Origin of the sequence: Lactiplantibacillus herbarum (assembly GCF_001039045.1) — a bacterium.
Classification (GTDB): Bacteria; Bacillota; Bacilli; order Lactobacillales; family Lactobacillaceae; genus Lactiplantibacillus; species Lactiplantibacillus herbarum.
In genome coordinates, this window is sequence record NZ_LFEE01000022.1 from 1 (window position 1) to 43420 (window position 43420).

At 40.5% G+C, this 43420-nt stretch carries 50 protein-coding genes; 5 read left to right on the forward strand and 45 right to left on the reverse strand.

The window, feature by feature from the left end; translation table 11 throughout:
* Window positions 1–375: 375 nt before the first annotated feature.
* From ACG95_RS08130 to ACG95_RS08140, 3 genes are all read right to left on the reverse strand, one after another.
* Window positions 376–756, reverse strand: a complete 381-nt coding sequence (locus tag ACG95_RS08130) for a hypothetical protein (RefSeq protein ID WP_048000061.1) — start codon at window positions 754–756, stop codon at window positions 376–378.
* Window positions 756–1163 carry a CvfD/Ygs/GSP13 family RNA-binding post-transcriptional regulator gene (locus ACG95_RS08135; protein ID WP_082137342.1) on the reverse strand — a complete coding sequence of 136 codons (408 nt, stop codon included), beginning with the start codon at window positions 1161–1163 and terminating at the stop codon, window positions 756–758. Before ACG95_RS08135 ends, ACG95_RS08130 begins: the two co-directional genes overlap by 1 nt.
* Window positions 1164–1445: 282 nt before the next feature.
* Window positions 1446–2030, reverse strand: coding sequence for a peptidylprolyl isomerase (locus tag ACG95_RS08140; RefSeq protein ID WP_048000165.1), 585 nt, complete (start codon window positions 2028–2030; stop codon window positions 1446–1448).
* 165 nt (window positions 2031–2195) lie between these two features.
* On the opposite strand from ACG95_RS08140, the gene ACG95_RS08145 reads away from it, so the two are divergent.
* The gene (locus tag ACG95_RS08145) at window positions 2196–2852 is read left to right on the forward strand and encodes a VTT domain-containing protein (RefSeq protein ID WP_048000063.1); all 657 of its coding nucleotides are present in this window, start codon (window positions 2196–2198) and stop codon (window positions 2850–2852) included.
* 40 nt (window positions 2853–2892) lie between these two features.
* Here ACG95_RS08145 and ACG95_RS08150 read toward each other — a convergent pair whose 3' ends face one another.
* The 18 genes from ACG95_RS08150 to ACG95_RS08230 form a co-directional block, all read right to left on the reverse strand.
* A complete protein-coding gene (locus ACG95_RS08150) occupies window positions 2893–3534 on the reverse strand; it encodes a TIGR01906 family membrane protein (RefSeq protein WP_048000064.1) in 642 nt (213 codons plus the stop codon).
* On the reverse strand, window positions 3512–4309 hold the full coding sequence (locus ACG95_RS08155; RefSeq protein ID WP_048000065.1) for a TIGR01457 family HAD-type hydrolase: 798 nt from the start codon (window positions 4307–4309) through the stop codon (window positions 3512–3514). The genes ACG95_RS08150 and ACG95_RS08155 overlap by 23 nt, the downstream gene beginning before the upstream one ends.
* A gap of 21 nt (window positions 4310–4330) precedes the next feature.
* The gene (locus tag ACG95_RS08160; RefSeq protein WP_237756477.1) at window positions 4331–5023 is read right to left on the reverse strand and encodes a YutD family protein; all 693 of its coding nucleotides are present in this window, start codon (window positions 5021–5023) and stop codon (window positions 4331–4333) included.
* Between the two features lie 91 nt (window positions 5024–5114).
* Window positions 5115–5723: a metallophosphoesterase gene (locus ACG95_RS08165; protein ID WP_048000066.1), complete on the reverse strand. Its 609-nt coding sequence runs from the start codon at window positions 5721–5723 to the stop codon at window positions 5115–5117.
* Between the two features lie 242 nt (window positions 5724–5965).
* The gene (locus ACG95_RS08170; RefSeq protein ID WP_048000067.1) at window positions 5966–7351 is read right to left on the reverse strand and encodes an amino acid permease; all 1386 of its coding nucleotides are present in this window, start codon (window positions 7349–7351) and stop codon (window positions 5966–5968) included.
* Between the two features lie 329 nt (window positions 7352–7680).
* Window positions 7681–8877 carry an acetate/propionate family kinase gene (locus ACG95_RS08175; protein ID WP_048000068.1) on the reverse strand — a complete coding sequence of 399 codons (1197 nt, stop codon included), beginning with the start codon at window positions 8875–8877 and terminating at the stop codon, window positions 7681–7683.
* Between the two features lie 11 nt (window positions 8878–8888).
* On the reverse strand, window positions 8889–9899 hold the full coding sequence (locus tag ACG95_RS08180; RefSeq protein WP_082137343.1) for a class I SAM-dependent methyltransferase: 1011 nt from the start codon (window positions 9897–9899) through the stop codon (window positions 8889–8891).
* 102 nt (window positions 9900–10001) lie between these two features.
* Window positions 10002–10175, reverse strand: a complete 174-nt coding sequence (locus ACG95_RS14605) for a hypothetical protein (protein ID WP_173425515.1) — start codon at window positions 10173–10175, stop codon at window positions 10002–10004.
* Entirely contained in the window at window positions 10135–10617 is a 483-nt protein-coding gene (locus ACG95_RS08185; protein WP_048000069.1) for a prepilin-type N-terminal cleavage/methylation domain-containing protein, read from the reverse strand. Before ACG95_RS08185 ends, ACG95_RS14605 begins: the two co-directional genes overlap by 41 nt.
* Window positions 10610–10786: a histidine kinase gene (locus ACG95_RS08190; RefSeq protein WP_237756478.1), complete on the reverse strand. Its 177-nt coding sequence runs from the start codon at window positions 10784–10786 to the stop codon at window positions 10610–10612. Before ACG95_RS08190 ends, ACG95_RS08185 begins: the two co-directional genes overlap by 8 nt.
* Window positions 10776–11249, reverse strand: coding sequence for a type II secretion system protein (locus ACG95_RS08195; RefSeq protein ID WP_048000070.1), 474 nt, complete (start codon window positions 11247–11249; stop codon window positions 10776–10778). Before ACG95_RS08195 ends, ACG95_RS08190 begins: the two co-directional genes overlap by 11 nt.
* The gene (gene comGC, locus ACG95_RS08200) at window positions 11239–11598 is read right to left on the reverse strand and encodes a competence type IV pilus major pilin ComGC (protein WP_053072745.1); all 360 of its coding nucleotides are present in this window, start codon (window positions 11596–11598) and stop codon (window positions 11239–11241) included. Before comGC ends, ACG95_RS08195 begins: the two co-directional genes overlap by 11 nt.
* A complete protein-coding gene (locus ACG95_RS08205) occupies window positions 11595–12611 on the reverse strand; it encodes a type II secretion system F family protein (RefSeq protein ID WP_048000071.1) in 1017 nt (338 codons plus the stop codon). Before ACG95_RS08205 ends, comGC begins: the two co-directional genes overlap by 4 nt.
* Window positions 12580–13557: a competence type IV pilus ATPase ComGA gene (gene comGA / locus ACG95_RS08210; protein WP_048000072.1), complete on the reverse strand. Its 978-nt coding sequence runs from the start codon at window positions 13555–13557 to the stop codon at window positions 12580–12582. The genes ACG95_RS08205 and comGA overlap by 32 nt, the downstream gene beginning before the upstream one ends.
* 123 nt (window positions 13558–13680) lie before the next feature.
* Window positions 13681–14601, reverse strand: coding sequence for a ribokinase (gene rbsK, locus ACG95_RS08215; RefSeq protein WP_048000073.1), 921 nt, complete (start codon window positions 14599–14601; stop codon window positions 13681–13683).
* A gap of 137 nt (window positions 14602–14738) precedes the next feature.
* Window positions 14739–15473: a YebC/PmpR family DNA-binding transcriptional regulator gene (locus tag ACG95_RS08220; RefSeq protein WP_048000074.1), complete on the reverse strand. Its 735-nt coding sequence runs from the start codon at window positions 15471–15473 to the stop codon at window positions 14739–14741.
* A gap of 221 nt (window positions 15474–15694) precedes the next feature.
* The gene (locus tag ACG95_RS08225) at window positions 15695–16321 is read right to left on the reverse strand and encodes a hypothetical protein (protein ID WP_048000075.1); all 627 of its coding nucleotides are present in this window, start codon (window positions 16319–16321) and stop codon (window positions 15695–15697) included.
* A 72-nt stretch (window positions 16322–16393) separates the two neighbouring features.
* On the reverse strand, window positions 16394–17086 hold the full coding sequence (locus tag ACG95_RS08230) for a hypothetical protein (RefSeq protein WP_048000076.1): 693 nt from the start codon (window positions 17084–17086) through the stop codon (window positions 16394–16396).
* A gap of 97 nt (window positions 17087–17183) precedes the next feature.
* Here ACG95_RS08230 and ACG95_RS08235 point away from each other — a divergent pair, with 97 nt between their 5' ends.
* Window positions 17184–17618, forward strand: a complete 435-nt coding sequence (locus ACG95_RS08235; RefSeq protein ID WP_048000077.1) for a hypothetical protein — start codon at window positions 17184–17186, stop codon at window positions 17616–17618.
* Window positions 17619–17646: 28 nt separating this feature from the next.
* Here the strand turns inward: ACG95_RS08235 and ACG95_RS08240 are convergent, their stop codons facing one another.
* The 10 genes from ACG95_RS08240 to ACG95_RS08280 all read right to left on the reverse strand — a co-directional run bounded on the left by ACG95_RS08240 (window position 17647) and on the right by ACG95_RS08280 (window position 25952).
* A complete protein-coding gene (locus tag ACG95_RS08240) occupies window positions 17647–18936 on the reverse strand; it encodes a tyrosine-type recombinase/integrase (RefSeq protein ID WP_048000078.1) in 1290 nt (429 codons plus the stop codon).
* A 211-nt stretch (window positions 18937–19147) separates the two neighbouring features.
* Window positions 19148–19660, reverse strand: a complete 513-nt coding sequence (locus ACG95_RS08245) for a hypothetical protein (RefSeq protein WP_048000079.1) — start codon at window positions 19658–19660, stop codon at window positions 19148–19150.
* Between the two features lie 129 nt (window positions 19661–19789).
* The gene (locus ACG95_RS08250) at window positions 19790–20161 is read right to left on the reverse strand and encodes a hypothetical protein (protein ID WP_048000080.1); all 372 of its coding nucleotides are present in this window, start codon (window positions 20159–20161) and stop codon (window positions 19790–19792) included.
* Window positions 20162–20313: 152 nt separating this feature from the next.
* On the reverse strand, window positions 20314–20694 hold the full coding sequence (locus tag ACG95_RS08255; RefSeq protein ID WP_048000081.1) for a hypothetical protein: 381 nt from the start codon (window positions 20692–20694) through the stop codon (window positions 20314–20316).
* A gap of 44 nt (window positions 20695–20738) precedes the next feature.
* On the reverse strand, window positions 20739–22835 hold the full coding sequence (locus ACG95_RS08260; RefSeq protein WP_048000082.1) for a hypothetical protein: 2097 nt from the start codon (window positions 22833–22835) through the stop codon (window positions 20739–20741).
* Window positions 22836–22845: 10 nt separating this feature from the next.
* Entirely contained in the window at window positions 22846–23679 is an 834-nt protein-coding gene (locus tag ACG95_RS08265) for a hypothetical protein (protein WP_048000083.1), read from the reverse strand.
* A 230-nt stretch (window positions 23680–23909) separates the two neighbouring features.
* Entirely contained in the window at window positions 23910–24077 is a 168-nt protein-coding gene (locus tag ACG95_RS14530) for a hypothetical protein (protein WP_160300364.1), read from the reverse strand.
* Between the two features lie 135 nt (window positions 24078–24212).
* On the reverse strand, window positions 24213–24500 hold the full coding sequence (locus tag ACG95_RS08270) for a hypothetical protein (RefSeq protein ID WP_048000084.1): 288 nt from the start codon (window positions 24498–24500) through the stop codon (window positions 24213–24215).
* A gap of 494 nt (window positions 24501–24994) precedes the next feature.
* Complete coding sequence (locus tag ACG95_RS08275) at window positions 24995–25519, reverse strand: hypothetical protein (RefSeq protein WP_048000085.1); 525 nt, start codon at window positions 25517–25519, stop codon at window positions 24995–24997.
* A 70-nt stretch (window positions 25520–25589) separates the two neighbouring features.
* Window positions 25590–25952 (reverse strand): hypothetical protein, encoded by a 363-nt coding sequence (locus tag ACG95_RS08280; RefSeq protein ID WP_048000086.1) that lies wholly within the window; start codon window positions 25950–25952, stop codon window positions 25590–25592.
* Window positions 25953–26618: 666 nt separating this feature from the next.
* On the opposite strand from ACG95_RS08280, the gene ACG95_RS08285 reads away from it, so the two are divergent.
* Window positions 26619–27149, forward strand: a complete 531-nt coding sequence (locus ACG95_RS08285) for a P-loop NTPase family protein (RefSeq protein WP_048000087.1) — start codon at window positions 26619–26621, stop codon at window positions 27147–27149.
* Window positions 27150–27453: 304 nt separating this feature from the next.
* On the opposite strand, the gene ACG95_RS08290 is transcribed toward ACG95_RS08285, so the two are convergent.
* From ACG95_RS08290 to ccpA, 11 genes are all read right to left on the reverse strand, one after another.
* A complete protein-coding gene (locus tag ACG95_RS08290; RefSeq protein WP_048000088.1) occupies window positions 27454–28008 on the reverse strand; it encodes a hypothetical protein in 555 nt (184 codons plus the stop codon).
* Window positions 28009–28020: 12 nt separating this feature from the next.
* The gene (locus tag ACG95_RS08295; protein WP_048000089.1) at window positions 28021–28479 is read right to left on the reverse strand and encodes a hypothetical protein; all 459 of its coding nucleotides are present in this window, start codon (window positions 28477–28479) and stop codon (window positions 28021–28023) included.
* 254 nt (window positions 28480–28733) lie between these two features.
* Window positions 28734–30290 carry a LysM peptidoglycan-binding domain-containing protein gene (locus ACG95_RS14000; RefSeq protein ID WP_053072747.1) on the reverse strand — a complete coding sequence of 519 codons (1557 nt, stop codon included), beginning with the start codon at window positions 30288–30290 and terminating at the stop codon, window positions 28734–28736.
* Between the two features lie 280 nt (window positions 30291–30570).
* Window positions 30571–30915: a hypothetical protein gene (locus ACG95_RS08305; protein WP_048000090.1), complete on the reverse strand. Its 345-nt coding sequence runs from the start codon at window positions 30913–30915 to the stop codon at window positions 30571–30573.
* A 296-nt stretch (window positions 30916–31211) separates the two neighbouring features.
* Window positions 31212–31838 carry a recombinase family protein gene (locus ACG95_RS08310; RefSeq protein WP_048000091.1) on the reverse strand — a complete coding sequence of 209 codons (627 nt, stop codon included), beginning with the start codon at window positions 31836–31838 and terminating at the stop codon, window positions 31212–31214.
* Between the two features lie 169 nt (window positions 31839–32007).
* On the reverse strand, window positions 32008–34530 hold the full coding sequence (locus ACG95_RS08315) for a DNA methyltransferase (protein WP_048000092.1): 2523 nt from the start codon (window positions 34528–34530) through the stop codon (window positions 32008–32010).
* 149 nt (window positions 34531–34679) lie between these two features.
* A complete protein-coding gene (locus tag ACG95_RS08320) occupies window positions 34680–35210 on the reverse strand; it encodes a hypothetical protein (protein ID WP_048000093.1) in 531 nt (176 codons plus the stop codon).
* 590 nt (window positions 35211–35800) lie between these two features.
* The gene (locus ACG95_RS08325; RefSeq protein WP_053072750.1) at window positions 35801–36628 is read right to left on the reverse strand and encodes a hypothetical protein; all 828 of its coding nucleotides are present in this window, start codon (window positions 36626–36628) and stop codon (window positions 35801–35803) included.
* 233 nt (window positions 36629–36861) lie between these two features.
* Window positions 36862–37182, reverse strand: a complete 321-nt coding sequence (locus tag ACG95_RS08330; RefSeq protein WP_152668316.1) for a DsrE family protein — start codon at window positions 37180–37182, stop codon at window positions 36862–36864.
* Window positions 37175–38050, reverse strand: coding sequence for a TIM barrel protein (locus ACG95_RS08335; RefSeq protein ID WP_048000094.1), 876 nt, complete (start codon window positions 38048–38050; stop codon window positions 37175–37177). The genes ACG95_RS08330 and ACG95_RS08335 overlap by 8 nt, the downstream gene beginning before the upstream one ends.
* A gap of 126 nt (window positions 38051–38176) precedes the next feature.
* The gene (gene ccpA / locus ACG95_RS08340; RefSeq protein ID WP_048000095.1) at window positions 38177–39187 is read right to left on the reverse strand and encodes a catabolite control protein A; all 1011 of its coding nucleotides are present in this window, start codon (window positions 39185–39187) and stop codon (window positions 38177–38179) included.
* 265 nt (window positions 39188–39452) lie between these two features.
* On the opposite strand from ccpA, the gene ACG95_RS08345 reads away from it, so the two are divergent.
* Window positions 39453–40562 (forward strand): M24 family metallopeptidase, encoded by a 1110-nt coding sequence (locus tag ACG95_RS08345; protein ID WP_048000096.1) that lies wholly within the window; start codon window positions 39453–39455, stop codon window positions 40560–40562.
* A 175-nt stretch (window positions 40563–40737) separates the two neighbouring features.
* Here ACG95_RS08345 and ACG95_RS08350 read toward each other — a convergent pair whose 3' ends face one another.
* The 3 genes from ACG95_RS08350 to ACG95_RS08360 all read right to left on the reverse strand — a co-directional run bounded on the left by ACG95_RS08350 (window position 40738) and on the right by ACG95_RS08360 (window position 42175).
* Window positions 40738–41199, reverse strand: coding sequence for a MerR family transcriptional regulator (locus tag ACG95_RS08350; protein ID WP_048000097.1), 462 nt, complete (start codon window positions 41197–41199; stop codon window positions 40738–40740).
* A 68-nt stretch (window positions 41200–41267) separates the two neighbouring features.
* Window positions 41268–41756 (reverse strand): YtxH domain-containing protein, encoded by a 489-nt coding sequence (locus ACG95_RS08355; protein WP_237756479.1) that lies wholly within the window; start codon window positions 41754–41756, stop codon window positions 41268–41270.
* Between the two features lie 2 nt (window positions 41757–41758).
* Entirely contained in the window at window positions 41759–42175 is a 417-nt protein-coding gene (locus ACG95_RS08360; protein ID WP_048000098.1) for a DUF948 domain-containing protein, read from the reverse strand.
* 189 nt (window positions 42176–42364) lie between these two features.
* On the opposite strand from ACG95_RS08360, the gene ACG95_RS08365 reads away from it, so the two are divergent.
* Window positions 42365–43258: a mechanosensitive ion channel family protein gene (locus ACG95_RS08365; protein ID WP_048000099.1), complete on the forward strand. Its 894-nt coding sequence runs from the start codon at window positions 42365–42367 to the stop codon at window positions 43256–43258.
* Window positions 43259–43420 lie beyond the last annotated feature (162 nt).

The window sequence follows — 43420 nt, forward strand, 5'->3', positions numbered from 1 at the left end:
TTTGTTCAGTTTTCAAAGATCTAATTCGTTGATGTCGATTAGCTCAACACAACTATTTCATATTAACATCTCGCTTTTACAATGTCAACAACTTTATTTAACTAATTGAATAACTATGCAAATGCTTTGAAACGTTATTATGTGGTTCAATCACATCAACCGGTTAACTGATAACTTGTTAATGCGACAAGAAACATCTTATCACTTAACTCATTATCCTGTCAACATCTTTTTTATCATTATGAATATTTATTCAATAACAACAATTTATTGATTTGTGACATCCGTCGTTTGCGCTCCGCTATCTCTAGCACTCCCGCAGCGACAAGATATATATTATCAAGAATTAGTATGCAGGTCAAGCCTTATTTCCATTTATTTTGATAAATCTGCAAATCCAGCGGTCGCATCAACCTTAACACTCTCAAATAGACCGTGTAACTGGCTAGCCGGAATGAATGTTAACCCATACTGTGCAAACCGTTCACGAACTTCTTCGTTAATCTGCAAGTGATCAAAAACAAATACCGCAACCTTGGCATCATCAATCTGCGCCATGATCGAATCATATAATCGCAATTGATCCACATCAATCCCCATCGGCTGTCGTAATTCAGCTAACACGGATCCCAATGGTGAATGTCCCTCGGCAACTGGAATCTGATGAAAGTAATATCCCGTTGTCGTTTGTCCTACTAAGAAATGGGTTCCCTGCTGGTCATTCAGCATAATTGTACCCGCAACTTGTTTTTGCATTAGTCCTCCCCCACTTTCAATCGTCGTATTGAATCTGCCACCCAGCTATCTAAATTATTGGCAATGGGTGTAAAACCCGCGTGAACGTGCCGGTTAGTGCAAAAGTGCTTATGTTGAAACGTCTTATAGATTTCTAAATCAGCTGCTGCGTGCTGGGGTTGATGTTCGACACACCGCAGCGACAAACTAATCTTCCCTGTGTATTCATCAATATCTAAGATGACCACATCAACAACTTGTCCGACTTCTAAATATTCCGTAATGCTCTTAACGTACCCTTCATGGCACTCCGAAATATGAATGAGTCCTTGGTGTTCAGCATCTAACGTCACAAAAGCTCCGTATGGCTGAATTCCGGTGACACGCCCATGAACCTGCATGCCAATTCGATAGTCACTCACTATAATCATCCTTTCTTACTATATAGAATCTTTTATATCATTGTAGTGGTTATTAGTCCTTAGTATTATAACCTGAAAGGGAGAGATTTCAAAACGCCTTGATAAAAACAAAGAGGAGCGATGACTTTTGTCATGCTCCTCTTACTATTTCCGACGTTAATCGTCGAAACGTGCACCAGTAGGCAGAACTTTCGCTTAACTGCGGACCAGTAACAATTACAAAATTGTAATCATTACTCGACTTAGGCTAAGCTCATTCCCTCACTGCTTGCTATTTCACGCTGATTATTAGTCCTCAATTGTGCCAGTTTCGATAACAACATCTTTAACTGGCTTGTCCTGTGCACCAGTTGCAGTCGTTGCGATTGCGTCAACGATATCCATACCGTCACTTACCGCACCGAAAACCGTGTGATGGAAATCTAACCAAGGTGTCCCACCGTTACCGTAAGCAGTAACAACTTCTTCTGGGTAACCGGCTTGTTTCATTTGATCAGCCATACCAGCATCTAATTGTGGTTTTTGAACGATGAAGAATTGACTACCATTAGTGTTGGGACCAGCATTGGCCATTGATAAGGCACCGCGCATGTTGAAGACTTCTTGTGAGAATTCATCTTCAAAAGCCTTGCCCCATAAACTTTCGCCGCCCATACCAGTACCGGTAGGATCGCCACCTTGAATCATGAATTCAGGAATAACCCGGTGAAAAATAATGCCGTCATAATAGCCTTTTTTAGCTAAACCGACAAAATTTTCAACACTCTTAGGTGCTTGTTCTGGAAATAACTGAACCTTGATGTCACCAAAGTTAGTCTTGATCGTTGCTTTTGGTCCTTCAACTTGACTTAAATCTAATTGTGGATATGCCACAAGAATCACCCGTTTTCTTCATAGAATATCTCGATGATACAAGAGAATGCACCTAAAAGCCAGTTATTTGTAAGGAAATCCTTGCGATTCAGCGTCAACCGTAGTATTTTCAATAAATTTCTGTTAACCTAGATGAGACTAATTTCGTCTTACTTGGAGGTAAATATGAGCTTTTTAATTGATTTCGTGTTGCATATTGATCAACACCTAATCACAATTGTGAATAGTTTTGGCATCTGGACGTACTTAATCCTCTTCGCCATCATCTTTGTTGAAACTGGTGCGGTGATTCTACCGTTCCTACCTGGGGACTCATTACTGTTCGCCGCCTGTGCACTCGCGGCCAACCCGACTTACGGCCTACACATCTGGAGTTTTGTTATCCTATTCCTGATTGCCGCTTTAGCCGGAGATTCACTGAACTTCTATATCGGCCACTCACTAGGTGAACGTTTGACTGAAACGTCCTGGTTTGGCAAGCTGATCAATAAGAAACAGTTAGCTAAGTCCGAAAAATTCTTCGAAAAACACGGTGGTATCACCGTAACGATTGCGCGCTTCATGCCAATCATCCGTACCTTCGTCCCATTCGTTGCCGCTAGCTCCCGGATGAAGTACCAACAATTCATCCGTTACAACGTTATCGGTTGTATCCTATGGGTTGCGCTCTGTTGTGGCGGCGGTTACTACTTCGGTAACATTGCATTTGTTAAGGAACACTTCTCAGTTGTCGTTATCGGGATTATCTTAGTTTCACTAATTCCAGCCGTCTTCTCAGCGGTCAAAGCACGGTTTAGTCACCCTGCTGAAGAACAAGATTAATCGCAAAAAGCACGTCTACCACTATGGCAGACGTGCTTTTTTAGTCTAATTCGTTTAAAGCTTGCTTACCCACACTCAGTAGGTAGGCAAAGGCCCATTCGATAATGACAAACGCTAAGACAAAACATTGTAAGAAAAAGGTATCTGGTAAGACTAAGATAATCCGATCTAACAATGGATCGAATAGCCAGTCCGCATTACGAAAGAGAACTTCATGGAAGAAGATAAAGAATTGATCAAAATTAACGGCCATCATAAGTGCCACGATTGGCGGCACCCATAACGCGGTCTGCATGGGCAAAACTAGCCGCCAAAGTTGGTGATCTCGTTGTAATCGCCGCCAAAAAAAGTAGACGATCACACTAGTCACAATAAAGACGGCATAATCGAGCATAAACAGATTCTTCACGTCCGCAAAATGGATCAACGCACTAGTCGAATCTGTAAAGTCAGTCATAACTAGTTTCGGGACCCACGGGAAGTTCAGGTAGGCCAACATCTGATAGTAATCCGTCATCAATTGTCCCAGCGTCAAATTGACACTCGGCCCCAATTTTTGACCCATCGCATTGACCATGTACAACCAACTCGCGTTAATCGTCAGGATAATAGTCCCACTGATTAGCCACAAGTATAGTCCGAGCCACTGGATCCAGTTTTTAATTCGATTTAGCCACACCATTATCTAAGTCCCACTCATCTAAGGAATTAACCTCGTTAGTTGGTTTAACCGTCTGTGCCGCAACTAGTTCTGGTGTTGAGACGCCGGTATAAACTAGTAATGAGTCGATATCAAAATTAATGGCCGCAGAAATGTCAGTCATATAGTTATCGCCGACCATGACACAGTCGTGCTTATCTAGGCCGATGTGGTCGACCGCTTTTTGCATAATGATGGTCTCTGGTTTACCAACGTACGTGGCCCGTTGCTGAGTTGCACGTTCAACCATGGCGATAACGGAACCAGCACCCGGCACTAAGCCACGTTCATTAGGTAGATTGGTATCCGCGTTAGTCCCGATAAACTTAGCACCGCGCTTAATTGCTAGCGTTGCTAATTCAAACTTATGATAAGTCGCATCATAGTCTAAACCAACGATCACAAATCGTGGTGTTTGTTCATCAAACTTGAAGCCTTTTTCTAGCATGGCACCTTTTAGACCCAGTTCACCAATGACATACATGGTCTTCTCGCCGTCACCAGCCAGATCATTAACGTAATCAGCCGTGGCTAACGCCGCTGTATAGACATTCGCTGGACTAACATGAATATCATGATTGTCCGCTAAATTAGCCGCAACGTCTTCCGGTGATTTAGTCGTATTATTCGTAACTAATAGAAAATCAGTGTTCGTTGCTTGCAACCGTTCGATAAACCGTTTAGCTGCTGGAATCCGTTCACGACCACGGTAAACCGTCCCGTCTAAATCAATTAAATAACACTTATACTTACCCAATCCAAATACCTCTCTCTGTGCCTACTTTTGACGAATCGTAAAATGCCGCTTACCACTCGTTTGTTTCGTTGTATGTGCTGATTGTGAACTGCCCGCACTAACCTTAGCTGGTTTTTGCCGTTCTTCTTTAAATGGTGCTGCTTTCTGCTTGGTCGTAAATGGCTTCGTCTTGCGTCGTTGTTGTTTACTCCGACTGCTGCTCCGGCTACTACGAGAACGTGACTGCTGAGTACCCGTTCCATTTGTCGTCTTCTTGTTGCCACGATGTTCATCCTTACGCGGACGACTTGGGCGCTTGGGTTTAATTACCCGTTCATTTTTGACAATAAAGTACGCACAGCCAAAGTTACAGTACTCGTACAAGTAATCTTGAACGGTACCGATTGTCTGTGAACGCTGCACGTCCTTCATATCATCGCGAAAGAAACCCTTTAGTCGTAACTGTTCGAATCCCCAGTCACCAACAATATAGTCGTACTTACTTAGAATGGAACTGAACCGTTCCGTAAATTTATCGAGGTCGAAAGCCTCATGATAATCATAAATTATTTCAAACGGGTGCTTGTTGACTTCAAAATGATCTTTGTCCGTCCGTAACCCGTGGTATAAACTTCGGCGGCGTTCCGCCTGTTGTTCGGCAAGCTCATCAATATGATCACGATTCACATCGCCACCACCTTTCTTATCCTTGTAGTCGTTAGGAAGTAACGTCATTCCCAGTGACCTGTCGTAACATCATTTCAAACGCAAATAATGTTAATCTTTTTTAATCCTAAAGCATTCTTCAGAGCCGGTCAAGCACTCCTCAACCTCGTTTAGCAAAATCGATTGCCTTACCAGTGACCATTTGCTCAATCTCATCCAGCGAGAACGGTGCCCCGAATGGAACGGAGTGGTCGATATAGTCGACTTCCGGCGTATCGACCCCAACATTGATATTCTCCTTAACGTTAACTGCGTAATGGTGAATGTGACCGTGCAAGTTAATAATTTGTTTGACGATGCCCATCATCATCGGGTAGTGCGTCATATAGTATTGACGATGATTATACTTGATCAGCACCCCGACGTCGTGAAATTCAAACTTAGGTTGCCCATTCAGTTGAGGATCGTGCGCTTCTAAGTATTTGAAGAAGGCCCGCGAGTCATGGTTACCCTTAATGAAGATAATCTTACCCTGCAATTGCACGAGTACCGCTAGCACGCGTTCATAAGATAACTTAGCTGGACGCGTGAAGTACAAGGCAACGTCACCTAAGTGGTAGACCGTATCCTGGTCGGTAACTCGAGCATTCCAGTGATCGATAATCGCTTGATTCATCGTTTCGACATCCACAAACGGCCGTGGCGCAAAATCGCTGTCGCCCAGAAGCTCCTCGTGGTAGAAATGTGTATCAGAAGTAAAATATTGCATGGTCTATGCCTCGATTATTGATATATTTAAAATCCGCTTATTACATATGATAGAACTAAACTAGTCAGTTATTATTGTACCGCGCCACGCCCTAAAAGGCACCGGAACAGTTTTTACTTTGAGTGTTAATTTCAAGTTTCCTATCCTAATCCTGCCCCTACCCTAATGGCGCTTATGCCACTAACATCCCCGCCCTTACCGACAAAAAAGGAGCTCAGGCACACTGCCCAAACTCCACTAATTTATTTGATACTGTTGCTTTCTCGGACCCGGTCACTAGTGACCTTGATCACGTACAACACGATTATCCAGACGGCTGAAACAGCCAATGCAATCAGCGTTTCGGTCTTCAAGCACAGAACTACCGCGATAAATCCCAAGAAGATTAAAATCAGATAATCTGAGAAGGGATACAGTGGCATCCGGAACTTCACTTGCTGCTGGCTCCCCGCTTGGCGACGATATTTGATATGTGCTAACACGATCGCACCCCAGATGAAGATGAAGCAGGTCGTCGAAACACTCGCAATCAGTGAGAAGACCTTGCCTGGCATCAGCAGATTGAGGATTACCGATAGTCCAATAACTAAAGTTGAGAACCACAACGCATTCTTAGGCACCTGCCGTGGTGACAGCTTGCCCATTTTCTTAGAAAATTTACCTTTACCACCATAGGTCAGTGAAAATAACATCCGGCCAGTACTGAATAACGCACTGTTACAGCTGGAAGCAGCAGCCGTCAATACGACGAAGTTAATAATGGCTGCTGCTGAACGAATACCCAGGTTCGTAAAGACTTGGACAAACGGACTGTGCGCCGCTGAGAAATATTGCCATGGATACATACACATTAAGAAAAACAATGAACCCACGTAAAATAAGATAATTCGCAGTGGGATATCATTGATGGCTTTAGGAATCACTTTCTTAGGGTCAGCCGTCTCAGAGGCGGTCATCCCAACCATTTCAATCCCGATAAAACTGAATAGAACCATTTGAAATGATAAGACTAAGCCTTTGATTCCGTGAGGCATGAAACCACCGTAATTAACGAGGTTTCCTAACCCAGCGTGACCGACCGGCGTCTTAACACTAAAAACGACCATTACAACCCCAACTGCAATCAATGCCACAATGGCCGCAATCTTAATAATCGCAAACCAAAATTCAGTTTCCCCAAACGCTGACACGTTGATCGAGTTCAAAGCAAGTAACAGAATTAAAATCACGACACCCGGCAACCATTGCGGTAACTTAGGCCACCAGAACTGCATATATTCGCCGGCCGCAGTAATTTCAGCCATCGCGATCGTGATCCAGCAGACCCAGTAAGTCCAACCGGCAACAAAGCCCGTCTTATCACCCAAGTACCGCTTGATGAAATCAATATATGAATGCGTGTGTAGATCGGACAATAATAGTTCGCCCAACGCTCGCATCAGCAAAAAACAGACCAAACCGGTCACTAAGTAAGCAATTAGAATAGATGGACCCGCTAAGTGGATGGATTGACCAGCACCTAAGAATAGGCCGGTCCCAATCGTACCGCCAATGGCAATTAATTGTACGTGGCGGCTCTTTAGTCCCCGCGAAAGCTGCTCGCCGGACTGTGAATTTTCTTTCGTCATTATGTTCAGCACTCCCCTTACAGTTATTATAGCGGGCGCCAACACGGGATTCAAAAGCCATTTAAGTCTAAATTCTCAGTTTTGGACTAGACCAAAATAACGTTACTAACTCGTTCTCCTGCGCAGGTCAGTAGGCACTTATCTAGCGATACCGGTATTCATATGTACACCATTAACCATTAGTTAATAATTAATCTAACGTGAATAAAGTGAGCTGAACGCACAACTTCATGAATAACTTTCACTTTAAACAATCAAAAAGAGCCTGAACAACTGCTCAGACTCCCACATGATTACTAATAATCGATTCATTTACTGCTTTTCTAATACTAGTCCTGAAGTGCTCCGATACGCTCAACATCACGCGCAATCATTAACTCTTCATCCGTTGGAATTAAAATCGTCCGAATCGTTGCGTCGTCAGCGCTCAAGTCACGCTCAACACCGCTAACCTGATTCTTATGGGGATCGATTTTAACCCCAAAGACAGCTAAGTAATCCGCAATCCGTTGCCGCATTTTCGCATCACGCTCACCGATACCGGCCGTAATTACGATTGCGTCCGCGCCTTGTAGTTCGGCTATATACGATCCAACGTACTTAATAATCCGGTTCACAAAAATATCAATGGCTAGTTGGGCCATCTCATCTTGATCACAACGGGCTTCTAGTTCCTGCATATCCGCTGAACCAGCAATGCCGAGTAGCCCTGACTTAGTGTTCAGGATCGTCAACATCTCATCCGGATCACTAATGTGCAATTTTTTCATTAGATACACGAGTAATGACGGATCAACATCACCAGAACGCGTCGCCATGGTGATCCCCGCTAGCGGCGTAAAGCCCATGGAAGTATCAATGCTTTTTCCATTCTTGATGGCTGTGATCGAACTACCCGCACCTAAATGCAACGTAATTAATTTCAGCTCATCCAGTGGCCGGCCTAATAATTTGGCTGCCCGGGCTGCCACGTAACGGTGACTCGTTCCGTGGGCACCAAACTTGCGGGCGCCGTACTGTTCATAATACTCGTACGGCAGCGAATACAGGTAATTAACGGCTGGCATTGTCGCGTGAAACGCCGTATCAAAAACTGCGACTGCTGGTACGTTTGGTAGCACTCTTTTAACAGCTTGGATACCCACCACGTTGGCTGGATTATGCAACGGTGCGTATTCTGAAAGGTCACTGATCTGTTGCAACACGTCATCAGTAATTAGGACCGAATCATGAAACAATTCGCCACCAGCAACAACGCGATGACCCACACCAGTGATTTCATCATAGGAGCTAATGATCTGCAATTTGATCAACTCATCCAAGATAATGTTAACAGCGGCTAAATGATCAGCCACCACCTCCGTCTCACGGTACTTGTGATCAAGTCCGTAACGAATATTGATCGGTGAACTAGCCAATCCGATTCGTTCCACAGCGCCCCGGGCAATCACCCGTTCTTCTGGCATTTCAAACAACTTAAACTTTAACGTCGAGCTACCGGCGTTAATGGCGATGGTCTTACCCACACGACACACTCCTAGCGATTAATATTTTGGCCGACCCACGCGTCAATTTGCGCAGTGAAGGCTTGAAAGGCCCGTTGATCTTCAAATGATGGGAAGTCTCCTAGAAGGACTTTTCCCGCTTGCTTTGCGTTGGCACCACGTTTCTGCAAAACAACGATTGATTTTCGTGACTTTTCATCCAAAAAGAGATTCTTAGGTAAGTTCAATAGGCCTTGTAAGTAGGCTGATGAGCCCATCCATTGAACTAGTCCCTGTGACTCTTGTGATTGGAAGATATTAGTTGGGACTAAGAAGACACCCCAGCCACCAGGTACGAGTTGTGACATCGCCTGTTCAATCATTAAATGGTGTACGTATGAATGACCATTAGTGGCCTTAGTCTGAAAATGTTGCACCCGTTCATCTAATGGGTAGTAACCCACGGGAAGATCGCCAATGACAACGGTCGTTTTTGGCATCACTAATGGATCTAACGCATCTTGGTGGAATAATTCCACGGCTGAGTGCTGTAATTCCATACTCATTGCTGCAATGGCTAGTTGGTTATCATCATTGTCGACACCGTAACCGTGAATAACGTTCTGACGATCAGGTTGTAACTGATTGATCACCGTCGTTAGAAGGTTCCCGGTCCCTACTGCCATATCTAAGATACTCAGATCAGACTTGGCCCCGACTAATTTGGCAATCAAATACGCCGTTAGTAGGCCAATAGAATCTGGTGTCATCTGATGGTTAGGATCGACCCGGTCATTATGGATCGCTTTTAACAATGCTAATTGAACCGCACGCCGGATCGTTTCGGCATCGAATTGTTGTAATTCAATCGTCTGATAAAGTGCCTGTAACTCATCCGCTTGTTGTTGACTTGGTTTGCCATTTTCAACATGAACGGATTGGCTCAATAAATTATCGCCCGTTTCAATCAACGCGTCGATGTAAGAGACGGATAATTGTTGCATTAAGATTGTAACCGATTGGTCTAAGACTTGAAAAAGTGTCTCAGTTTCTGCTTGTGCCAGAATGCTCACCCCTTGTAAAATCTGTAATCTCTGTCCATACTACCGATTTTACGAATCAAGTTCAAGTGGTGAGCTTAAGTCACACAGTTATCTTACCGTTACTTAATTAGGCTTCTGCTGATAGGGATGCTGATAGGGATGCTGATACGACTGCAAGATCAAGTGGTATAAAGCTTGCCGTTCCTGAAAATTGGCGTAGCGCTGGCTTTCAAACGCCCCACCGATCAACAATAGACTAGTGACTGACAGTAGGATGGTCCCTCGGCGTTTTCTCATTGGTCTGCTCCCTAAGATCTGGTAATAGTAACCGCGCATGAAACCTAGCTCCCCGTAACGTGGTCATCGTCAGCATTAGATTCGGTTCAATATGAAACTGCCGGACTCCCGTCATGAAATAAATATCACCACCCCCTAAGTGGTGTAAATAAATGCGGTGGTTTTCAAACTCCAGTTGGTACTGCTTCTTCGTCTCCGTATTAATTAACCGTAAACTCCGACCAGGTTCCAGACCACCATTCTGCGAAATCCGGTTAACCGCAAAATGGTGGTCTGGATTCTCTAATTCGTGCAGCATTAAATACCAATCAACGGTCGGCAGGTCAACTTGTGGCCGTCGCAACAGATTCCGTTGGCCTTGGTACAGGGTTGCACTGACAAACATGACGATTCCCAGTGCAAGGACTACCTCAATTAGGGTAAAGCCACGACGTTTACGCATGCGTTGGTACCATTAAAGTAGGTAATTGACGTTGTTCATACTGCTCACGAACCTGCTGAATGGTTCGCAAGGTTTGTTGTTCACGTCGCTGCATCATAAGCTCTAGACTCTCAAAGCTCAACAAGCCACCCATCAATAGACCCAAAGCAACGATGGTTTCAACCATCATAAAACCCGCTTGCTTTTTTAGGATTATCAATCCGATACGCCCCCCACCCCATCAACACGTTCATTTTAATTGGTTGCTTAGGCTGTAACTGTGATTTGAAAATAATTACGGCCAATTCTGGATGACCATTTTTCTGAATTTGCACATCTCGTCCGCGTTGCGTGACTAATGTTTTAGGTAATCGTAAGTGCCACTGCTGTGAAGGCGCTGGTTGGCCTCGTTTACCAGCCCAAGTCACGACTTCCGTTCCCCGAAAACTGACGACTTGGGGCTGACCAGTAACACTAGCGGTCAAAGTTTGGCGTTGCCACAACGTCTGCAACTGTTGCCAAAAAGCAATCTCGTCATTACGCTGACGTTGTCGCGTTGGGAATCGGTGCACGGTAATCAATAATAAGCTCGCGGTGATCGCCAATACCGTGACTGTTTCGATGAGTGTAAAACCGGCGCGTCTAACTAGCACCACCGGTTCCCTGATTATTTGGCCGGACTGGGTTGATGTGCTGGCGAACGGCTTGATCATACTGCCCTTGATTAATGTAGTCATGATCCTTTAGTGTCTTCAACATTTCCGCGCCCTCAGTGATTGCCGAACCGGTATCATTGGCGTACATCTCCGCCTGGTTTTGGACGACTTCCGTTAATGCCTCGGCCTGCCGCTTAGAAGCATTGTTGCGTTGCGTATTTAGATTGGGAATAACGATTAGCATCAGTAATGCGATGATTGCTAGAACCACAACCATTTCTATTAATGTAAATCCTTTACGTGGCGCCGTCGTTTTCTTCAATAACCGTTTCATTAATAACGTCATTTTAAAATCTCCCCCATCGAATTATACATAGGCAACAACAGATTCATATACGTGCCAACGACCACCGCTGCAATTAAGATGAACATTAATGGCTGAATCCAACTGATAATCCGATTCAATTGTCGAATCAGCCGCTCATATTGAATGGTCGCAAAGTAGAGTAACTCCCGACTCATCTGCTCGGCGGGACTTTCCTTACTCACTAACAAAGCTAGTTCATCCGGCAACAATCGTTCTGATCTGATAATGGTCGTCAGACTCTGCCCAGATAATAAGGCTTGCTCCACCGCCACGCCTTGTTGTTGCAGCAATGATTGCGATTTGAACTGCCGACTGATCTCACAGATTGCGCGAATTCCTAACCCACCCGCTAGTAACATGCCTGCGTTCAAACTCAGGTAGTAACCACAATAATTTTTGATCAACGGTCCCACCAGCGGCAATCGTGCTAACCACTGATAACGCAGACGAATCGGCAACCGTTTCAACTGAATCAGCGCTGCAGCTATACCGAGACCTACCACCATGCCAGCTCCCGCCAATAGTAATTTCCAAACTTGAGATTGAGCGGGTACCGCCGTAATTGCACTAAAGTTCGGTAGCACCGCCGTCTTAACTAAAATCAGCGTTCCCAGTAACAGAACCAGTAACAAACACGGATACTGTAACAATCGTTTGACCTGGCGCGCCTGATTGGCTTTAGTCCGCATCAATTGCCCGGCCTGCGTCAGCGTCGTCATTAGTTCACCGTGCATTTCGGCGATCATTAATTGATAGTATAAGTCGATCATGATGTACGGTTGTAAAGCCGTTGCCAAACTATCACCGGCGGCTAGCCGAGCCAAAACTGGCCGCAGCCGCTGATAAGTGGGACCCTGAACATCCACGACAAATTGCATTGCTTGTCGTAATGAAAAACCGTTATTCAATAAGTCCGCTAGCGTTTCAAACAAGGTAGCCTGAACAATGGTCGTCAGGCGCTTACGCTTCCTTAAGCTGATGGGCCGTTTCATTATCGAGGCGGCCCGCTGCCAACTGTTCATCAATGAGTTGTCCCCACTTTCTCGTCATCATCTGCGTGGGTGCCGTGGTTAACTCGTTCGGCATCGTCACTACGTCAAAGATCGTTGCCAGACTACCATCCGTTAACGGCACTAACCGCTGATAGGACATCGCCGTTAAAGCTTGTTGCAATACTTCTGGTTCAACACCTAATTGCGCTAAACGGGGGGCTATGCCGTAGACGCCCCGCGCGTGAATCGTACTCAGAACTAAGTGACCACTCAATGCGGCCTGTACCGCTATTTGCGCCGTTTCAGCATCCCGAATCTCGCCAATAATGAAGATATCTGGATGGTGCCGCAAACCGACTTTCAATAGATCCGTATAGGCCATATGAGCAGGTGGATTTACCTGTAGTTGTAAAAACTGTGGTTCATAGATTTCAACGGGGTCTTCAATCGTCATTACTAACCGTTGCTCGCCAACTTCGCGCACTAGGTCATACATCGTTGACGTTTTTCCAGCTCCCATTGGTCCCGAAAATAGGATTAAGCCCGTGTGGTGCATCAACCGACTGAGCTGATGGCGTTGCTCTGCCACTAAATAATGTAAAGAGGCCCCCTGCCCCTCATACAGCAGTCGCACCACTAAAGACTCACGGTCCAAAAAATCACCCACCGCTGAAATGCGTAAGTTAAGCGTCTGTTGTTCAACCACCAACGTCATCGCCCCTAGTTGTGGCCGGCGGTGATCGCTGATAGCCATATTACTTCGATATTTAATGTGATTGATCAACTGATGGGCCGTCTCCGTACTAACCTGCAATAATGACTGCAACTTACCCGCCGCTTGCAACAAGATCTGATAACCGTCACTAGTCGGTAACCAGTAAACGTCGCTGGCCCGTTGAGTGACGGCGGCTTGCATGATCTGATCCAACTGAGCTTCTATTGCCATAACCAGTCCTCACGCCCTTTCATCAATTAGTTGCGCAACTGACGGCTAATTCCATCAAAAATCTACAAAAAAAGTGCTGACGTCAAATAACGTCAACACTCAAAAAAATTTATTTACTTATAATTAAGCCCGGCCAGCTTCGTCAATCTCTTCACGAGTTGGAATCGATGGTTGTGCACCTAACTTCTGTACGGCTAATGATGATGCCCGGTTAGCAAACCGAACGGCCGCATCCAAGTTACTTAAATCGGTTTTTAAAACTGAACTTAGTGCACCAATAAAGGTGTCACCAGCAGCCGTCGTGTCGACAGCGTGCACTTTGTAAGCAGGAACAAAACCGTGTTCCGTACCACGCATCCAGAAAGCACCCTTGCTACCAACCGTGATGATCACGTTGGCAACGCCTAATGATTGTAACTTCTGGGCACCCTTGATCATCGAGTACTCATCAGTAATGTGAATGCCAGTCAACGTTTCAGTTTCCGTTTCGTTAGGGACAATCAAATCCGTCAAAGCTAATAATTCAGCTGGCACCGTCTTAGTTGCTGGTGCGGGATTCAAGATGGTTTGCCGTTGGGCAGCGTGAGCTAATTCAAAACCACGTACCGTAGCTGCAACGGGCGTTTCAAACTGGGCAATCAAAAAGTCGCTCGCAGCAATGGCAGTCTGTGCCTGTTCGACATCTTCAGGAGTCACTTGCTGGTTAGTCCCACCGTCGATTAAAATACGGTTTTCACTACTACTATCAAGCAAGATGAACGCTGCCCCAGTATTGGCAGTATCACTGTGTTGAACATACTGGTCGTCAACGCCACTATCCGTCAACTGGCGAAGCATAAAGTCGCCCTCTTGGTCCGTGCCGACTTTACCAATGAAAGTCGTTTGGGCTCCGGCGCGTGCTGCTGAAATGGCTTGGTTAGCACCCTTACCACCACCAGCGACACTTTTACCAGTTAGCGGTAAAGTTTCACCGGGTTTAGGAAAGCGTTTGAATCGGAGGATTGTATCAACATTTAAACTACCTAATACGGTTACTTTATTCATTATTTTTCGTCCTTTCAGTACTCAACTGCCTTAATTTTAGCAAACCAGCTCGCACAACGCACCCGTTTTACTAATATTTTAATGAATCCGTCCAAAAAAAGCGGGATAACGCTATTGCGTCACCCCGCTCACACTAATTAATCTTCATCTGGGAATTTAGCGGCTTCGAATACTTCTGATACGTCGTCGTTATCTTCTAATTCATCGATCATGTGTTGGAACTTTTCAACTTTATCGTCTGGAACATCAGTCAAATTAGATGGAATCATCGTTAATTCAGCTGTGTCCAACGTGTAACCAGCAGCTTGTAAAGCATCACGTACTTGAGCTAACTGCTTGTCGTCGGTATAGATTTCAAATGCGTCGTCGCTAGCTTGTAAATCATCGCCACCAGCATCTAAAACATCCATTAACATCGTGTCTTCATCCGTGTCTAAACCTTCACGAGTGATGACGATGTAACCTTTACGATCGAACATGTAGCTAACCGCACCAGTAGCAGCTAAGGCGCCACCATGATGAGTGAATGCTGAACGAACTGCAGCAGCAGTCCGGTTCTTGTTGTCAGTTAATGCGTGAACTAGAACTGGAACACCACCAGGAGCGTAACCCTCGTAAGTGACTTCTTCGTAGTTTTCCGCACCGGAGCCACTACCTTTATCAACCGCCCGTTTAATATTATCTTTAGGCATGTTGGCAGCTTTGGCCTTATCCATGATCAAGCGCAAGTTTGCGTTAGAATCTGGATCAGGACCTCCGGCTTTAACAGCCATATAAAGTTCACGAGAGATCTTTTGGAAGATCTTCCCACGTTTAGAATCTTGGGCGTTCTTACGTCCTTGAATGTTATGCCATTTTGAATGTCCTGACATGTGTGACTCCTTCTTTCTTAATTTAATATCGATTTATGTTTAAACATACGTATAGTATGATAGCAAAAAAAGTGAGCGATTTCAAGGTCTAGACCCCGTTACGCTCGCTTTATGTGAAAGTTTTATTTAGTCTATATTTCAGGCTGCATTCTTAGCTTGATAACCTGTTATTTAACTAGTTTAGTCTCGATTTGGTCTCAGTTACTACTAAAACAACTTAATTAATATTTTTTCTTAAGAACCTCTAGTTTTGCTTCTTCTAATAATTCAACAGTTGCTTCCTTGATGGCATAATTAGTCATTAGAATCTTATCTAAAAATGGTTTGAGCAATACAACAATTAGAATTATTAATATCAAGAAAATTGCGAACGTTGCTATTTCATACCCTAAATGTTGTGTATCTCGAACTCGTGCTAAGATTGCACTACCACTAATTGAAACAAAAACAGTAACTGAACCACTAATAATGCCTATTGCTAAATTACGTTGTCTCAATTCTTTTTCTATCTGTTTATTTTCATTAGAGAGTATCGTATCAATTATTTTTTCTGAATATAACTTCTTTTCCGCCAGAAATTTACAAAAGGCTCGAATATCAGCATCTTGGTTAATCTCCACTTTATATAGTTTCTGATAAATAAACGTTAAAATCATTGCATCAGAAATTAGTAAAAGCACTGCCCACCACACATGATTAAAATTTTTAAGCACTATACACATATATCCGGCCGGGCCTATTACTGCTAATACAATCATTAACCACCTCACGGCGACTCGTGTAGTAGTATCGAGTAGTTCTCTTTGCATAGCAGCTTGTTTCTCAACAAGCTGATTATCTCTTGTCATCTTCTCACCCATGATTCAAATATTTTGTTTATCTAGTTTTGATACACTTAATTCCAGTCATTAGTCCTACGATTAATATCCCTTTCGAGGATGGTGACTAGGGATATTTTTCGTTACATTATGAAGACTTTCTTCCTTAATGAATCTCGTTTCTACTTCATTTAGTAGTATAAACGTTTCATTTGGTCTACGAGAATCTAACATGAAGAAGTGCTCCCAAATTGCTACAACATTGGGTGCTGTCGAAATCATGAATACCCAAATTAATATTCCAATCATGATGAAATTGGACCAGTAGTGTGTATCTTGATATTTGCTCAGTATCGAAGCAGACACAGCAGTGGCTAATATAGCTGTTATACTCCCCATCATTGAAAGTATTGCGTTACTTTGGCGGATTGCTTTTTTTATCTTGTTTTTCTCTACCAAACTATATTTGATTAATAAAGGCCTAGAATAAATATGTTCCTTTTTTAGGAAATCGCAGAACGCGTCAATGATATCTTCAGTATTATCAATGACTTTACCCTTAAACTTTTTTAAACATATTATAGTTACAGCTATTATCACAACAAAGGCTATACAAACATCTAGTATACTGACATTGATACCCTTAAAAATATTTTTTAAATGCGTCAGAGTGTTTGTAAACACTATTCCTTCTACAACATAAATTATCGTACTTAAAATAATATACCTATCCATGTGGTCTAAGCCTTTTAGTTCAGAAACTCTTCTTTCAATAGCTGCTATATCTTTCATCATAACATTTCACCTACACTGCTTTTTATTTATACAATAACATGTGAATTCGCTTTCAGTGCTATAATTAAGTTAACTTTACAAACTGGAGGCAATGTTAATGACAAGATTTGTTGGTTACAATAGTGATGATAATCCTGAGTTAGGTATGTCTAACCTTTACCTAACTATTGGTGCTAAGATGCTAGGTTTAAAACAGAACTATCATATTGAACCCGAAGAAACAGTCTACTTTTCTTACAAAGAGAATGGTGAATGGTTTGTTAAGGCACGAGCAACCATCGACAAGCAATTACCACAATCCGAAACACCTTGGAACGACGGTCACAACTATTATCGTTGGGCTCTAAAGGATGTTTACGAATTTCCACCCTTTGACTTATCATTAATTTCAACAGTTGATAAAAAATATAAGGGTATTCTGCGTTCTCAGCCTAAAAAGATGGAAGACCTCGATGGTATTAAATCTGACATTGCACCACTTAAAAACGCTACTGATGCTATCATCAGTTCATTACACATTCATTCACGCTAAAACCGCAAGAGTCCTTTATGGGCTCTTTTTAATTAGATAGGCTTAACTTACTACCTAAAGTCTTCATCTTATCCTGATTATGCTTCAAGTAGTAGTTACGAGTAACTGCTTCGCCAGAATGCCCAGCAATTTGAATAACATCTTCCATCGCAATAGCTTGGTCATTGATAAACATTGAAATTGCTGTTGCACGTAATTTGTGAAACGATAATTTTTGATGCAACTTACCCTCTTCAATTAAAGAAGCATTTAACTCTCTCCACCAACGTGCTGGAGTTACTGGGCTATAGTACTTGCCAGTTTCATCGCTAAAGACAAAGTCAAACTTTTGACCATCGTTCATTACCCATTTTTTATGGTTAGTTTGTTTTTTCAAAGTTTTTAATTCTTGAACTAATTCTGGCATTAGGGGAACAACACGGTCATCACCATTCTTTGGGCTAGGTTTCATGTCACCACGCTGTCTAGCCTTATCGACTTGACCATTATCATCATAATGTGTTGAATCAGTAATATTATAAGCAACATAGACATACGCATCTTCACCTAAATGAACATTATTCCAAGTTAGTGCCAGTAATTCTCCTTTTCTCATTGCCGTGCCTAAGGCAGTTTTTAATAAGGCCCTGCGGACAATATCGGTATCTGCATTAATTTCATTAACCGCCGCAATTCGTTCATCTTTATCGAATGCCTTAATCCGATGCTTGTTTTTTCTCTCAATACGTTCTGTCTTGGTATCTATTCGAACGTGCTTATTAACGTTAGTAGTGACCATGCCATGCTCAATTGCATATTCGAACACACAACTAATGGTTTGCTTAAATCGGGCACGTGCATGATAAGTCTTGCCATACTTATTTCGTAGATTATCCATAAATACTTGACAATCGTTTAAAGTAATTTCATTAATTTGCTTATCCGAAAACCATTTAAAGTTAGGCGTATCGTTAATAATCTTAGCAGTTTGATAAACTTTATTAAAACCAGCGTTTGATGCGTAATAGACTGTTTGTGCTGTCTCTTCCCAATCCCCTCCAAGTATAGTGATTTCTCTAAATGTGGGAGTCGTTATTTTAGTAATTGTCTTATCTGCATCATAATACTTAGCTTTTTGTTCTTCACACCATTCTTGCCATTGCTTATTTGCTTGTGCCTTAGTTAGCTTTTTATGCACTTGCATGCTAAAACTACGCGTGACCTTGACTGAATTATTAAACCGCTTCTTAAATAGCAATCCACCGTTGTTACGCTTAATAACTCCACTTGTCGTATTCCCAATCCAAACCACGCCTTCACTAGTTCGCTTTAGTGTCATAGTATCCGCTCCTGTTTTTTCGTTTAATTTAGTCTACTGTAACTCTTCAACAATGCTTCGTTAACCTGTTCTTTATCAGGTTTGATGTGCCAAATTCAGCCGGTTGCTTCTTTAGCGTCTATAAGATAACTCTCTTCCTGAATAAAGTCCTCTCCTTTCTTATCTAATTTCAAAAAAATGCCACCCAGTATTACTGGATGACATTTATCTACTACTTATTGTGCTTAAATTTTGAAATTGGATAACTAGCCGTTTTATTTTTACCGCCAGCTGGACGGAATACCTCAGTGGGCTTAGCATACTGAACTTTTTTCATGAATACCGTTACTTGCTTGTCTAAGCCTATTAGTTTAGTTTCAATGGCATCCCAACTATCCCACAGGTCATCAGCCTTAACATCATCAGCAACCCCCAGCTCCTTAATACTTAGCAGTAATTGATGCACATAATTAGCACGCTGATAAGCCGTATTACCAATGTAAGCTAACTTAGTATGACCATCTGATGACTTAATTAGTTTAAATTCGGGTAAACGACCATCTTTGATACGTGTCGTAATCCCCTGCAGTATTCCTACTCTTGTTTTGCCAGTAGTGGTTACTAGTTGTTGCTTTAATTTGTCGTTAATTAGTAAGTACTGCCAAATATCCTTCTGCGTGCGTGGTTTGTCCCGTAATATTAATGGTAATTCTTTGATTACGGCCGCTGTTGCGCTTTCATTCATATTCAAGACCATCCTTTGTTTTATTTATGGTCTTGTTGTAACTCTCTTGCCAACCTTAATCCTGTGCATTCAGTGTCAAAACAAAAAAATCATCCCATTAAGGATGACCTTTCTTCAACGATTATGTAATTACTTTAATTGATATTGCATTAGCCATTCTGGTGGGGTATTACGTCTAAAGGTCAACTGGCTTTGACTGTCTAATCGGTAATCTGGCACCAAATACATGTTAAAGTTATCCTTACTTTGCCAGTCATTGCCAAACATTAATAGATAATAGTCTGCCAAACACGGCCGTTTATCTGTATGGATAAAGAACTCTAACTCATCATGATTGCGCCTTTTCCCACGAGCGAACTTAACATTAATAAGCTTTCCATCCACTTGCATGTCCCAACTTGGATTACCGGTTGGTGCCCGATAACAATCGTAATTTTTAGCTTTAAACCACGTTTCTGCTTGATTCTCCGCTGAATACCACAACATTTCATTAACTTTCAAAATACAAACCATCCTTTTAGCTTGATAGTTTATATTCCTACTTTCAGTAATAACCTTATTTCAGCCTCGCATGCTAATAATTGCCGTCGGGCGCTGGAATAATAAGGTTTAGACACCGTTTAACAACCATTTAATTTGCTGTTAACAAACGATTAATTATCTAAGCACTTAATAAACAGGTAACGGTCAAATGGCGCCGGGATAACTTCCACTCGTTGACCATAATTTTCCCAGATAAATTTCTGCATTTCACTATAATTTTTCATGCTTTTCAATCTGTCCAAATCGGCCTTACTAAAGGTTAAACCAGAATAATTTATCATGCCGAATTCTCCACCTAACAGCCGAAATAATTTTAATAAGTCACTGTAGTCATCATCCAAGTTAGCACCTAGTTTATGGCCCAACAAGTTCTCTATTGCGGCCGAGGCATTAGCTTCCAGTTGGCCAGCATCATACCCTACCATAATCATCTGACTTAACATTAATTTGTCAATTTCATTTAACTTGTTTAGTGCATTTACATTTAACATTCTTACGACACTCCCTTTAATTAGTGTCATAAAGATAACGTCTTCTACTCTCTTGTGTTGTTGATTTTTATCAACTTTCCAAGTTCAATTGGTTCCAGCAATACTTCTCCAGCTACTGATGTATTTTGTTCACCATAGTTACTGGCTGTATTAAATTTACGGTCAAAGTTATCATGAACTTCTTGCGTGTCAATATTAGCAGTTCTAACTTCCGTATAACCAGAATTAAAACTTATTTGCGGGTTATCAGTTTTTAAGTCAGGAGCATTTACAAAAAACAATCCCCGTCTTTGCTCACTCTTTGATTCTAAGTACTTACTCATTTCTTGACTATTATCAATGGAGTTCCAAACATTGCTTCGAGCATACCCAAGCACTTGGATGTTAGTAGTATCAAATAAGCGCCCGACTTCTCCCTTGCTAAATTGCTGCGTTATAACAATCACAGATACTCCACGTGAACCATGTTCTTGGCTTATTTTGACCATTATTCGTTCGATTGCATCACGTAATTTAATCTTCTTACCATCAATTTCAACTCGTTCACCTTCAGCAGCCGCTAACGTATTAGCATACTCGTCAAAGACTAGTAGTAACTTACCTAGCGTATGGTCAGGGTTCTTGTGGTTATATTCCTTAATATTCTTAACTCCATTATTGATAAATAACTGTTTACGTTTAGTTGCTTGTTCATCAATATGCTGCAACATTACATAGATTTCATGAACTTCACTTTTAACCAGCATGCCACTTTGCTTGAACCCGTTACTGATATAATCTTCATCCTTTACAGTTGCAATATAGACATCAGAATAATCAAACCTTTTATTAGTCTTCAAATACAACATACTTAGAATAACCTGCGTTATCATTGTCGACTTACCACTTCTGCTTTGGGCTCCGCACAATATTGCAGTTAAGTCATCACCTCTTGGGAGGTCAACTACATACTTTCCAGTGCGGGAATTTCCCAGTTTTAGCTTACCTTTATTTGCATACTCTTTAATTGTCTTAATATTAGTAGTTACTGGTGGTACTATTTGGCCTAAAACGAACGTCATCTGGAATGAACCATGGTCACTAGCTATTGCTTTAGTCATTACATCACAACGAAGATTCTTAGCAACTAAATCAACTTTCTTTTTGGCATCAGAGTATGTTGTATTTCCAATTAGTCGCATACGCATATTGATGTAACTACTACTACCTGTTACTGAGTTACTGTTATTGTCCCAATAACTAAAGCCTAAACTATCACTATTTTGGGCAAAGTATTTCCAGATGCTCCAAATTTTATCCGGTAAATGATTCTTATCTACATAATCCCGTTGTTGCTTTAACACTGCTGATTTTTCATCTTGAACGGCCAACTCTAAAAGTTCTGGATAAACTTTATAGTTACCACTTAACAGCATTTTATTAACTGTTTCCTTTAATGGTTGTCTTTTGATAATCGACAAAACATCTTGTTTTAAACGTTCATTGTATATGTATTGACCAGTTTTAAAGTCAGGCAAAATCCGTAACTCCTTTAGCATATAATCATCAAGGTTTACAACTTTTGCTTGTTGATATTTAAGACTAATATCTATGTTTAATACTGCTGAAAATCCAGCCTCTTGAGTTATCTTCAAATTGCTTAGCAGGATGAAATCATCAAACAGAATGCCTTGCTGAGCACCGTTCAAGCACTGATACAGCTCCAGTAAAACATCAAACTCTCTTAGCGGATATTGGTAATATCGATTCTTAGCGTTCTTATTGGATAAGTGGTCATCTAGTAATTGAACGATACAATAGGATGCGTCTCTGCAACACTTATAATGCCTGTATGTTAGAACACTGATTATTACTACTAAATCGACAAGGAACATCCATTTAAACCGTTTTGTTAATAACAGTAAAACTACTACCAGAATAATCTTCGTTATTAATCGATTTGATTTTCCGTTAATAGATTTTATTTGGGCCTGCTTGACCAATAAGTATCTATTTTCATAATATGTTCTTAACAACAATTTTTTAACTTGCTTTAAGACAACCGTTACTTGCTTATACTGGTCATCGTTTAGTCTTAATTTAAACCAATTTTCCAATCTTAACTTTAAGTAGTAACCGAACTCTTTATATTCTTGTTTCATGGCTATAGCCTTACTCGCTGGCTAGTTGTTTAGTTACTGTAGTCCGCTTATTACGTTCTAGTACTTCATCATACTCCCAGTTCAATTGATTAATAATTCCACCTGCTGGCTGAGTTGCCTGTTTGAAGTCAAGTAATACTAAAGACTGGTTATCCTCAATGCTCGTCAGCTTTGCTACGGATTTGCCATTCTGATTTTGAACGTTTAGTGCATAGCCCTGAATCGTTTCAAAGTCTTCTACTTGCCGAATACATAACATTAAACAACCATCTTCAATTGGCTTAGTGAATAGGTTACGATGCTCATTGATAGCCTCTGCCATTAATTCAAACGACGGAAAGACTGCAACTAATGTGCGACCTTGTTCCGGACTAATATTAGTCGTTAAATCATCCACAACTTTAAACTGTAATTTATTGATGGCCTTACCGTCAAAGCTGGCTACTGTTTCCAAGTCTAAACTATCTTTCATTCGACTAAACTGGCCTAGTCGTAACCCTTTCTCCCGCATGAACCAAACGGCCTTACTTAACATGAACCAATTGGTCAGCAAGCTAGTATCTAACTTATCCACATACAACCCACCAAATGACCATCGATTACCAATACCATTAGTTTGCCTAACTTTTAGTGTTTTTGACTTAATTAGTGATTTTAGTGCTCGCTGATTGCTGCCACCTGTTAGGTTGCTTAAAATCTCCCTGCTACTGCTACCTAATGAGTGACTCAGCCCAAATAATTCACTAGGTTGCATCACCCGTTTAATATGTAGCTTACCATCATATAATAATTCATTTTTAGCTAAATTATTTTGAACTTTAACTTGTCGTTCTTTTTTCGTCATTCCAATTCCTCATTTCCTTAAAAAAATTCTTAGCTGCCCCATTCCAGCTATTTTGACCTCAATTGCTCCAATTATTGCTGACTGTTGAATGTTAAAAATAGTCATTATTATCAATAAAAATTAGTCACTTTTATAATAATAATTAGTCATTTTATAATATGATTTCAGTCATCATTTATTAATCTATTTAGTCACTATTATTTAACGTTTAGACAGCATCTAATGGACAGCTAGATTAATATTGAAGCAGTATCTGAACCGGTGTACCCAAATTGATAGCATAGCCTTAGTAACTTCCAAGTTACCTTCATGGGCGCTTGCTTCTGATTAAGACGCCGGGCTAAAACTAATGAACGTTCTTGCCTGTAATCCCAATAAAACTTAGCAAATTTCACCATTCGTTGACCTCCTAACAGCCTTGTAGTTACCTTTGTTGTAACATGAGTCTGACAAGTGTGCATCTTTTGCTCGACATGTTTGGTAACTAATTTTGGTCAAAAAAATAGCCCCCTTTAAAGGGCTAATAGTTGTAATTATCTAGATTGACAATCTAACATCTTCCGGATATCTAGGTATGACGTAAACACTTCATACTCTAATTGTGCTAATACTTTGTCGCTGTTTGCATCATAATTAACGGCAGTTATTTGACTACCAACTTTTAGGAATTTATCTGCTTGTTCGTCAAATTCACGGTAAGAATATATGTGTTTGCCAATAATTAACTGCCAATTACTTGTAGGATTTTCCCGGTCAAAATTAAGCAGTTGCTCTTTAAATTCCATCAAAGTGTAACCATTCAGCCAAATAATATTAGTCATAGGTCATCTTCCATTCCAATTAGGTTACTGATGTTGTAACTCTGTGCCAACCGAATTGGTAGTCTTTCTTAGATTATAGTTTGGTGTCTATAATCTCCTGTAAGTTCTAGGATTGCCCTTAACCATTTCTAAGTAACATTAGTCTACAATCTTGGTTCCAGTCTGTCACAGGATGTTTATCAAAAACTAAAATTAATTATTAAACTGGATTTATTCCGTATCACAACTACAATAATTCGACCTAAGTAGTTTAAACCATAAATTAGCAATTATCAGTTCGATTACTACAGGTTATCATCCACGTTCAAATTAAACGTGTCCCCCTTGTCTGCCCCTGTCCGGACTCTTATATCTGGTTTGGCATAATTACACCCAAAGACCCGTCATGCCCTGTGTGGCGCTCTGTGGAAGTTTCAATTTAAGCAGTTTAAAACTGACTACTAAAAAAGGCCACCCAATTAAGAGTGACCTTACTAATTATTATTTACTTGCACCTATTTTGCCGTTTCGTTTTTTCCTTGACGATAAATTAACCCATAAACCGCAGCTAAATGCTTTACGAATTCCTTATTGTCATCATCGATTTTTACTTCTTTTTGCTTTAAGCTACCATCTTCTTGAACTTCAAATGTGAAATGAAAATTTAGAAAATCCACCAAATAATATTCGCCGGGGAATAACATGTTTTTAGATTCTTGATTAACGCCTAATTGCTTCGATAGGGACGTAGCTAGCCACATCTGTTCATAATTTTTACTTGCGACATTAATGTTGATATTCATATTTTGAATTGATGCTGAGAATGCGGCACTAAAATACTGATAGTCTTTATTATAAGTTGTGGCCTGACCATCCAACAGAATGCCTTTAAGTGGCGTGGTTAAAACTTCTTGTTTAAATTGTGGCCAAACAATTTCATTTTTGACCTGATTGACACAGTTGTCCACCGTAGACATTTGACCTTCATCCATGTTAAAAAGCTTAATTTCAGTTGCGTTTGATTTTTTGTTATTTGCCATAATTAATACACCCTTTACATTTTATATTGTTTACTATTTTGTTTGATTGAACCCATGAAATTTGAACACGTTAGCTTAATTTATTAGTTATAATACGTGACCCGTGCGTTATTCTGCGTGATGCAACATCTTGAATGTTAAAACCTAATTCTTTCGTGTAGTAATTGTATGCGATTACATCGACATAGTCCGGATTGGCTGGCCAAGCTGTTAAGACCCGACTAGCTAATTCAGCAAATTCAGTTACCGAAATTGAATAAGTAGTAACTTGGTAGTTATTAACCCGATGATGTTGCATTAATTCATCGATAAACTTTTGAATTTTGGTTGCATTACCCGTTTTTAAAACTTGGTACTGATATTCATGTGGCGTAAATTTAGCCGATGCCACAAAGATTGCTTTGTAATGACCGATAATTGTAAATTCTGACATAATTACACTCCATTCCTGTTAGTGAACATTTAAATTATTTACTTGGCAACCGGCGCCGGTGCTTTATTAATTAACAACGCAAGTGTAGTCCGCAAACGTTGATTTGGCAAGCCTGGGAGTGCTTTTCACAAAGTGCCCTCAACGTTGTTTTGGGTGTTTCTTCATCATAAACTGACATAAGAAGTTTGCTATTTTTCAAGATGAAGAAATGAATGGAATGCGGGTTGAAACCCCGATTTAAATTATTTTAAAAAAAGTTTTTCCACTATTATTAGAATGTTATATTATAAACGTTTTAAAATTGTTGTTATCACTATACATATTATCGAATTTTGTTATTAAACAGATATTTTAATCATTAGTGTTCAACTTATAAGTGATTTTTTAATCGTAAATTCATTAAAATATTACCTAAAAAAACGCTAAATTTGCTTGATTTCACAAACTTTGCTCCAATTCAGTCATAATATTTACTCAAAGCTTGCAAGTTTACCCTTGAAATAAGTCGCTAATTCTTTGGATGATTAGTCTTTGTCCAATTTATTACCCTTTTATCCCCCCTTGAGTTCGAATATTTTCTTTAATTTATCAAATAAAGAATTCGCTTCCATAAATACTGTTATAATTATGTGTGACAAACACAACTAAATACTAGGGGGAGTTTTAATGAAAACTACTTTTTTGTTTGGTAAACCCGATTCAGGAAAGACAACTATTTGTGGACAACTTCTTTTTAGACTTAAACAACATGGCTGGCACGAAATTGTAGCATTCCGTAATCACAACGGCCGTATACTACAATCCAAAAGGGAATTCCAACTTGATACTGTATCTACGGACTTTCATGAAGACTTTACTGGCGTTTTTAAGGGAATTATTGATGGCAAAGAAATCGTAGTAGCTATCAGTTCTGAAGGCGATGACAGGCATTTTATTGATAAGGGTCTTGAAAAAATTAAAGCTATTTGTGATGAACATCATCTAAAAGTTGACTACCTTTTCTTGACTTCTCATCCTTCTCAAGCACATACGTATGCGACACAAAAAGTATACGAGCTATTTCCAGAAGGAGCCGAGGCTGACTATTATTCATTTGCAACTAGTCGCGTTCAGGAAACAAATGACCCAACTGTAGTATTACAGCAAAAAAATTGGTTCTTAGATTATATTTTAACAACCATTAATCTAACCATTTAATACAGTCAAAAACAGCTCACACCTATATTTAGCTGCAGTGTGAGCTGTTTTCATTCAATAAGTTATAAATTACATTTTTTCATGTGGATTATACTAAAAATTTAAATGAATTGATTGCATAAGAAAAGACACCTCCCTTCTGGAAAGTGCCTGTTTTTGTTACTCTTACTTTATAGTGACTTGCTTACCTTGGTTGGTTACTAGATTCCTAGTTGAATGTTGCAGTATCCATTTTGGGCATTCTTTGGACTTACTACTATATTAAGAGCCTTAAAAGAATCCCATACATACCTCTAGTTATCATCTAAAATAAGTTGCCTAAAACTAAACGCATATCAGGCTTATTTGCATATACTTGTTTTTGACTAACTTTTCTATTTTCGTGCTTAGAAATTGATTTATAAAATTTCTGTTGTTGTTTATGTGAATGATATACAGCTAAAGACCAACGATATGACCCTACCATTGTCCAAATACCTGTTTCTTTTAGATACTTTTCTACATCAGCTTCTTCTATCGGAGTATCTTCTGACATCAATAAGTTTATTCTACTTTTCAAATTATTTTCATTTATTTTAGGCTTTTCTTCAGATATTCTTAATAAATTTATATTATCTAATAAACTATTGAATTCTTTTTTAGTATTCAATAATCCTTGTAGATATTCTTTAAAATCTTCATTTAATAATTTTTTATATAACTCTATTTTTCTTTTTTTACTTGTATACTGAAAAAACTCAAATTTTACGATATAATATCCCATTCTAAAGCTAGTTACCAACATGCTGGTTGCTAAATACAATGCAATTAAAAATAAAATAGCTACAATTACTATATTTATCATTGTTTGTTGTATCATCGTAATCCCTCCTTAAACCCATTTTGGAGAATAGAAATCTAAAAATAACTCTAAAATAAAAGCAGCTACAATACTCAAGTATACAAAGATATGTTTCCCTAAAAATTCAAAAATTCCCAAAGAAAATTTAGCGTTCAACACAGGAATCAAACTAAGAATTATCATTACAATAAATACTAAAATTAAAAACTCACAAGCCCCAAACAATAACTTCCAATACAGGCTAACTATTTTATTTTTAAATACCCATTTCGTGAAAAACAACTGACTTTCAACTAATTTTAATAGAGTTGGTAATGCAAAAACCAACAACGCATATTCATTTAGAACAGGGTTATTACTATTCATAGTCCCTAAAATTACAATTATATTTACAGCTATCAATAGATACTTAATTACAATAAAACTATCTTTTACATCAGTCCAATCAGATTTCTTAGCACTTATTAAATCATTATCATTCATAACCATATCATAATTCCATTCTTTAATTTATTATCTCTTTAAATTATCTTATAATTATGAATAATGTTCAACCTCTACTTTAACACTTACAATTCAACTGGCTATTTATTGTCATCCTATTATATACTCTTCCCCTAATTGATGCATGTTTTTTGTTACTAGACTTCATCATATATATACAGAAAAATACGCCTCCCTAAACGGGAAGTGTCCCTCTTGTTACTCTTGACTGGTTGGTGACTTATTTACTTGGTTGGTTATTAAATTCCTAGTTGGATGTTGCACAAACCACCTGTTTCAGACATCGTTACCCCTACACCAATGGTCTTCATACCTGGATTTACTAGGTCGTTCCAATGGGCGGCGTCGCCTTCCTTGAAACTTTGTACAATATCTTCTGCAATCTCCATATTGGTCTTATGGTACCCTACAGTAATTAGGTCTTCACCTACATAGGTGTTATATACCCCTAGCTTCTTTGCTAAGTCTACTGCTTCATAGTTACCACTTGCATCTGTATGGCTAAAGTTGGTTAATAATTGTGGATTGCGGGCCTCTGCAATTTGTTGTAACCCACTATTCATTGTCAAGGCCCCAGCCTTGGCTCCATTTGAGAACGTTGCTTGCGCACGTTCTGCATTCAATAATGATACGACATCTGCTGCTACTTCTGCTTCGTTAAAGGTACTGGTGGTAGCTGAGCTTGATGAGCTACTTGCACTTGAGCTGGCCGAACTGCTTGCTGAGCTACTTGAACTCGTTGCTTGTGAGCTTGATGAGCTGGTTGCTTGGCTAGATGAGCTTTGCGCTTGGCTAGTTGATGAACTAGTTGCTTGTGAAGATGAACTCTGTGCCTGACTAGTTGATGAACTCGTTGCTTGGCTTGAAGAATTCTGGGCTTGGCTAGTCGATGAGCTAGTAGCTTGGCTTGAAGAACTTTGTGCTTGGCTAGTTGATGAACTCGTAGCCTGACTTGAAGAACTTTGTGCCTGACTGTTTGATGAACTAGTAGCAGAACTACCTTGTGCTGAACTAGAACTCGTCGCGGGCTTAGCTGATGAACTCGTTACATTTGATGAACTAGTTGCTGGACGAGCTGATGAGCTTACTGCTGGCTGGGCTGAACTCGTTACCGTTGAACTAATTGATTGGTTATTCGTTCCAGTTGCGGCAGTATTGCTACCAGTCGTTACCTTTGAGCCAGAAACTTGGGCAGTAGTCGTGTGACTGGCTGCGGTTGTCTTGGTATCCGTGTTGGTGCTTGCTTGATTCTTAGTTGGTGCAGTCGTAACTGACCCCATTGGATGAACATGCTTAGTCGTAGTAGTTCCATTATTGGTAGAACTAGTAGTATTGCCATTTTGACTGGATGCACTATTCAAGATTGGAATTACCAATTTTTGACCGACAAAAATCAAGTCCGGATTGGTTAAGTTATTAGCCTTAACAATTGTAGAAACTGAACTACCATATTGTTGAGCAAAACCCCAGACCGTATCGCCATTTTGGGCAATAACCGTCACTTCATTTTTAGATTTGGTAGTATCAACATCTGCTGGAATTACTAATTTTTGACCAATTAGGATGAAACTTGGATTGCTTAGACTATTAGCTTGGGCAATCGCATCTACTGTGGTGTCGTATTTCTGGCTAAAACTCCAAACTGTATCGCCAGCTTGCGCCGTAACAGTAATACTATTCTTGCCAGTAGTGGCATTGCCTTCACTAGCCTGCGCTTTTTGATTCAATGTTAAACCAGTTGCCATGCCGACCCCGGCTAAAACTAATGATGACCATGTAAAAAATCTATTTTTCATAATTTGACTACCCCTATATCCCTTTATTTATCTTCTCTTTGTTTATTGTTGGTCTACCCTTGCATGTCCATTAGTCTTGTTACTTGCCTTAACAACTAGTTTTAATCATCTTGATAGTCTTCCTTGTAGCTGATATGCCTTGAATATCACCCTTCCTTAACCCTTCTTGATTAACTTCAGTGTATAATCTTAAACTCAAGTTGTGTCAGGATGCTTATCACTAATTATCTAAACTACTAACTAAATCAACGGACAGTAAGCAATACTTTTTTTACTTTAATTATCTTGTTGCTCGCTTAACTTGCTTGCTAACATCTTGGATATTTGTATCAATAATTTTTTTAACATCATACATCGCTTCAACCTCAGCAGTAGCACGTTTTACAATTTTGCTTTCTCTAAAAATGATGTCACTTTGATACGTGTTCGTATAGACTTGATGCTGGCCTAAACTATTAACAAACGTGACATTAACTTTGTAGTAGTATTGTCCAGAATCATCAGATGAAACCTGTCCTGCAGGTGTTGGATTGCTATATACAGAACTGGTATTGTCTTTACTACGACTCGTTAACCAGTGCCAGAGCGCCCAGACAACAACTAAAATAATAATTATTTTAAACAACCCAGTATCCCTCCTTTTTCTTTAAATTTGATTTTCAGGTATAGGTAATTTATCACCAAAAATTTGGATCTAAAACGCCTGAAAACCAGTGTTACCATGGCACATCACCGCTGAAGTCTAAAAAAGGAACGGTTTTTATATACTGGATTTTTAGCATAAAAAAGAACCCTGACAAAACTGCAAATGCAGTAATATCAAGGTTCCGGTAAATGCTTATTTTTATGTAATTTTTGTCTAAAAACCGTTCAATATTTAGACATGCGGTCTAGCTATTAACATTGTAATACTACCATAGTTTAAGCATCAAGTGTGCGACTTTTTGGTCTTCTTCGTAGATTATTTCGCTTGGCAATATTATATACTGTTGCTCTACTTACACCCATTTCTTTGACAATCTTTTCAACTGGGTATTCCTTAATATTAAACAAACGACAGATTTTACGCTCAACTTTTGGTTCAATGCGTTTTCGCCCAATGGGTTCACCCTTGGCTTTCTTTAATGCTAATGCAGCTTTTGTTCGTTGCCTAATTTGGTTTACTTCATATTCGCTAAATACAGATAACATTTGAGACTGCAATAAACCAACCGGCGTGCTTGTATCAATACCCTCATGTAGTGATATTACATGGATTCCTTTAACCTTTAAGTTATCAATTACTAATATTGATTTAGCTAAATGTCGGGCTAACCGGTCTAATTTGTAAACGACGAATAAAACTCTATACCCCTCATCAGCTTTAGTTTCTGCTAAAGTCAAAGCTTTTGCAAATAATGGTCTATCATCGTTAGTACCACTTTCTTTTTCAGTGATAATTTCACTACATCGTTCACGTTTCAACGCCCTGACCTGAACCTCCAGTCCTATTGCTTGTTTATCCTCTCCCGTACTTACTCGCGCATAACCAATCTTAATAGTTCGCATTGTTTTCTCTCCTATCCCTAGTTGTTATTATAATTAACTATATCGAATTTCAATTAGCAATTAATATCAATTATTCCTACACCTATTAACGATTGGGATAGTATTAAACTTAGTTTAGACAATAAAAGACCAGATACTCAGCTATTAAGTATCCAGACCTTTATTAACTCTATTTAATAAGATTATTTACAGTCGCCTGCGTTATCATTAATTTCTTTGCAATATCGGCGGTTCGCATACCTTTATCTTTAAGCGTTAAGATAGTTTGCTTTAAATATACCTTCTCGCCGGCCTTGTCTTTGATAAATATTGGCCGTACCAACTCGTTATCTTCAGTAGTCGCTAATGAATGATGTTTTTCATCAAAACCATTACCCAGACTGTATAGACTGTATGCATTAACGTCTGTCCAATGCACGTTTACCATTCTAATCACAGTCAATGGATTTAGTGCTGGTAATTCAATTATCGTCGGTCGTTTACCCTCATAATGCCGCTTAATAAACGCATCATAGTAACTAAAACCTGCCATTAGTCCCCTATACTTCAGCCGATTTCCTGTATCTTTAGTCAATAGACTTTCAAATACTGATAAATCGCCAGTTAATGCTGCCATGGCTGTTGCTTGGTGTCGGCCACCATTCAACATTCCATTTTCTGCGACAATAGCCTTTATATCACCCATTACATTAAATTCCGCAAGTGCTCCTTCATCTGAGAATTCATTTTCATCTGATAACTTTAATTTTTTTCGATAGTCTTCGATAGCATTTACAGCTAGTACTAATATGCCTACTAACCGATAATAGTTTTGAATTTCTTTACTTAAACGTTTCCCAGTTACTGGCTTTAGTTGTTCATGGCTAAGTTGATTCTGCCGATTCCTAATTTCATCTTCGAAACTAGTCAAGTCATTCATCAACTGTAATAAGTAATGCTCGTATTTATTAACTTGATTTAATTCGTTAGCTTGCTTAGCATTACCTAGTGCCACAGCATTTTCGGCCATAGTTTCTGCATAATCTTTGGTAGCTCTTTCAATTCGATACTTATTTCTAAATCGAGTCGCCAGATTCACAGCCACAGGGTCGAAAATCCGTTCTACCATTTCAATGTCTAAACTATCAAGCCCAAACAATTCCCTGAACTGATTGGTATGCCAAACTTTAGCAAACCCTAACAAACATCCTAGTTCATCATCAGTGAGTTGATTATTTTGATATTGAGCATATTCGGCATGGTTGCTAGCCGTATTAACGTTCACACCAGCTTTTATCTGCTTATCTGCATACCGCTTCCGATAAGCATCCTTAATACTAATTAATTCTTCATTAACGAGTTTTCGACGTTTGGTAACATCATTCACAGTATCCAAGTAACCCCAAAAAGTTTCATCGATTAATTCCTGTTCAGAATAATTAACGTCAAATCCTTTTAAATCACGCCATGGCTCTTCCCGTAGCACCTGCTGACCAATTGACCGTTTATAGTCTTCCAGCCTATTCGTAGCCTTAAGTTGCGTATAACGACTTAGCTCACAACTATATACTTTCCGACCCAAGGAATAACCCGCTATAGCGATTGAACCACTTCCGGCATAACTATCCAAAATTGTGTCTTGTCGCCTTGTCAGGCGTTGTATGAGCCTTATAACCATACGTGGTGGCTTAGGTGTTTGATTAATATTACCGTTATTGTTGAACGGTTTACTCAACGTGGCCGATTCATACAAATTGTTATTCAGATTAAAGCTAGCATACTTTTGACGGCCGGCTTGCGTATTACGATAAGCTACGAATACATACTCACTTCGCTGATTGTAATTTTTATCAAGTTTATGGTTAGGGTTAGTTTTGACCCATTCAAAATAGTCCATTATTTGATAATCAAAGTTTGGATAGTTCGTATCTTGACTTAGTTTAACTACCAAAGCTTCTAACAAGCTAATATTCTCTTTGACATTAAAGATTGCTATTAAGCCGTCTTCTGCTAGCAATTCATTGACTGACAGTAAATATTTTTTAAATTCATTTTCTTTGCTATTGCCCTGACCACTATCTGGTAATTCAGCATCCCAGTCTGCCATTCCAATGTAATATGGTGGGTCAGTAATAACTGCACTAATTGGTGGTTGTTCACCATTTAAGATTGACTGCTTTAATTCACCATGAAAGGTTTCATAGTCACGATTATAAATTAAATACGGTTCAATCCACTCTGATACTGATTCATCTAATTCTATATTGCTGGCTTTAGCTACTCCCTGCCGCACACTAACATTAAAGTATTCAATAATTTGAACAAACAAGGGGCTAAGCAACTCATCAACCTTATCCATAATTGCTTGCACGCTATCTAACAGTTTTAATTGCTCAACATCATCAAGCTGTACACCAACCTGTCCCTGCAAATAATCTTTTAAATTTGTATTTATTAAATGCTGCCAGCTAACTAACATTTGTTGCGTCACTTCAAAACCAAGGGGTACATCACTTGCACCTAAATTTACCTTACTACTTCCGAGCACTTGCTTGACGTTTACATTAATAATATCTAGACAGTCATCAACAAACTTAATTTTATTAACTTCAGATTTATTACCAGACCATACATCAAAAAAGCCATCCAACAACTTGATTAAGTCTTCCTGTTGACTTTTTAAGGCGATTCCATCATCTAAATTTTTAGTCATATTATTTATAATAAATTAGTCACTTTCGTAGGGATAAATTAGTCATTTTTACTAGTATACTCTGGTTTCTGCTATAACTCTAATAACAAGACACCACCAACTAATGACCTCAGATACACTATATACTTCTGCCAAAAATTTAAATTTTTTTAGTATTTCACATCATACAACCGATGATTTTTAGGATGATACAGGTTTGCACGTGGATTTTTGGGCAAGATGTTCTTTTCATCCACTAATATTTTCCGTAAATTTTTTCGGGTGCGATATCCAAAAATTAAAAAAGAATCTCTGTATATCCAACTTTTAAGACCTAATCCATAAACAGTAAACGCAAATATAAAAACAATTACTAGTGTGACCAAATAGTCTGAAAACTTTACCCCCGCGTTACCATCAGATTTGACATCTAACCAAGTATCAAAAGCATTAGTTACAAAGAATGTTATTACTACCAAAGTCACTTTCATAATATTAATAATCCATTTACGTTCCTTGACTAAATCCTCTTGGTCCTTATCGAGAAATTTAATTAGGCCCTTAATCTCGTGTCTTGAATCTAACTTATTCTCTTTTAAATAATCCACAATTTCAGTACTAATGCTTTCACGTGTTTCTTTTGCTCTTCTTGAGTTTTCAATAATATCATTCATCTCATTAACTACTTTTCTTTTATCCAACTTAAAAACATCTCCATCATTCACTTTTAATAAATTGAGCATATAGTGTTGTTATTAGCATTTGTTGTTTCAACATTTCAATTAAGAAAATTTGAACGTATTTAGTTTTTACTATTTAAAATTCTATTTGTTTTTTCGAATCTAAATAGTTCCTAGTTACCTTAAGTATATTATCATTCAAACCATTCCTCCCAGAAATTTGAGCTTTTTGTCTCCCCTTGGTCTCCATTATTACAATTTTTTGCAATAAAATTAATGACACTCGTTAAAACACTGTTACTGTCCGTTAGCTTATCGCCGATAAAAGTGTCGTCTCTCTATCGTCTCAGTTTGCATAAAAAAGTTAAATAGTCCCAATTTTTCCAAAAAAGCAAAAAGCGCTGCAACCGCAACGGCCACAACGCTTTCAAGCTTTTTTATTTTGTTAAAAGGAGCCAAAGTTCACGTTTTGAATGTCCTGACATGTGTGACTCCTTCTTTCTTAATTTAATATCGATTTATGTTTAAACATACGTGTAGTATGATAGCAAAAAAAGGGAGCGATTTCAAGGTCTAGACCCCATCACGCTCGCTTTATGTGAAAGTTTTATTTAAGGCGCTTTAATAATCAAATATATCCCAGCGGAGCTAGGCCCAAGTAGCTCATCACACTGACCCGTCACATCCGGCCCCACTTCAGCCTGAACGGTCTGCTTAATCTCCGCCAGACTAGCTAGCGTCTGCAAGTCATACCAATACATGCCCTTGTGATTCTGTCCCACTAGCCGCCAGCGTCCCAGTGATTTCAGCTTATCAAGATCCAACTCAGTGGGCATGTCTTGGAAAAAGACGTGCTGCGTTGGCATCCAAGCATCCGTATAATCCTGTGTCCGCACCCGCAGATCCACGATTATTCGATGAATCCGGTGCGCTACCCACGCTGGGCGACTAACCGCAATGATCCACAACATAACACACCAACTCGCAAAATCATCAAAGTACGTTTCATTGCCACTCTGATAGGTCACAAACGCCAAGATAACGAGCATGACTAGACCAATAACACCGGTCAAGTTCATCCGCGTAAGCAAGTGTGCGCGCATAGTCTCCGCTACTTTTAACTGCATCTGATAGTCGCCACGCGTTTGAACCCGTGTCTGTGGCACTAACTGCTGATCAATCCCCGTGTAGATAACTTGAATCTCCGGTTGCGTAATCTGAACCGTCGTTATAACTTTTAGATCAGCTTGTTCTCGAGTCAGCTCTGCCACCACGTCCGGCGTGACGTATTCACTGAATAATCGATACTTCACCGGGCTGCTGCCAAACTGATACCAATTCCCCTTGATGTCAGTTAACAGCCGTCCCTTCTCAGCTTGCTGATTCAACCACGTTAACTCCTGATCGGACCCCTTAACAAATACCCGATAGCGTTTCATTAGACCACTCCTCACCTGGCCACCTTCCCCCGAACATGGCCAGCCAATCCTTTTATTAATGCTAGTTACTCGGCAAAAAAGTAACCGCTTTCTTAAATTAGATTAATTATCCGCTAATCCAAATCATTATACAACTGCCGTCATCAGTTACTGTCATTACGATTTAGATACTTATACCACAAAACGGGTACCCAACTAATCGTTGAATACCCGCTTCATCTTTATTATTTAATTTATGGTTTGAGATACGCATAGCCCTGGTTCTGCAATTCAACGATGCGTACAACACCCGCCGGCACCACCGTCACTCCGGCAGCTAAATCTTCAACGGCTACTTGATGACTGACCATCGCGTTATGACACGCATCAACCGTTATTTGTGGCAGTTCAATCAGTAACGGTTGCCACATCCCCGTTGTTAACGTGGTGATAGCCGGACCATTCACCACCATGACCACACTTGCGGTGGGTTCTACAGCCAACAGATTGCGACAATTACCAATTGCCATCGTGACCTTAGCGATCTCATCAACGTGAATAACGACTTTAAGCACGCTTTCGCCGTCCTTCGATCTGACGGACCTCGATGCTTCGTAGATAATGGTAGCTACTCAACATGTTGGCACAGGTTGCATCCGTCTCATCCGGCACTTCATAGATCATCGTGGCTCCGGGATTAAGCACTGGCAATACGCGTTGCCAGTCGATCAATCCCTGCCCTAATGGCAGACTATCGTGTTGCTGCCCAAGTGAATCAACTATGTGATAGTGCTGAATGAGCGGTGCCAACCGTTTTAAGGCCAACATCGTTAGATCCATGTCGCCATGTAAGCCGATGAAAACGTGACTCACATCGCAGACTAGTGGCAAGTTATGCTGGATAATCAGTTCATCTAACTGCGGATCACCGTACATGAAGCTAGGTGTGATGCCATTTTCAATCATGACGTGGCCCTTAGCCTGCCGCACTACTTGATCCAACCGCTCAAAGACGGCCGTGCGAGCTTCCCCCAACGACTCATATTCATTCAGCAATTTTAAGCTGTCAGCACCACCGTAGCCACCGTGAATGAGCACTTTAACGTCAAGGTCACTCGCCAACGTTAACAGCTGTTCCGTTGACGTTTGTAAGAACTTGTAGGCGGCTGGTTCCCGTTCTTCATCCAGTAACTGATCCAAATGCCAATTCTGATAACTCATCGGGTGATGAATAATGACCCGTTCAGTCACGTTTGTTTTAACGAATTGAATTGCCTCAACTAACGCCTTAAATGCCGTTGGTTCAAAATCCGCCGCGCTGGTAAAAAACTCAAACACGTCTGGTCGATACTGCAACCGATTCATTAATTGTTCAATCTCAGCTGACGCTTTCAACCCTAGTTGTATCTTTCCAGGTCGTTGTGGTAACACTAGTTCTGCCATGGTTGATCCACCCTTTCCGTCATTCTTACCCATAATAAAAGGGTTCGGAATGATTATTCCAAACCCTAGTATAACGCTAATACCAACCTAAAGACTATCGGTCCGCACTAACGCCTATTGCGATTCTTAATCGACTGATTTAGTTGAAGCACGGCGAACGATACCATATGGTAAGGTAACCGTCTTTTCATCTAATTCTTTATCATTCATTAACTTAGTTAACATCCGCATTGCAACGGCACCAATATCATAGAGTGGTTGCGTGATCGAGGTGATTGCTGGACGCGTGATCTGAGTGATGATCGTATCATTACTAGTGATCACTTCTAAGTCGTTAGGCACGTCAATGCCTGATTCCATGCTGGCATTGATAATCCCAGCGGCCATTTCATCGTCACCAACGAAGACGGCAGTTGCGCCACTATCCGCGATAACGGGTTGTAGCTTAACACCGGCATCATATGAGTAGCCAGCTTCATAGACTAATGAATCGTCGTAGGCAATCTTAGCCTTGCTCAAGGCACGCTTGTAACCCGTTAAACGGTATTCAGCGTTGATTGATTGCGTCAATGAACCCAATGCCAAAGCAATCTGCTTGTGCCCACGCTTGATTAAGTTAGTTACCGTTTCTTCAACAGCTGCCGCGTAATCAATGTTAACACTTGGCGTTTCATTCAATGGGTCAACGGTACCAGCTAAGACAACTGGTGCCTTAGCACGCTTAAATTCGGCCCGTAACTTATCATCGATGTGGTTACCCATGAAGATAATCCCATCAACTTGTTTAGCCATCAACGTGTTCAAAACGTTAACTTCTTGTTCGCCAGCATCGTCGGAGTTCGTCAAGATGATGTTGTACTTGTACATCATGGCAATATCATCGATCCCACGTGCTAATGAAGCAAAGTAAATGTTGGTTACGTCGGGAATAATCACCCCAACAGTGGTTGAGCGCTTACTTGCCAAGCCTCGCGCAACTGCATTTGGTCGGTAGTCTAGTCGTTCGATTACGGCCAACACCTTTTTACGGGTTGCTGGTTTAACGTTAGGATTGCCGTTGACAACCCGTGAAACTGTAGCCATTGAAACCGCCGCTTCGCGTGCCACGTCATAAATTGTTACTGTTTGTTTTTCCATCTAAAATAGCCCTTTCTTACTTGGTATCATATGTTTTCATTCGTTTTCATGCAACATCAACCAATATAGCAAAATTACGGTCTCGATGCAACTTAAGATCGTTAATGAAATCGCTTTCATGAAAATAATACCTTACTTGTTTTCAAAAATCAAGATTTACCGCTCAAAGAACACCTTTTTTAGATCATTATTCTCAGCTTTTTATCATCAACAGCGCTATACTAGTACTATTAATAAGCCAATATAATTTTAAGGAGTGTTTGATGTGACAGATTATACGAAACTGCAACAAGTTCGCCAGTGGACCCAAAACAACCACGTTGACGTGACTTATATTAGTAATTTTCACACAATTTCATATTTAACCGGATTTGAGAGCAACCCTTTCGAACGGACCTTAGCTTTATTCGTCTTTGCGGACGCTGAACCATTCTTATTCGCCCCCGCACTAGAAGTTGAAGCCATCAAGAATATGGGCTGGCCTTATAAAGTGTTCGGCTACCTCGATCACGAAGATCCATACGCCTTGATTGCCAACCACATTCACGAACAGTTAACTGACCCTAAGGGGTGGGCACTTGAAAGCGGCAATTTAACGTTAGACCGTTTCCAAGCACTCCAACAACAGTTCCCTGCCGCAAGTTTTGACAAGGACCTCTCCCCTTACATCCAACAACTACGGTTAGTTAAAACTGCCGATGAATTGGAAAAGTTGAACATTGCTGGTAAGTGGGCTGACTTCGCCTTTGAACAAGGTTTTGCCGCTGTTAAAGCTGGCCGTACTGAACAACAGATCGTCGCTGAATTACAATATGCCTTGATGCAAAAAGGCATTATGGAAATGAGCTTCGGTACCTTAGTTCAAGCTGGTGAACACGCTGCTAATCCTCACGGTGCTACTAATGAAACGCAAGTTAAACCTAACGAATTAGTCTTATTCGACCTCGGTGTCATGTACGAAGGTTACGCTTCCGATGCTTCACGGACGATTGCTTACGGTCAACCTACTGATAAGCAGAAAGAAATCTTTGACGTCTGTCTTGAAGCGAACTTAACTGCCCAAGATGCCATCAAACCTGGCATGGCCGCTGAAGATGTCGACAAGATTGCTCGTGACGTTATCACCAAGGCCGGCTACGGCGAATACTTCATTCACCGCTTAGGTCATGGGATCGGTCAAACCGACCACGAATTCCCATCTATTATGGAAGGCAACCACATGCCACTTGTTGAAGGAATGTGCTTCTCCGTTGAACCAGGGATTTACATTCCTGGCGTTGCCGGTGTTCGAATCGAAGACTGTGGTGTTGTGACTAAGGAAGGCTTCAAGCCATTCACGCACACACCTAAAGAACTTAAAATTTTAGACCTATAACAAATAACCACTAACGAGCTTGGGCATCCTGCCTAAGCTCGTTTCTATTTTTACTTAGTCTATTTCAATAAAATTCGCGCGGTAAGAGAACGTATCCGTAGGGCTATCCTAATTAAGTGATTATAAAAAGCCAGTAGCTTGTATTAGACATACTTGCAACTGGCTCATTTGATCTTTATTTAGTTGTCACTTGGTCCGCTTCATAACTAGCAACCTCCTGTAAAAGCGTGGCCGTATCCTTGACGGGAATCGCATCACAATCAACGGCAGCTTCACTACCCGCTTGACTTGCTTTACGGTACAGGTCAATCTTGTAATTAACCTTCTGCAAGTTTAACAACGATTGGTGGATCTGATCCTCGACGGCTTGGCGTTGCTGTTCAAACATCGCTAACCGTTGATCAATTGTCGCGTCACCGGCATCACACCAGCTAATGAATTGCCGGATATCTTCCAGTGGCATGCCAGTCTGTTTGAGACAACGAATCAGCCCTAAGGATTCCACGTCATCATCATTGAAGACGCGGCGCCCCTGCTCATCACGTTTGACAAATGGCGTTAAACCCGCTTTTTCGTAGTAGCGTAACGTATAACTTGAAATACCAGTCTTCTTAGCAACCGCTCCAATTGAATACATGTTATTCCTCCTATCAAATAGAACTGGGACACGGAGCAATCCCCCGTGTCCCAGTCTTATCTTATTAATTATTTTTCAGGTTGTTCGTCAGTTGCATCGGTATCGGCAACTTTTTCAGTATCAGTCGCTTTATCAGCATCGTCTGCAGTAGTTGCAGCTTCAGCGTCTTTGTAAGCTTCGCCGCCATCGATCACAATGTCATCGTCGGCGTCTTCATCTTCTGAGACTTTAGCTAATTCTGAACGTAAGCTGTCCGTTGCTTGGTCCAAACTAGAACCAAAGTCGGCCGTTTCGCCCTTAGCAGCTTGGTATTGGTCTGCAAAGTCTGCTACCTTATCCTTAGCATCAGCAAATTGTTGGCTAGCTTCAACTTTGAAGTCTTCCGCAGCATCGTTTGCATAGAATGCGTAATCGATGGCACGATCCTTCAAGTCTGCAAAACCTTGTTGCGCTTTGGCCTTTAAGTCAGCCTTCTTTTCATCATCCATCTTATTGATGGCTGTCGCAATTGCGGCGCCGCCAATCATAACACCTAATAAGAATCCTTTTTTTGACATAATTAAGACTCCTCGCTATTATTTTTTGCACGTCGGTTACGGTAAACGTCGAAAGCAGCTTTACCGACCTTGCTTGCACTACTAAACTTATTACGTTTTTCGTTAGTCTTGCCGAGCTTATCCGTTAAATCACGGGTCGCTGCGTTTAAGTCAGAGACACTCTGGCCTAAATCACCCATCGCTTGAAACGCTGGGTCAATGGTTGCTACCTTACCGTTAACATCCTTTAAAAGTTCGTTAGCATTAGCCATGATTTTCTCGGTCTCGTGCGACAAAGCGTCCACGTCATCCGTGATGTTACTTAGACTCCGGTTAACTTCACCCATCGTCTTCGTAATCCGCATTAAGAAAATCCCGATAAAACAAACTAATAATAAGAACGCAATGGCGGCAATAATGCCCGCAACATGTGTAATCATTAAAATTCCTCCTTCAACTACCACTATATTAGAACTAGCATAGCATTGTCTCAATTATACCGCAATTAAAAAAGTGCTTACAACTGTACTGACGTGCTGATTCTCATCTAATAACCTTCGGCCACGCTTGGTTAGCACCGTTAAATCTGCTAAACTAGTGAACAGACAACATTTAACGAGGGTGAATTTATGTTTATAGCAAATCAGTTAGCGGCCATCGACACGCCTACTAAGCAAGTATCCGTATGGGTCAAGCTAGCGAAGAAAATCGATTGGCAGCAAATTATTATTAACATCGGTGGCAAGATTCTTGAAATCATTCTTTTCACCTTACTATTTTGGGTGATTGACCGGCTAGGGAAACGCCTGATCCACCACCTCTTCATCACTAACGCCAATACGAGCGATACCGCCAATAATCGGATTTCGACAATCTTTACGTTATCCCTGAACATTTACCATTACGTCATCATGTTCTTCGGTATTTACGCGGTGCTCTCCGTACTGGGCGTTCCAGTTGGAACATTAATTGCCAGTGCTGGGATCTTCAGTGTAGCGTTAGGATTAGGTGCCCAAGGTTTCGTAAGCGACATCGTGACCGGCTTCTTCATCCTATTGGAAGATCAGATTGACGTGGGTGACTACGTTAAGATCGAAACGATTGAAGGAACCGTCTCCGCCATCGGGTTACGAACCACCCAGGTAACTAGTCCAGACGGTGCCCTTAATTTTATTCCCAATCGTAAAATCCTGATTATCAGCAACCAGTCACGTAATGACATGCGGGTTCTGATTGATCTTTACATTCTAACGACCACCCCTATTCAAGAACTAACGACTGTGGTTCGCACAGTCAACGCGGAACTGATCCCTCAGTACCCAGATATCGTTGGCGAACCTGATATTCAGGGCGTCACGACTCAGAGTGACGGAACGTTAGTCTTTCGCGTCCAGTTCTACGTTAAAAACGGGATGCAATTTGCAATTCAGCGTGACTTTCTGGCAGGCTACCTAGCCGCTGCAAGTGAGGCCGGAACCCAGCTCCCCTCACCACGTTTAAATATTACCCCCACACGTAAATAATGACTTTCAAGCGGTGCCCACTTATTGGGCGCCGCTTTTATTTTGCTTACTTACATTCCAAAACAACTCTAACTAGTAACCCACGTTATGCTAGTGAAAAATCAAATAATAATCATGATTACAATTGCATATGTGCTTCCAATTCTCGCCTACCGGGGCAAC

What these genes read in the sequence shown, in the direction of transcription:
- ACG95_RS08165 (WP_048000066.1), bottom strand. Translation starts at nt 5,723, where the DNA reads ATGCAATATTTTACTTCTGATACACATTTCTACCACGAGGAGCTTCTG.
- ACG95_RS08255 (WP_048000081.1), bottom strand. Translation starts at nt 20,694, where the DNA reads ATGTTAAATGTAAATGCACTAAACAAGTTAAATGAAATTGACAAATTA.
- ACG95_RS08170 (WP_048000067.1), bottom strand. Translation starts at nt 7,351, where the DNA reads ATGACGAAAGAAAATTCACAGTCCGGCGAGCAGCTTTCGCGGGGACTA.
- ACG95_RS08145 (WP_048000063.1), top strand. Translation starts at nt 2,196, where the DNA reads ATGAGCTTTTTAATTGATTTCGTGTTGCATATTGATCAACACCTAATC.
- rbsK (WP_048000073.1), bottom strand. Translation starts at nt 14,601, where the DNA reads ATGAATAAAGTAACCGTATTAGGTAGTTTAAATGTTGATACAATCCTC.
- ACG95_RS08245 (WP_048000079.1), bottom strand. Translation starts at nt 19,660, where the DNA reads ATGAATGAAAGCGCAACAGCGGCCGTAATCAAAGAATTACCATTAATA.
- ACG95_RS08190 (WP_237756478.1), bottom strand. Translation starts at nt 10,786, where the DNA reads ATGATGGTTGAAACCATCGTTGCTTTGGGTCTATTGATGGGTGGCTTG.
- ACG95_RS14605 (WP_173425515.1), bottom strand. Translation starts at nt 10,175, where the DNA reads ATGAGAAAACGCCGAGGGACCATCCTACTGTCAGTCACTAGTCTATTG.
- ACG95_RS08265 (WP_048000083.1), bottom strand. Translation starts at nt 23,679, where the DNA reads ATGACGAAAAAAGAACGACAAGTTAAAGTTCAAAATAATTTAGCTAAA.
- ACG95_RS08360 (WP_048000098.1), bottom strand. Translation starts at nt 42,175, where the DNA reads ATGATTACACATGTTGCGGGCATTATTGCCGCCATTGCGTTCTTATTA.
- ACG95_RS08280 (WP_048000086.1), bottom strand. Translation starts at nt 25,952, where the DNA reads ATGTCAGAATTTACAATTATCGGTCATTACAAAGCAATCTTTGTGGCA.
- comGA (WP_048000072.1), bottom strand. Translation starts at nt 13,557, where the DNA reads ATGGCAATAGAAGCTCAGTTGGATCAGATCATGCAAGCCGCCGTCACT.
- ACG95_RS08130 (WP_048000061.1), bottom strand. Translation starts at nt 756, where the DNA reads ATGCAAAAACAAGTTGCGGGTACAATTATGCTGAATGACCAGCAGGGA.
- ACG95_RS08325 (WP_053072750.1), bottom strand. Translation starts at nt 36,628, where the DNA reads ATGAAACGCTATCGGGTATTTGTTAAGGGGTCCGATCAGGAGTTAACG.
- ACG95_RS08240 (WP_048000078.1), bottom strand. Translation starts at nt 18,936, where the DNA reads ATGACACTAAAGCGAACTAGTGAAGGCGTGGTTTGGATTGGGAATACG.
- ACG95_RS08350 (WP_048000097.1), bottom strand. Translation starts at nt 41,199, where the DNA reads ATGTATTCAATTGGAGCGGTTGCTAAGAAGACTGGTATTTCAAGTTAT.
- ACG95_RS08260 (WP_048000082.1), bottom strand. Translation starts at nt 22,835, where the DNA reads ATGAAACAAGAATATAAAGAGTTCGGTTACTACTTAAAGTTAAGATTG.
- ACG95_RS08310 (WP_048000091.1), bottom strand. Translation starts at nt 31,838, where the DNA reads ATGCGAACTATTAAGATTGGTTATGCGCGAGTAAGTACGGGAGAGGAT.
- ACG95_RS08290 (WP_048000088.1), bottom strand. Translation starts at nt 28,008, where the DNA reads ATGATACAACAAACAATGATAAATATAGTAATTGTAGCTATTTTATTT.
- ACG95_RS08185 (WP_048000069.1), bottom strand. Translation starts at nt 10,617, where the DNA reads ATGCGTAAACGTCGTGGCTTTACCCTAATTGAGGTAGTCCTTGCACTG.
- ACG95_RS08230 (WP_048000076.1), bottom strand. Translation starts at nt 17,086, where the DNA reads ATGATGAAAGATATAGCAGCTATTGAAAGAAGAGTTTCTGAACTAAAA.
- ACG95_RS08275 (WP_048000085.1), bottom strand. Translation starts at nt 25,519, where the DNA reads ATGGCAAATAACAAAAAATCAAACGCAACTGAAATTAAGCTTTTTAAC.
- ACG95_RS08315 (WP_048000092.1), bottom strand. Translation starts at nt 34,530, where the DNA reads ATGACTAAAAATTTAGATGATGGAATCGCCTTAAAAAGTCAACAGGAA.
- ACG95_RS08160 (WP_237756477.1), bottom strand. Translation starts at nt 5,023, where the DNA reads ATGACGTTACTTCCTAACGACTACAAGGATAAGAAAGGTGGTGGCGAT.
- ACG95_RS08205 (WP_048000071.1), bottom strand. Translation starts at nt 12,611, where the DNA reads ATGAAACGGCCCATCAGCTTAAGGAAGCGTAAGCGCCTGACGACCATT.
- ACG95_RS08150 (WP_048000064.1), bottom strand. Translation starts at nt 3,534, where the DNA reads ATGGTGTGGCTAAATCGAATTAAAAACTGGATCCAGTGGCTCGGACTA.
- ACG95_RS08225 (WP_048000075.1), bottom strand. Translation starts at nt 16,321, where the DNA reads ATGACAAGAGATAATCAGCTTGTTGAGAAACAAGCTGCTATGCAAAGA.
- ACG95_RS08220 (WP_048000074.1), bottom strand. Translation starts at nt 15,473, where the DNA reads ATGTCAGGACATTCAAAATGGCATAACATTCAAGGACGTAAGAACGCC.
- ACG95_RS14530 (WP_160300364.1), bottom strand. Translation starts at nt 24,077, where the DNA reads ATGGTGAAATTTGCTAAGTTTTATTGGGATTACAGGCAAGAACGTTCA.
- ACG95_RS08285 (WP_048000087.1), top strand. Translation starts at nt 26,619, where the DNA reads ATGAAAACTACTTTTTTGTTTGGTAAACCCGATTCAGGAAAGACAACT.
- ACG95_RS08270 (WP_048000084.1), bottom strand. Translation starts at nt 24,500, where the DNA reads ATGACTAATATTATTTGGCTGAATGGTTACACTTTGATGGAATTTAAA.
- ccpA (WP_048000095.1), bottom strand. Translation starts at nt 39,187, where the DNA reads ATGGAAAAACAAACAGTAACAATTTATGACGTGGCACGCGAAGCGGCG.
- ACG95_RS08295 (WP_048000089.1), bottom strand. Translation starts at nt 28,479, where the DNA reads ATGGTTATGAATGATAATGATTTAATAAGTGCTAAGAAATCTGATTGG.
- comGC (WP_053072745.1), bottom strand. Translation starts at nt 11,598, where the DNA reads ATGACGTTATTAATGAAACGGTTATTGAAGAAAACGACGGCGCCACGT.
- ACG95_RS08335 (WP_048000094.1), bottom strand. Translation starts at nt 38,050, where the DNA reads ATGGCAGAACTAGTGTTACCACAACGACCTGGAAAGATACAACTAGGG.
- ACG95_RS08355 (WP_237756479.1), bottom strand. Translation starts at nt 41,756, where the DNA reads ATGTCAAAAAAAGGATTCTTATTAGGTGTTATGATTGGCGGCGCCGCA.
- ACG95_RS14000 (WP_053072747.1), bottom strand. Translation starts at nt 30,290, where the DNA reads ATGAAAAATAGATTTTTTACATGGTCATCATTAGTTTTAGCCGGGGTC.
- ACG95_RS08365 (WP_048000099.1), top strand. Translation starts at nt 42,365, where the DNA reads ATGTTTATAGCAAATCAGTTAGCGGCCATCGACACGCCTACTAAGCAA.
- ACG95_RS08235 (WP_048000077.1), top strand. Translation starts at nt 17,184, where the DNA reads ATGACAAGATTTGTTGGTTACAATAGTGATGATAATCCTGAGTTAGGT.